Origin of the sequence: Oscillatoria sp. HE19RPO, assembly GCF_024220515.1 — a bacterium.
Taxonomy (GTDB): Bacteria; Cyanobacteriota; Cyanobacteriia; order Cyanobacteriales; family Laspinemataceae; genus Laspinema.
The window spans coordinates 1-40670 of the sequence record NZ_JAMXOT010000102.1; the positions used below are offsets into that span (position 1 = coordinate 1).

Annotated in this window: 41 protein-coding genes; 23 read left to right on the forward strand and 18 right to left on the reverse strand. The window is 48.4% G+C overall.

Annotation, left to right across the window (positions count from 1 at the left end; genetic code table 11):
• Positions 1–68: 68 nt before the first annotated feature.
• On the reverse strand, positions 69–1547 hold the full coding sequence (locus tag NG833_RS09835) for a YdiU family protein (RefSeq protein WP_254565114.1): 1479 nt from the start codon (positions 1545–1547) through the stop codon (positions 69–71).
• Positions 1548–1891: 344 nt separating this feature from the next.
• On the opposite strand from NG833_RS09835, the gene NG833_RS09840 reads away from it, so the two are divergent.
• From NG833_RS09840 to NG833_RS09850, 3 genes are all read left to right on the forward strand, one after another.
• Positions 1892–2194 (forward strand): Calvin cycle protein CP12, encoded by a 303-nt coding sequence (locus NG833_RS09840; RefSeq protein WP_254565115.1) that lies wholly within the window; start codon positions 1892–1894, stop codon positions 2192–2194.
• 64 nt (positions 2195–2258) lie between these two features.
• Complete coding sequence (locus NG833_RS09845; protein WP_254565116.1) at positions 2259–2447, forward strand: hypothetical protein; 189 nt, start codon at positions 2259–2261, stop codon at positions 2445–2447.
• A gap of 31 nt (positions 2448–2478) precedes the next feature.
• On the forward strand, positions 2479–2679 hold the full coding sequence (locus tag NG833_RS09850) for a hypothetical protein (RefSeq protein ID WP_254565117.1): 201 nt from the start codon (positions 2479–2481) through the stop codon (positions 2677–2679).
• A 338-nt stretch (positions 2680–3017) separates the two neighbouring features.
• Here the strand turns inward: NG833_RS09850 and yidD are convergent, their stop codons facing one another.
• Entirely contained in the window at positions 3018–3269 is a 252-nt protein-coding gene (gene yidD, locus NG833_RS09855; RefSeq protein ID WP_254565118.1) for a membrane protein insertion efficiency factor YidD, read from the reverse strand.
• A gap of 163 nt (positions 3270–3432) precedes the next feature.
• Here yidD and NG833_RS09860 point away from each other — a divergent pair, with 163 nt between their 5' ends.
• Positions 3433–4131, forward strand: coding sequence for a diacylglycerol/polyprenol kinase family protein (locus tag NG833_RS09860; protein ID WP_254565119.1), 699 nt, complete (start codon positions 3433–3435; stop codon positions 4129–4131).
• A 160-nt stretch (positions 4132–4291) separates the two neighbouring features.
• Here NG833_RS09860 and NG833_RS09865 read toward each other — a convergent pair whose 3' ends face one another.
• Positions 4292–4438: an isochorismate synthase gene (locus tag NG833_RS09865; RefSeq protein WP_254565120.1), complete on the reverse strand. Its 147-nt coding sequence runs from the start codon at positions 4436–4438 to the stop codon at positions 4292–4294.
• A 478-nt stretch (positions 4439–4916) separates the two neighbouring features.
• On the opposite strand from NG833_RS09865, the gene NG833_RS09870 reads away from it, so the two are divergent.
• From NG833_RS09870 to NG833_RS09885, 4 genes are all read left to right on the forward strand, one after another.
• A complete protein-coding gene (locus NG833_RS09870) occupies positions 4917–6329 on the forward strand; it encodes a nicotinate phosphoribosyltransferase (RefSeq protein ID WP_254565121.1) in 1413 nt (470 codons plus the stop codon).
• 295 nt (positions 6330–6624) lie between these two features.
• Positions 6625–7203, forward strand: a complete 579-nt coding sequence (locus NG833_RS09875; protein WP_254565122.1) for a nicotinate-nucleotide adenylyltransferase — start codon at positions 6625–6627, stop codon at positions 7201–7203.
• A gap of 4 nt (positions 7204–7207) precedes the next feature.
• A complete protein-coding gene (locus NG833_RS09880) occupies positions 7208–7924 on the forward strand; it encodes an NUDIX domain-containing protein (RefSeq protein WP_254565123.1) in 717 nt (238 codons plus the stop codon).
• A 189-nt stretch (positions 7925–8113) separates the two neighbouring features.
• Entirely contained in the window at positions 8114–9880 is a 1767-nt protein-coding gene (locus tag NG833_RS09885) for an NAD+ synthase (protein ID WP_254565124.1), read from the forward strand.
• Between the two features lie 601 nt (positions 9881–10481).
• On the opposite strand, the gene NG833_RS09890 is transcribed toward NG833_RS09885, so the two are convergent.
• Positions 10482–11252, reverse strand: coding sequence for a pentapeptide repeat-containing protein (locus NG833_RS09890; protein ID WP_254565125.1), 771 nt, complete (start codon positions 11250–11252; stop codon positions 10482–10484).
• A 321-nt stretch (positions 11253–11573) separates the two neighbouring features.
• On the opposite strand from NG833_RS09890, the gene NG833_RS09895 reads away from it, so the two are divergent.
• From NG833_RS09895 to NG833_RS09910, 4 genes are all read left to right on the forward strand, one after another.
• A complete protein-coding gene (locus NG833_RS09895; protein WP_254565126.1) occupies positions 11574–11834 on the forward strand; it encodes a hypothetical protein in 261 nt (86 codons plus the stop codon).
• A 625-nt stretch (positions 11835–12459) separates the two neighbouring features.
• A complete protein-coding gene (locus NG833_RS09900) occupies positions 12460–12654 on the forward strand; it encodes a hypothetical protein (RefSeq protein WP_254565127.1) in 195 nt (64 codons plus the stop codon).
• Positions 12655–12663: 9 nt separating this feature from the next.
• Positions 12664–12816: a hypothetical protein gene (locus NG833_RS09905; RefSeq protein WP_254565128.1), complete on the forward strand. Its 153-nt coding sequence runs from the start codon at positions 12664–12666 to the stop codon at positions 12814–12816.
• Between the two features lie 239 nt (positions 12817–13055).
• Positions 13056–13745 carry a hypothetical protein gene (locus NG833_RS09910; protein ID WP_254565129.1) on the forward strand — a complete coding sequence of 230 codons (690 nt, stop codon included), beginning with the start codon at positions 13056–13058 and terminating at the stop codon, positions 13743–13745.
• A gap of 226 nt (positions 13746–13971) precedes the next feature.
• Here the strand turns inward: NG833_RS09910 and NG833_RS09915 are convergent, their stop codons facing one another.
• Positions 13972–14598, reverse strand: coding sequence for a hypothetical protein (locus NG833_RS09915; protein WP_254565130.1), 627 nt, complete (start codon positions 14596–14598; stop codon positions 13972–13974).
• Between the two features lie 788 nt (positions 14599–15386).
• Entirely contained in the window at positions 15387–15764 is a 378-nt protein-coding gene (locus NG833_RS09920; protein WP_254565131.1) for a hypothetical protein, read from the reverse strand.
• 113 nt (positions 15765–15877) lie between these two features.
• On the opposite strand from NG833_RS09920, the gene hemC reads away from it, so the two are divergent.
• The 3 genes from hemC to glgA all read left to right on the forward strand — a co-directional run bounded on the left by hemC (position 15878) and on the right by glgA (position 19274).
• Positions 15878–16846, forward strand: coding sequence for a hydroxymethylbilane synthase (gene hemC / locus NG833_RS09925; RefSeq protein WP_254565132.1), 969 nt, complete (start codon positions 15878–15880; stop codon positions 16844–16846).
• Between the two features lie 128 nt (positions 16847–16974).
• The gene (locus tag NG833_RS09930) at positions 16975–17700 is read left to right on the forward strand and encodes a glycoside hydrolase family 108 protein (RefSeq protein WP_254565133.1); all 726 of its coding nucleotides are present in this window, start codon (positions 16975–16977) and stop codon (positions 17698–17700) included.
• A 203-nt stretch (positions 17701–17903) separates the two neighbouring features.
• On the forward strand, positions 17904–19274 hold the full coding sequence (glgA, locus tag NG833_RS09935) for a glycogen synthase GlgA (RefSeq protein WP_254565152.1): 1371 nt from the start codon (positions 17904–17906) through the stop codon (positions 19272–19274).
• Positions 19275–19414: 140 nt separating this feature from the next.
• On the opposite strand, the gene NG833_RS09940 is transcribed toward glgA, so the two are convergent.
• Together NG833_RS09940 and NG833_RS09945 are read right to left on the reverse strand one after the other, a co-directional pair.
• Positions 19415–20329 carry a M23 family metallopeptidase gene (locus NG833_RS09940; protein ID WP_254565134.1) on the reverse strand — a complete coding sequence of 305 codons (915 nt, stop codon included), beginning with the start codon at positions 20327–20329 and terminating at the stop codon, positions 19415–19417.
• Between the two features lie 1005 nt (positions 20330–21334).
• Positions 21335–22219 carry a 4-hydroxybenzoate solanesyltransferase gene (locus tag NG833_RS09945; RefSeq protein ID WP_254565135.1) on the reverse strand — a complete coding sequence of 295 codons (885 nt, stop codon included), beginning with the start codon at positions 22217–22219 and terminating at the stop codon, positions 21335–21337.
• Positions 22220–22316: 97 nt separating this feature from the next.
• Between NG833_RS09945 and NG833_RS09950 the strand changes: the two genes are divergently transcribed.
• The 4 genes from NG833_RS09950 (at position 22317) to NG833_RS09965 (ending at position 26204) form a co-directional block, all read left to right on the forward strand.
• The gene (locus NG833_RS09950; protein WP_254565136.1) at positions 22317–22520 is read left to right on the forward strand and encodes a hypothetical protein; all 204 of its coding nucleotides are present in this window, start codon (positions 22317–22319) and stop codon (positions 22518–22520) included.
• The gene (locus NG833_RS09955; RefSeq protein ID WP_254565137.1) at positions 22517–24166 is read left to right on the forward strand and encodes a Ppx/GppA phosphatase family protein; all 1650 of its coding nucleotides are present in this window, start codon (positions 22517–22519) and stop codon (positions 24164–24166) included. The genes NG833_RS09950 and NG833_RS09955 overlap by 4 nt, the downstream gene beginning before the upstream one ends.
• A 50-nt stretch (positions 24167–24216) precedes the next feature.
• On the forward strand, positions 24217–25431 hold the full coding sequence (locus tag NG833_RS09960; protein WP_254565138.1) for a hypothetical protein: 1215 nt from the start codon (positions 24217–24219) through the stop codon (positions 25429–25431).
• Positions 25432–25931: 500 nt separating this feature from the next.
• Positions 25932–26204, forward strand: a complete 273-nt coding sequence (locus NG833_RS09965) for a hypothetical protein (protein WP_254565139.1) — start codon at positions 25932–25934, stop codon at positions 26202–26204.
• Positions 26205–26458: 254 nt separating this feature from the next.
• Here NG833_RS09965 and NG833_RS09970 read toward each other — a convergent pair whose 3' ends face one another.
• A complete protein-coding gene (locus tag NG833_RS09970) occupies positions 26459–26857 on the reverse strand; it encodes a hypothetical protein (RefSeq protein ID WP_309143844.1) in 399 nt (132 codons plus the stop codon).
• Between the two features lie 81 nt (positions 26858–26938).
• Between NG833_RS09970 and NG833_RS09975 the strand changes: the two genes are divergently transcribed.
• The 4 genes from NG833_RS09975 to plsY all read left to right on the forward strand — a co-directional run bounded on the left by NG833_RS09975 (position 26939) and on the right by plsY (position 30672).
• Positions 26939–27727, forward strand: a complete 789-nt coding sequence (locus tag NG833_RS09975) for an MlaE family lipid ABC transporter permease subunit (protein WP_254565140.1) — start codon at positions 26939–26941, stop codon at positions 27725–27727.
• Between the two features lie 187 nt (positions 27728–27914).
• On the forward strand, positions 27915–28310 hold the full coding sequence (locus NG833_RS09980) for a DUF3119 family protein (RefSeq protein ID WP_254565141.1): 396 nt from the start codon (positions 27915–27917) through the stop codon (positions 28308–28310).
• A 576-nt stretch (positions 28311–28886) separates the two neighbouring features.
• Positions 28887–29909, forward strand: a complete 1023-nt coding sequence (locus NG833_RS09985; RefSeq protein ID WP_375293897.1) for a DUF3086 domain-containing protein — start codon at positions 28887–28889, stop codon at positions 29907–29909.
• A 79-nt stretch (positions 29910–29988) separates the two neighbouring features.
• Positions 29989–30672, forward strand: coding sequence for a glycerol-3-phosphate 1-O-acyltransferase PlsY (gene plsY / locus NG833_RS09990; RefSeq protein ID WP_254565143.1), 684 nt, complete (start codon positions 29989–29991; stop codon positions 30670–30672).
• Between the two features lie 544 nt (positions 30673–31216).
• Here plsY and proC read toward each other — a convergent pair.
• From proC to NG833_RS10035, 9 genes are all read right to left on the reverse strand, one after another.
• On the reverse strand, positions 31217–32026 hold the full coding sequence (gene proC / locus NG833_RS09995; protein ID WP_256555895.1) for a pyrroline-5-carboxylate reductase: 810 nt from the start codon (positions 32024–32026) through the stop codon (positions 31217–31219).
• An 81-nt stretch (positions 32027–32107) separates the two neighbouring features.
• Positions 32108–32713, reverse strand: coding sequence for a cell division protein SepF (locus NG833_RS10000; RefSeq protein ID WP_254565145.1), 606 nt, complete (start codon positions 32711–32713; stop codon positions 32108–32110).
• 644 nt (positions 32714–33357) lie between these two features.
• Positions 33358–34023 carry a YggS family pyridoxal phosphate-dependent enzyme gene (locus NG833_RS10005; RefSeq protein ID WP_254565146.1) on the reverse strand — a complete coding sequence of 222 codons (666 nt, stop codon included), beginning with the start codon at positions 34021–34023 and terminating at the stop codon, positions 33358–33360.
• Positions 34020–34289, reverse strand: coding sequence for a transcriptional coactivator PipX (pipX, locus tag NG833_RS10010; RefSeq protein WP_254565147.1), 270 nt, complete (start codon positions 34287–34289; stop codon positions 34020–34022). The genes NG833_RS10005 and pipX overlap by 4 nt, the downstream gene beginning before the upstream one ends.
• A gap of 420 nt (positions 34290–34709) precedes the next feature.
• Positions 34710–36230 (reverse strand): anthranilate synthase component I, encoded by a 1521-nt coding sequence (locus NG833_RS10015; protein ID WP_254565154.1) that lies wholly within the window; start codon positions 36228–36230, stop codon positions 34710–34712.
• Positions 36218–37207: an energy-coupling factor transporter transmembrane protein EcfT gene (locus NG833_RS10020; RefSeq protein ID WP_254565148.1), complete on the reverse strand. Its 990-nt coding sequence runs from the start codon at positions 37205–37207 to the stop codon at positions 36218–36220. Before NG833_RS10020 ends, NG833_RS10015 begins: the two co-directional genes overlap by 13 nt.
• A gap of 128 nt (positions 37208–37335) precedes the next feature.
• Positions 37336–38700, reverse strand: a complete 1365-nt coding sequence (gene der / locus NG833_RS10025; RefSeq protein WP_254565149.1) for a ribosome biogenesis GTPase Der — start codon at positions 38698–38700, stop codon at positions 37336–37338.
• 160 nt (positions 38701–38860) lie between these two features.
• The gene (locus tag NG833_RS10030) at positions 38861–39235 is read right to left on the reverse strand and encodes a hypothetical protein (protein WP_254565150.1); all 375 of its coding nucleotides are present in this window, start codon (positions 39233–39235) and stop codon (positions 38861–38863) included.
• Positions 39236–39491: 256 nt separating this feature from the next.
• Entirely contained in the window at positions 39492–40361 is an 870-nt protein-coding gene (locus tag NG833_RS10035) for a Uma2 family endonuclease (protein WP_254565151.1), read from the reverse strand.
• Positions 40362–40670 lie beyond the last annotated feature (309 nt).

A 40670-nucleotide genomic window follows, 5' to 3' on the forward strand; every position in this document is an offset into this window, starting at 1 on the left:
GCACAGGCTTCGCCAACGCACTCCTATAAATATCTGTACCCCACAAGTCTGGGAACCGCTATAGAGTTCTAATCCCTTTTAATTTGGTCCAACAACTCATAAAACGGCTGCCAATTATCTTCCTGGGCGATCGGTTCCCACACCGCCTCAATTTTGGGGCGGAGTATCACCGTTTGCGGATTATATTTTGCCATCCGTTCTCGCATTCCCTCTAAATCTGCTGTTCCCACAAACTGCAATAAATGAAAATAGGCTCGTTGCCAAGAGGCGAACAGTTCGGAATCGGTTTCCATCGGGCCAAAAATGCAGTCACAGTTTTCCCGCCACTCCGGAGAAAACTGCTGTCTGAGTTGCCAAAAGAACTCCGGATACTCCACCTGAGACTCAGCCAAAAGTTGCAGAGTTAATTGCACCAACTCCGTTCCTGCCTCTTCCGGCATTTCTGCCCCAAATCCCAACTTACTCAGCATCAGTTGGCGATATTCTCGGTTATAATGGTCATAATATTCCTCTAATGCGGCTTCCATGTCAGCCTCATTAATCACCGCCTTTAACGGCACTTGCAACATTTGCAGATTCCAACGACAGATTGCCGGTTGATTCCCGTAACTGTAGCGACCATAATAATCAAAGTAGGCAGCGGTAAATTTTAAGTTGTAAGTGGGAATAAAGGCAAAAGGTCCATAATCGAAACTTTCCCCGGTGATGGACATATTATCCGTATTTAACACCGCATGACAAAATCCGGCTGCCATCCATTGTGCCGTCAAGGTAGCCACCCGTTGCACCAGTTCTTGATAAAATCGGGCGTATTTTTCTTTTGGGTTTCCCGTACCCTCGGAGGTCAAGGGCGGTAGAGTATCATTGAGATGAGGATAATAATGGGCGATTACCCAATCTAAGAGTTTTTCGATTAAATCTTTTCGTCCTAAATAGTGCAACCGTTCAAAAGTGCCAAATCGAATATGAGATTCACTAAAGCGGATCATCACCGATGATCGCGTCGGAGAAGGTTCGTCTCCTCGCCACAATTGTTCGCCGGTTTCAACTAAACTGAAACAGCGAGAGGTTCTAACTCCCATCCGATGCAACATTTCGGCAGCTAAAACTTCTCTGACTCCGCCTTTGAGGGTTAACCGTCCATCGGCATGACGGGAATAAGGGGTTCTGCCACTGCCTTTGGTGCCGAAGTCGTAGAGTTTGCCATCGGTCCCCCGGACTTGTGCGTAGACAAAGCCCCGGCCATCCCCTAAATTGGGATTATATTCGCCAAATTGATAACCATGATAGCGCAGGGCTAAAAATGGTCGAACGCCCTGAAAATAACCAAAAGCTTCGATAAAATCTTCATCGGTTACGGTGGAGGGTTCTAATCCTAATTTTTGTAATAATTCGTCATTCCGAAACCGGAGAATCTGCTGGGGAAATTCAGCAGCCGGAACGATATCGTAGTAGTCTTCCCCCAAGGATTCCAGGGCAGTTTCCAGGTTGAGGGACAAAAATGGATTGGCGCGTTTTGGAGTTTGAGCGGAGTCAGCCACAGTCATAAAAGCAACGGTTCTTTACATTGGATGATCTATTTTAATCTATTTTAATAAACCTCTTACAAAAATTCGGATTGATCCCCCCAACCCCCCTTCCCAAGGGGGGCTTAAGACAATTCTGCAAGAAGTCTAATGTTTTGGAATGATAAATCAAGTGCAGTCCCCGGAAAAGGCTTTCAGGGCGTGGTATTGATGGGAGTGAAACCTTTTGCAATAAAGTGTTACGGTTATTTACACCCCCAAGGTCGGGTGGTCAAGCTACAATACAAGTATGAGGTTTTCTCGAAGGAATCGACTAGAGTCGGGTGCTTGAGAAACCTATTAATTTTTGGATGAGGTAATCCATCATGGCTCAAGTTTTAACTAGAACCCAAAGGCTCGCAAATACCCGGAATTATGGGGCAAATTCCCAAGAAAATCAAGGCCACTCCATTCCCCTGAGCCTACGCATTGATATGGCACGGGATGAAGCCAGGGCGATCGCAGCAGAAAAAGGCATTGAATCTCCCGAAAGCGCAGTAGCATGGGATATTGTCGAGGAACTCCTCAGCATCGCAGCCCACAGAAGAACCCAAGAACCAAAATCGGCTTTTGAACGCTACTGTTTAGAGCATCCAGGTGCTTCTGAAGCTCGGATTTACGATGTATAAGTTTTCAGTAAAATAGTTGATTTGATAGCCCAATCTTACTCTCCAGATTGGGCTTTTTTTCTGGATGTTTTACATTAATAATTATTACAATTTTGTAAATTTAGTCAAAAATGCGGTATGGCGGGATAGCTTTGAGGCGCAACTGCCGGAAACTTTTTTGTCAGTGATGATAATCAGAGTCAAGGATGATCTCGATCGCAGGGTAGTCATGAATGCGATCGCACCCAAATCCCCCCCTTGCCGCCAGAATTGAAAGACTTATTTACGAAATCTCTTTAACCCTTATGAAAATTTTCGATAGCAAGCACCCCAAACCCCTGGAAGAATTATTTGGTGATATCTTGTTCTCGGGCCAAATGACAAAGAGCGATCGCTATCGTCTACGGATGGCAATCTTACGCAACTCCCTGACTGAGGAGCATCAGGATATTATCAATCGCCTAATCTACAGCACTAAACGCGGCAGACTCCGCATGATGGATTAATCAAATTCTCTTCCGATGTTCAACGTCCCGACTTCAGTCGTTATCCCCAGTCGTTCGCAACAATTCACCAACCCAAAATCACTTCCCCCGTTCAACGTCCCGACTTCAGTCGTTATCTTCAGTCCTTCGCCACAATTCACCCACCCCAAACCACTTCCCCCGTTCAACGTCCCGACTTCAGTCGTTATCTTCAGTCCTTCGCCACAATTCACCAACCCAAAACCCATCTCCCCGTTCAACGTCCCGACTTCAGTCGTTGTGACGGATCAGACGGAGTAGCCCCTACAGATACCTTCCTTTCAGTTGAACGGTGGGATGATTTATATTTTGCAATCGCCTTATTTTTCCACTCCCATCGATTCAGTGTTTTTTTCAGGCACCTCCGGTACAGGGTCATATCCTCCCGGATGTAACGGATGACAGCGCAACACCCGACGGAATGCCATCCATCCCCCGCGCCTAGGTCCAAAACGGTCGATCGCCTCGATTGCATATTGGGAACAAGTCGGATGAAATCGACAAGTGGGCGGAAATAAGGGAGAAATTAACAGTCGATATCCTCGAATTAACCGAATCATCAGCCATTTCATAACTTAATCCAATAGAGAATTGCCAGGGTTTATTTATTTTGACTCGTTCTGGGACTTCCCGAGATTAGGGAAGTCCTAAATTTTTTAGAGATTGCCGATCGCCCGATGGCCTCAATCCCCTACACTCATAGAAACCTTTAAGCTGTTTTACTCCTTAAATTCTGTGTTGACTTCCCTATTCCCATTAGAATCCATTTTACCCCTGGGGTTACAAGTAGCAGCCGTTGGGTTGTGGTTGGGGTTGCTCCTGATTTTTGCTGAAGGGTTGCATCGTTTTACCCAAACTGATTCCGAAGTGGTTCGCAAGGTCGTTCATATTGGCACCGGCAATGTGATTTTGTTGGCATGGTGGCTACAGATTCCCGGTTGGGTGGCGATCGCAGCTTCTATTATAGCCGGGACGATTGCCCTAATTTCTTACCAATTTCCCATTCTCCCGGGAATTAATAGTGTCGGACGCCAAAGTTTAGGAACATTTTTCTATGCCATTAGTATCGGCATTTTGGTGGCCTGGTTTTGGCCGTTAGAACTTCCCCAATATGCCGCCATCGGAATTTTAATCATGACTTATGGAGATGGTTTAGCCGCTTTAATCGGTCAGCGGTTTGGTCAGCATCCCTATCAACTTTGGGGAGAAAAGAAGAGTTGGGAAGGGTCGGCGACAATGGCTCTGGTGAGTTTCCTGGTCACCGCTTCTATCTTAGCCCTTGTCGAGGGAAATCTCTGGAATATTGGGTTGATTGCTCTTGGGGTGGCTGGGGTGGCAACCGTCTTAGAAGCGTTTTCTAAACTGGGAATTGATAATCTCACGGTTCCCATTGGGAGTGCGGCGTTCTGCTTTTTCTTGCATCAAATTTTGTAAAGGTTGTCCCTGGAAATTTCACCTGAACTGGGGAGGTGTTGTGTCAAATTCTCCATAAAAAGAACCCCATCGGAAGGATAGGGTAGGGATGGGGTTCTTTTTAGGTATTTCAACTAATTTCAACACTCAGGTTTTGTTACACTCCTGTCCTAACTACAATCTAGGACCATTCTTCTCCTCGGTTGGGGTCGCCGTCAAAGGGTTGAACCCCGGTTTCCGGATATTTATCATCGTTGGGTCCAAAGATTCGAGCGGCTGCTTCTGAAACGTATTGGAAAAAGTCACCAATGGTTTTTGAAAGGTTCATGATAAAACTCCTCATTAGGTTCATTTAGGTTAACCGAGTCAGCGATCGCAATCCCTAGACCTCGTTACTTTTTACTTTACCTGAGTTCCCCAGGGAGCGGTCAATTTTGCAATAATTTTTAGGATAACTTATTAGTTCGCAATACTTGAATCCAGGGATTAACCGGAATGGGGCGCTAGGATGGGTTTACAATTTGTTACGATTTTAACTCAGCATAAATCCCTAGAAAATTATAGCATATTTGTTGTTAATTTGGTCTGTTTCTTTCAAGGTCGCCCAGAGAAATGCCCTCGGGAAAACGATGAGACCCGAGATTTTTAATGAATTCCACTATAACCCTGGTTGGAAAAATTGCCGAAAATCCCAGGAGATGGGGGCGATGGTCCCCATCTCCTGGGATTTTTATCCGGATCCGGTGACAGATTTTGGTAAATGCCACTATAATTAAACCAACCCCTCTCAGCAAGGAAGCTGGCACATGGCAACTGCCACTGAACCCAACGATCTCAATCCGCAACCCCCTTCCCAAGCGGGTAAAGACGGATCAGAACTGACTGTTGTCCCAGAAGACTATAGTCTGTTAACCGATCTCTATCAATTGACAATGGCCGCCTGTTACACCGGGGAAGGTCTCGACGGCAGAACCGCCAGCTTTGAGCTGTTTGTTCGTAAACTTCCCGAAGGCTTCGGTTATTTAATTGCAATGGGGTTAGCTCAAGTCTTTGAGTACCTAGAGCAATTCCGGTTCACCGAGGTCCAGATAGCCAGTTTGCAAGCCACCGGAATTTTTTCCAGGGCTTCTGATAAGTTTTGGTCCCTCCTGGCCGATGCCCGGTTTGAGGGTAATGTGTGGGCGGTTCCCGAAGGAACGGCAGTCTTTGCCAATGAACCGTTGCTGCGGGTGGAGGCCCCCCTGTGGCAAGCTCAAATCGTCGAAACCTATTTACTGAATACGATTAATTATCAGACCCTTGTCGCGACGCGATCGGCGCGCATTCGCGATGTCGCCGGTCCCGAAGCCTCCATTTTGGAGTTTGGTACCCGACGAGCCTTTAGTCCTCAAGCCTCCCTGTGGGCCGCCCGTGCTGCTTTAGCAGCCGGAATGGATGCCACCTCGAATGTGTTGGCCGCACTTAAATTAGGTCGGAAACCTTCGGGAACGATGGCTCACGCTCTGGTGATGGCCCTCTCGGCGACAGAAGGGAGTGAGATGCAGGCGTTTCGAGCGTTTCAGCATTATTTTCCCGGTTCTCCCTTACTCATTGATACTTATGATCCGATTGAAGCGGCCCGGAAAATCGCCGATCGCCTCCAAGCCGGAGAAATGGAAGTCGGAGGAGTGCGCCTGGATTCCGGGGATTTAATCCAATTGTCCAAACAGGTGCAAGAACTGCTTCCCGATGTCCCCATTTTTGTGAGTGGGGATTTGGATGAGTGGAAAATTGCCGACTTGAAAGCCTCGGGTTGTCCCATTGATGGCTTTGGCATCGGGACTAAGTTAGTTACAGGTGTTCCGGTAAATGGGGTTTATAAAATTGTAGAGATTGATGGGGTGCCGGTGATGAAAAATTCTAGCGGCAAAGTCAGCTATCCCGGACGGAAGCAGATTTTCCGACGCTATGAGGATGGACAGATTGTGGGCGATCGCCTGGGATTGGTCAGTGAGGCCATTCAACCTGGTGAAGTGCCAATGATGCAGCTATTTTTCAAAGAGGGACAGCGGGTTCATCCTCCGGAAATGTTAGAGGCGATCGCCGAAAGAACTAGACATTCCGTGGCGTCTCTTCCCCCAGAACTTCGCCGGATCAATCGACCCAGTGGTGCATCGGTAGAGATTTCGACTGCCTTACAAACCCTGACCGCAGAAACCTTACAGAATTATAAAATGTGAGCCTTTTTTTCAAACTCTGACTATTTTCACCAGTCCGGGTGCACCATCGGCGAGTTTTGTCTTGATCCTCAATTTCTGTTTTCCTCCGGGAGTGGTGAGTGATAGGGAATTCGGTTGGGATAAAAAACCCACACCCTCAAGGGTGGAGGCTCACAAGACGAAGCCTGCCTCCGCAGGCTAAAGAGAAATATAGACTTGAGACAACCGGATTGGGTATGATTCATCCCCCGGATGACTTGGAAACTCAGCACTCTAGCATTGATAGATTTTGTCGTTCTCACCCCCTCATTGAAAGATGATTACCCTTGCACTCTTTGGTACCAGTGCCGACCCCCCGACCAAAGCCCATGAAGAGATAGTCAGTTGGCTGTCTCAAGAGTTTGATGCCGTGGCAATTTGGGCGTCGGATAATCCCTTTAAGTCTCATCAAACCCCCCTGTCCCATCGATCGCAGATGTTGCAGTTGCTGATGGAAGACCCGGAGAATCCTCGGGATAATCTCTACTTTGATGCGGAACTCAGCCAACCCCGGACCTTAGAAACGGTGCGAATTGCCCGCCAAAAATGGCCCGAGGCTGAACTGTATCTGGTAATTGGGTCAGACTTAATTCCCCAGTTGCCTCGGTGGTATCAGGTGGAGGAATTGCTCTGTCTAGTCAATCTGCTGGTTGTCCCGCGACCCGGAAACCCCATTCACGAACCGGAACTAGACCGACTCCGGGAACTGGGTGCATCGGTGGCGATCGCCGACTTGCATCTTCCCGATGTTTCCTCTACCGCCTATCGTCAAACCCAAACCTCACAAGTCCTCACCCCCCCAGTGGCCCGTTATATCCAACGGGAAAACTTATACGCCTATCAGGATGTGAGCTAAACCAATGGCAGCGTCTTTGGGCCTTCCACTCAACTTTAAAGTGGGAGTCGATAATGCAATCTTCTCTGTCGATCCCGCACAAAATCGCTTGCTGGTTCTCCTCGTCATGCGCGAAAGTGACCCCTTTCTCGGACAATGGAGTTTACCCGGTACTTTAGTTCGTCACGGTGAATCCCTGGAGGATGCGGCCTATCGCATTTTATCCGAAAAAATCCAAGTCCAAAATCTCTACCTAGAGCAACTATACACCTTTGCCGGACCCGGACGCGACCCCCGGGAACTTTCCGACTCTCAACCCTTGCGCTATCTGTCCGTGAGCTATTTTGCCTTAGTCCGGTTTGAAGAAGCTCAACTGATGGGCACTGGAGTCCGGGGGATTGCCTGGTATCCCCTGGATGAAGTGCCGCATCTGGCTTTCGATCACAATTGCATGGTTGAATATGGTCATCGCCGCCTGCGAAACAAACTGGAATACAGCCCGATCGCCTTTGATGTGCTGCCGGAATTATTTACCTTAAGTGAACTGTATCAACTCTATGCAACCGTTTTAGGAGAAAATTTCTCCGATTATTCTAATTTTCGGGCCAAAATTCTCAAACTGGGCTTTTTATCGGATACAAAAATGAAAGTGTCTCGCGGCGCAGGGCGGCCAGCAGCCCTCTACCGCTTTGATGCCGAGGCATTTGCGCCGTTGAAAGATAAACCCTTAGTGTTTATTTAAGGAGAGTTTTAATATCATGTTTGTTTGCTGGATCGCCCACATTGACCTAACCCCCCAACCCCCTTCCCTCAGAGGGAAGGGGGAGAAGATGGGAGGAGAAGAGGAAGAAGTCGTTTTTTAGGCTCATTTTTCTCACTTGAAATAATTTTAAATTTTACCCGTTTATTCCCCAATTGGTTACTCAATCTTATGAAAATTGCGATCGCCCAACTCAATCCCACCATTGGAGATCTCCAAGGCAATTCCCAACAGATTCTGGAAGCTGCCACCCAAGCTGCCACCCAGGGAATTGACCTGATGCTGACTCCAGAACTCTCTTTGTGCGGTTATCCCCCTCGGGATTTGCTCTTGCGTCCGAGTTTTATCCAGGCGATGTCCGCGCAATTACAACAACTGGCCCAAGAATTACCTCCGGCAGTCGCTGTCTTGGTGGGAACCGTGGAAACCCATACCCTCGCCCATACCACCGGAGGCAAATCCTTATATAATAGTATCGCCTTACTTTTCAAGGGCAAAATTCAACACTATTTCCACAAACGCCTATTGCCGACCTACGATGTATTTGATGAAAATCGCTATTTTGAACCCTCCTATGTCAGTAATTATTTTAATTTAGGAGAATTCGGCATTCCCGCCAATCCCGAGGTTTCTCCCCCCATCCGCATCGGGGTAACGATTTGCGAAGACTTATGGAATGATGAAGAATTTTGGGGAAAACGGCAATACCCCACTAATCCCATTGCCAATTTAGTCGAAGAAGGAGCGGATATCATTATTAATTTATCCGCCTCTCCCTACAGTATGGGGAAACAAAAACTCCGAGAAGCCATGCTCAATCATATCGCCGTCCGATATCACAAACCAATTATCTATGCTAATCAAGTCGGGGGCAATGATGACTTGATTTTTGATGGATATAGCATTGCCTTCAATGGAGTGGGAGAACGGGTGGCCCTCGCTGCGGGATTTCAAGCGGATTTAGTGGCGGTGGAGTTAGATGAAAACAGCCGAGATTTACGTCCGCTTTCCTTCAACAGTGGGGCGATCGCCTCTGAACCTGTCACCCCATCCCCCGCAAAACCCCTGAGTCAAGCCGAAGAAATCTGGTCCGCCTTGGTGTTGGGAGTGCGAGACTATACCCGCAAATGTGGATTTTCTAAAGTGGTGATTGGGTTAAGTGGGGGGATTGACTCGTCCCTAGTGGCGGCGATCGCTAGTGAGGCGATCGGACCCTCCAATGTTCTCGGCGTCCTCATGTCTTCCCCCCATACCTCCCAACAATCCGTTATTGATGCACAGGAACTCGCCGAAAACCTCGGCATAAAAACCTACTCCCTTCCCATCGAGAATTTAATGGCAGGGTATGACAAGACCCTGGAAGATTTGTTTGCCGACTCTCCCCGGGATGTCACTGAAGAAAATCTGCAAGCGCGGATTCGCGGGAATTTATTAATGGCAATCTCCAATAAATTTGGATATCTGCTCATTTCTACTGGGAATAAATCAGAAATGGCTGTGGGATATTGTACCTTGTATGGGGATATGAATGGGGGATTAGCCGCTATTTCTGATGTGCCGAAAACTCAAGTTTATGCCATTTGCCAATGGCTCAATTCCCGAGAACCGGGGAAAATTATTATTCCTGAAAGTGTCCTGAGTAAACCCCCGAGTGCCGAACTCAAACCGGGACAAATTGACCAAGATTCCCTGCCGCCTTATGACATTCTGGATGATATTCTCGATCGCCTGATTCACAATCATGAATCGATTCCCCAAATTGTCGCGGCAGGATATGAACCGGCCTTAGTGCAACGGGTGGTGAAGTTGTTAAATGGGGCGGAATTTAAGCGCCGACAAGCCCCCCCGGGATTGAAAGTCACCGATCGCGCCTTTGGAACAGGGTGGCGAATGCCGATCGCCGCCAAGGTGCCGCAGGTTCCCCTCTCTGCTGAATAAGGAAACATCGAAAACCGGCGAGGGGTTTAACCTTCGTCGGTTTTGTTGATCCGCCCCGTCTACCTCCACCCCCATGCTGTAGCGGGAATCGGGGTGGGAGAGGGGTGATGATTGATGCGATCGGTCTATCGGGTTTCTAGGATAAAAAATTGTAAAAGTAGATGCACGGAATTAGAGACAATCGACTCGATGGCGGAGTTATTTAATCAGCATGACCAGGGGGGATAGGGAACCCCGATCCGATTGATGAGAGTGTCGTTGCGGGGCAAATTGGTCAGAACCACTCGCAAAAACACTGAGTATTAAGGTAATTATCGCTGATAAAAATAGTTTTTCCCATATCATTGGCGCACCTTCCTTTTCAATGGCCGATTCAACTCCTCTATTAGTAGAATCGCTGATTAACCAGAGCCAGTGAGTGATTCAGATCGCAAAGGATTGGTGAGATTTGAGCAAATGGGAATGCGATCGAGATCGCACTCCCTGCGTAAATTCACCCAGAATTGGTACTCCCAAGCCTGGGATCGCCTATTCTTCAGTAAATTGAATCCCTTTAGCCTGAAGCCGGTCAAATCCAAAAGCTCACCATTCTACAAAAGGTTTACAACATTAATCGCAGCAACAGTACCCCCATCGACCCGACAAACCGCATAAATCCGCCCCCGCCTGCCCCGGCTTCTTCTGGATTTTGAGCCGCTTCAATTTGAGCAATCAGGGCTTCTGTCGCTTCAAAAGCCTGAGTATTGTTTTGAATCGCAAACAATTGTTTCGCATATTCGGCATCGCCCTGAGCACCGGAGAAATCGCCTGTATCCGCCCGCACGATACTGCGTGCGAGATAGGCGGGGGCAAATTCCGGATCCAGGACTAATGCCTGATTGAAATAGGCGATCGCCTTCTTGTGATTGTTGCGCTGGGCTTCGGCAACCCCCCAGTTATAAACATCCTCTACCGCTAAGGCGGTCCTCGGAGCTCCGATCGCCCCTTGGAGGTTTGCCCCATCCAACTGTGCGCCGGTTAAGTCCACATCCACGAGATATGCCTCGCGTAAATCGGCACCCCGCAGATCCGCACCCTGGAAATTCACCCCCATCAGGTTCGCGCCAAAGAACGATGCCCCTTGGAGGTTCGCACCACTGAGGTCCGCCCCGGTTAGTTGAGCACGACTCAGATTCGCCCGGACTAAATTGGCCCCACTCAGTTGAGCATTCGCCAGATCTGCCATCACCAAACCAGCACCACTGAGGTCGCACTGGGGACATTGCTTGGTGGAAAGCAGTTGTTGAGTATGTTGAACATTTTCGGCAGTGGCAACACTCGTCAAGCACAGGGAACTGAACAAGACGGCAGGAAGGAGAAATTTTCGGTTCATAGTCGATCCTTAATGGCTACAGAAACACAGGAATCTCGCCCTGGGAAAAACCCGTGGAATCAATGCTGGAATCAACACCTTGACCCCAGAGGTCACTTGATTATTTTAAAGGGTTTGGGGAGTTGCCAACGGGTGAATCCCGGGGATCGCCAGGGTGGTGGTGAGTTTCCCCCCGGGTGGCGATGCGATCGGCCTCACTGAGTTCTGTAGAGTTCAGTCACAAGGTCAACCCAGGCGGACTCACCGGACCCCTCGCCCGCGATCGCTGCATTAGGAAAACTTTTAGGGAATATTAGTTATATTAATGATTGGGAAATCGCTATGTCAACTTCGCCTTACTCGGGCCAATCCCCAGAACCCAAGCCCCTGTGCGATTTGAAAGCACGTCTGATTCAGACGGTGAGCAACGAGTTTCTGGGTCCCTTAGAGATCGTTCACCAGTCTACCTATTTATTAGCCTGTTTTGGCAATACCTGGGAAATCACCACCTGCATTCAACATTTGCATCGCATTCAAGAGGCGGTTGAACAAATGAATGCTGTCTTAGAAAAGTGTCTGGAGACCGAGAGAAAAGGGGACTGAATTAAAGCTATTGCCCTAGCCTGTTTTCAGGTTTTCTGATAGTATCTAGTCAAGTTAGACCTTAGCCGTTGCTTTCTAATTCGTTATCTTTCTAATCTTTTTATTCCCCGGAACCAGCATTCAAATCCATATTTTCTGAGCCAGACCTCGGGGTTGGTTGGCTGGCTCTCTCTTCTGGAGTGATGAATCCTGAACACCAGACCGATTCAGATAGAGGATCGGGTAATTCAACTCGTTCAAAAGCGTTTAATGGGCTGAATCATCCAGGCTTGTAAATCAGGATAATAATTGTCAAATATTTCAATAGGGATTCTCTTCAAGATTTCAGTATTTTATTGCCTAAATCCTAGGAAAGCATGAGAGATTGGGCTTAAATGTACTCAACCCCATGACTAGGAGTGCGAGCAAGATGCTCGCTTTCTCAATGACCAACTGATTATAGATTGGCTATATGATCAAGTCGTCCCGATCGCCTTGAGGACAAACCTCAGACGGGAATGGCCACCCGAGTCTCTGACACAGAGGCTCAATGGGGCAGATCTGCCACAAGATAGCCCGGGAAATTTTCATGGGGAATCCGTGACCTAAATTTTAGCGACCCAGTGGTACGCTTAGAAAGGCAAGGGTGAACATTGCTTTAGACAATGCAGTGATACAGCAGACCTGGAGCGGTTCCTGTGGTGCTATTTGCCACGATCCAAGAGGCGATCGCATCTGGTTGATTGATCGCCAGGGAGAAGAGACATTGATCCCCAGTCCATTCCGCAGTTGCAAGGCGATCGCTACCGGGTTAGGTGTGGGACCCCATGAACAACCCTAAGCCATAATCTTGCGCCCAGACAATCCCAGAGTTCCTCAACTGGGAGATCCCCGGGCGATCGGACTGGTTGAGATCCCAGTCAGCACTTTTGAAAGAGTCCCTTATCAGGGAAATCAACTGAGAAAGTCCGGCGATCGCCTGCATGATGCGATCGCGCACTGAAGTCAACTCAATCTCCCTTCGCAGATCTCCCCGTCGAGGCTAAATTCCGGGACACCGCGATCGGGCAAACAATCCCGATCTAGATTGCCTCAATCGGTACTCTTTTAACAAACCCTAGGGCGAAATCTTTTTTCTCGTTCTCGTTATTTACCTGCATTATTATAGACGGGCATTTCATGAAACTTAAGTGGCTGTTTTTTTTAGCAATATTCACCCTCTTTTTCTTGGGGGCTCGCGAGGTGACCCAGGTCCAAAAAGACCCGATTCCCCCTGTCACTGTTACCCCAGAAACAGAGCGCGTAGATTTTCCCCTCATTCCTGGAAGCTACTGGGTTTATGAAGGAATGACTCAGTGGATATCCCCCAATTCAGGTCAAATCAACCAAACCCCGATCGCCTGGAAAATGGAAGTGGTCGATACCTTTGAACGCGGACCTTTGAAAATTGCGATTTTAAAAGGATATCCCGCTGATGTCGCCTGGTATAGTCAGGGAAAAGAACGGGGAGACCATTTAATGATTGAAGTATCCCCGGGAAAGTTTTATTTAGTCAGTGATGAAAGAGCCAGACTGGTCTTGCAACGGTTAACCGATGAGGCGGATGTGTTAGTTAACCTACTAGAAGACTTAGAACTCTTGCTAGATCTGCCTTTAATTCCGGGGAAAGTATTTGGTTCCTCAGAACAAATTACGCGGCTTGATGGGGGATATCGATGGAATGTTGAGGCAGTTGAGCAAGTGAAGTTAGACGCCGAGGGGATTTCATCAAGGGAGAGTCATATTCAGTATCATTTAACCTTCCGAACTGCACCGGATCTGATTAATATTTATTTTGTACCCGGCATCGGGATTACTCGATATCAATATCAACATCAGGGGGCGAACGCAGAAACCGACCTCAAATTAATTGAATATTATCCGGGAAATTAAGGCTCTTGAGAGGGGCAGAATCAACCTGAATTGAGGCGGTGCGATCGCCTTCTTCATTAAAGCCCTGTTCATCCAGATATCGGGGCAAAAGCCGTTCAGCTCCATCTGACTGACCTATTTTAGAATTCCAAAACCCTGAGTTGGTCAGGGTTTAGAAGTTCATAAATTGAAGCTGATTTTTCAATCGGGTTGAGTTGGTTGAGTCTGTATTTCTCATTAAGCTACACTAGCTCACTGCGGGAGCAGCAACCAACTGGGTTACCCCTCTATTCATTTGGTAAGAGTTGGATTGAGTCGGAGAAACCGAGAGTTCATTGACTCGCTGAATCACATCCAAAAAGTCTTTAACCTCTGAGGGACTGCGAAGAATAAAAACTCGTTTATCTCCACAACATTGGTCAATTTTTTCCCGGACTAGGGAACGCTCTTGTTTCATATAGTTCCAAGTTTGGATCAACCCTTGTAAAAACCCATACTCCTGAATATTCCTAGGGTAATTACTTAAGAAAAATCCCCCAAATCTACCCTGAGATTGAAATAATCTTTTTAACAGTCTCCACACACAAACATTGTGGGGTAAGTCTAACCATATAATTGTATCAGCCGCAGCAAAACGCCGCTCGTAAATAAAATCTGGATTTGTAGTATCTCCATTTCCTTCGATAATCCAAGCCGGTTGTTGGAGATAGCTTTCTAAGCAGTTTTTGCTTTGAAACTCGGTTTTCACACCCTCTCCCGATTGGTTCAGTACGGCATCGGCATGAATGACCTCTACATTCACAATTGAACAGAGGTGATGAGCCAGGGTGGTTTTTCCCGATCCTTTAGGGCCGATAATTGCTATTTTTTTCATATTTCTATTATTCTTCATGAATTGGGTCGCTCTTCAGTTGTTAAGTTTAATTTTAGTTTAAGGTTCACGAAATAATGATCTACCTAGCAGCATAGATTTTTTGAATCAGTCTGGACGAATCGGTGAAATTGGATATCTCTAAACCCATCAATGTCTAATTAATTGATGACTTCCAGCACTCCAGTTGAATTAATAGACCTTCTGAATGACCGAGTTATATCGCTTCTCTATCTAAATGAATTAGACAATTCCTCAACGGACTGGGAGCAGCTGGCTCCCTTCAAGTCGTCGGGAGTCAGATGCTCCTAATCCTGAATCTTCTAGTAATAATGATTTAGACCGGCCTAGGGTTGACTAACTTCATAAATTCTCACCTATAGAATTAGGGAAAATTAAAGTTTTGTCCTCAAGTTTAAACGGGGGGAAATCGGTAAATTTAGATACAAAACTTAGAATATTTGGAGACCCGTGTGAAGAACGGGTTCCCCCTGCCTCCTGAACCCCAGTTGTTAGGTATGGTAAAGCCTATTTTAGTATTTTGAAATCTATCCAAATATATATCTCAGTATATTCCCCAGGTTGTAGCTACAAGCCGGAACACCCCTGCAATTCAAAAGTCTTTTAGAATTGAGGGGACGGGTTTCTCTCCTTCTCCTCTAGGTTTCAGGTTGTTTGACCCTAATGCCATGAGCAGCTCGGTTTTGAGATCTATCTCTAGAGTTAGTTTAACTGACGAGGCCGGTCTGATGAATCTATCTAATTGTAGATTTGTTAAGTTATCTGTATTTTCACGGAGTCCAAAGCCAGGGGGAAGAGGGGGAAAAGCGGAAAGATTGGAGGGAGGTTCTGACCCGTTCAGATTTTTGACCCAAATGCGGATAGAGACAGCCTCCGGTCCCCTCTTCTCGGTCTTGGGGAGGGCGATCGCCCCCCAAACTGTAGCGGCATCCTAGACGAGTAAGATGGGGAAGACTGGAGAGAGAGTCTCGGGGTGGGAGTTCATAAAATTTAACAATCAGCCGATGGGGATTGGGGAGAATTTTGGAAAGGTCGCGCGTATCGATGGCGATCGCCCCGCTTAATCGAGAAACACCTGCATAGGAACCGAGATCCCAGGCGATCGCCTGAAGCATTCCCACCCCAATTCCCCCAGACAACCCCATCATCTAACCCCCCGAGTCCCGCCATTGCCCCGATCCCCACCGCCAATTCCAGGCAAGTAGTGCGGTAGTCTATATTGAAGTACCGTATTCGGCATCAGCCACGCAACCTCAAGATTATGACCTCTACTGTTTCCGGTCCTCCCCTCACGGTTCATATTGGATCGAGAAAAAGCCAATTGGCTTTAGTGCAAACCCATTGGGTGCAAGAACAACTCCAAAAACATTTTCCCGATCGCCGGTTTGAAGTTCATACCATGAGCACTCAAGGGGACATCATCCTCGATGTCGCCCTTGCCAAAATTGGGGATAAAGGACTGTTCACCAAAGAATTAGAAGTCGGAATGCTGCAACGAGAAACCGATCTCGCCGTCCATTCCCTCAAGGACCTCCCTACCAATCTCCCGGAAGGACTCATCCTCGGATGCATCACCGAACGGGAAAATCCCGCAGATGCTCTCGTAGTCCATGAGAAACACCGAGATAAACAACTGGAAACCCTCCCGGCAGGGGCCGTGATTGGCACCTCTTCCCTGAGACGCCTAGCCCAGTTGCGCCATCACTATCCCCATTTGGAGTTTAAAGACATTCGGGGAAACCTCAACACCCGATTAGCCAAACTGGATGAAGGACAGTATGACGCGATTATCCTCGCCTTCGCAGGATTACACCGCCTGGGAATGGCCGATCGCATTCATCAAGTCATTCCCCCGGAAATCTCCCTCCATGCCGTCGGACAAGGCGCACTCGGCATCGAATGCCGCGCCAACGACCCGGAAATCCTGGACCTACTCAAAGTCCTGGAACATCCGGAAACCGCTCAACGCTGTCATGCAGAACGGGCCTTTTTACGCAGACTGGAAGGGGGTTGTCAAGTCCCGATCGGGGTCAATACCCAGATTCAGGACAACACCCTCACCTTAACCGGCATGGTTGCCAGTCTCGATGGCAAGCGACTCCTCAAAGAGAAAGTCACAGGTCCCGCCACTGACGCAGAAAAACTCGGCATCCAACTCGCCGAAACCTTGCGTCAAATGGGTGCTCAGGAAATCCTCGATGAAATCTTTGCTCAAATTCAGCGCAGTTAATCCAGGCAAGGGAGAAATTTTACCGGGAGAGTACGGGTCAGTACCTTGACCGAGTGAATTTTAGTAGAGACGCTGCTATGGAATGCGTCTCTACTTCACCCTTGCGATCGGAGTACCCAAGATTTCAAATGACTCATTCCATCAACCCCTTTGCCACTGCGCTACAGTTTACCCTCAAATGGGAAGGCGGGGCCGGACACCCGCAGGACCTCGCTGGTGCCGTCAATCGCGGGATTAGCCAAGGCACCTATGATACCTATCGTCGCAATAAAGGCTTATCGGTTCAATCGGTCCAGTTGCTGAGTGACTCAGAACTGGAAGAGATTTATTTTCACAGTTACTGGAAACTGTCCAAAGCGGATTTGATGTGTTTGCCGTTGAGTATCGTGCACTTCGATACTGCCGTGAATTTTCATGTCCCCGGCAGCATTGAGTTTTTACAAGAAGCGATCGGGGGGTTAAGCATTGATGGCAAATTTGGACCGAATACCCAACGCGCTTTGGAGAAATACAACAATCTCGAAACTGCGAAACGGTATTGTCATAGCCGAATTGCTTATCGTCATCAGCGCGTTAAAGCCGATCCCAGTCAGGAGATATTTTTAGAGGGATGGTTACGGCGCGATCGCGATTTACTCGCCTATATTGAGCAATTGGCTCAATCCGCCACCGAGACGCCACCGGAGAAATCTCCCATCTTCTCCTCCGTCCCCCCATTGCCGGAGCAAACGCGAGTCCAGGAACCCGCGAACCCGACAACATCCGAGGAAAAATCAGAAGAAGTCTTCAAAAAACTCCAGCAGGCGATCGCCTTGCTGCAAGATATCGTCGATACCCTCAAAACCACCCGATAGTCGTCATCTCTCAGCAGCCACCCCTGAAGCATTGCCTTCCTCGTCATCCAGTTTTTCATCCCAACATCTATTCCCTGTCTCAGATTTACGATACCCGTCGGCAGGTATGATGGCGGTACGGATAATTTAAGGGAACTACGCGAGTGAAGTTAAAAATATTATTTGTTGCCGCAGAAGCGGCTCCCATTGCTAAAGTGGGTGGCATGGCAGATGTCGTCGGAGCCTTGCCTAAAATTCTCAGACAGATGGGACATGATGTCCGCATCTTTCTTCCCTACTACGGCTTTCTCCCGGATAAAATGGACATTCCCGAGGACCCCGTATGGTCCGGCTATGCCATGTTCCAGGATTTCTCCGTCTATGAAAGCGTCCTTCCCGGAACCGATGTCCCCTTGTATTTATTTGGACATCCCTCCTTTATCCCTCGGCGGATTTATGCCGGAGACGATGAAGATTGGCGCTTTACCCTGTTTTCCAATGGTGCAGCAGAATTTGCTTGGAACTACTGGAAACCCGATTTAATCCATTGCCACGATTGGCATACCGGCATGATTCCAGTTTGGATGAATCAATCCCCGGATATTGCCACCGCCTTCACGATTCATAACTTAGCCTATCAAGGACCTTGGCGCTGGAAGTTAGAGCAGATGACCTGGTGTCCCTGGTATATGCAGGGTCATAATACAATGGCCGCAGCGGTGCAGTATGCCAATCTGGTCAATACGGTTTCTCCCACTTATGCGGAGCAAATTAAGACCCCAGCTTATGGCGAAACCCTAGAAGGGTTAATGTCTTTTATCAGCAGTAAATTAGTGGGAATTGTCAACGGGATTGATATCGATTCTTACAATCCCGCCACTGATAAATATTTGGAGCAAAATTTCACCGCTGAAACCATCGAAAAGCGGATGGCGAACAAGATTGCTCTGCAAGAAGAAGTGGGACTGGAGGTTAATAAAAAAGCCTTCTTAATTGGGATGGTGACCCGATTGGTGGAGCAAAAAGGTTTGGATTTGACCATTCAGATCCTGGACCGATTTATGGCTTATACCGATTCCCAGTTTATTTTACTCGGGACTGGCGATCGCAACTATGAAACCCAAATGTGGCAACTCGCCACCCGCTATCCCGGACGCATGGCCACCTATTTACTCTACAATGATTCCCTATCGCGCCGCATCTATGCGGGAAGTGATGCCTTCCTGATGCCGAGTCGCTTTGAACCCTGTGGAATCAGTCAATTATTAGCCATGCGCTATGGTTCTGTTCCCATCGTTCGTCGCACCGGGGGTTTAGTCGATACCGTCAGTCACCATGATCCCGTCAATAAACAAGGAACGGGTTACTGTTTCGATCGCTATGAAACCTTAGACCTATTTACCTGTATGATTCGCGCCTGGGAAGGCTATCGTTATCAGGATTATTGGCAACAACTCCAAATCCGAGGTATGCAACAGGACTTTAGCTGGAATAAATCCGCCAAAGAATATGTCAAGATGTATCATTCCATCTATGGCATTACCGAAGAACCCGACGACGCCGTAGAAGCAGCAGCAGAAACCGCTAAATCCTAGGGGATGATTACATAATTAAATAGCCATGAACCCAAGCCGGGTTTCTGCTCCTAATTTATGGCTTTTAGTGCCAAAATTGGGGTCAGAAACCCGGTTTTTAACCGTTAGATTACTGATGCTATCTTGGAGGATTTGAGAGATTACCGCCCTAAAATTTGAGCGCGGATGAAATCTTCGGGATTTTCTGCTACCCATCCCTCCTCAGAAGTAGCGCGAACTTCAAAATGGAGATGGGGTTCAGTGCTGTCAGGATTGCCCGAATAACCGACCCTGCCAATTTGTTGAGACTGCCGTACCTGTTCACCGAGAGTAACAGAGATATCACTCAAATGGGCGTAGCGAGTTTGTTTACCCCCGGCATGATTAATCACAATCAGATTGCCATAGGCACCCCGCTCTCCAGCAAAAACCACCACCCCTTGATCCGCCGCCAATACTGCGGTCCCGATCGCCGCCTTGTAATCAATCCCACTATGAAACTGCGGTTCTCCACTGCCTGAATTTAACCGAGTATTGCCAAATCTTAAAATCGGTTCCGCTTCTACCGGCAGAGGATAACCAGGAATCGGATTCAAGGTAGGATCTACAACCGATGACACCGTTCCGGACCCTTCTGGATTGGTACTGGACCAGATTACTCCCGGAACAAAAACAACCAGAGGAGGGGAGACTAAACAGCCATTATTATCAAAAATTGCCGCTGCCGGTATCTTATAAATTGCTTCTAAGTCGTTCCAACTTTGTCCCGGTTGGACTCGGACCTCTATCCCATCAACGGGAGGAATCCGAATCGACGTTCCCACCGGCGCTAAACCGCTTTGTAGCTGCGGATTCATCCCCATAATTGTTTCCGGTTTCAGGTTATATTGGGCGGCGATACTTTCCAGGGTTTCACCATTGGCAATCTGATGACGTTGAATGCGATCGAGTATCGGAAGTCCCAACATTGCCGGACAATTATTCGTCGGCGATTCGGTATTGGCGGTGGCACTCCAGGGAGTCAGAGTCAGGGAGAGAAGGGCAGGCAAGAAAATCAGCCAACGAGATAACATCATAGCAATTCCAGGGTAAGTATCGAGAGTGAACCCTATATCAAAGTTCAGGCTAATTTCGGAAAATCAAGGTTTTTGGTTGGATTTTACCATAATTTTTCAACCCCTGCACTCCTGCTATGGTTTCCCCTCTTAGTTCGTAGTAACGACTTCAGTCGTTTCTTATCTTAGTTTGTAGTAACGACTTCAGTCGTTCTTCTTCGTTCGTAGTAACGACTTCAGTCGTTTCTTATCTTAGTTTTTAGTAACGACTTCAGTCGTTTCCCTCTTAGTTCGTAGTAACGACTTCAGTCGTTATCTTTCTTCGTTCGTAGTAACGACTTCAGTCGTTTCCCCTCTTAGTTTACAATCTCCATAAATTAAAAATATTATTTTGTTACAAAAACTATTATTATTGTTATTTTTTGCCATAACCATTCCAATAAATTCAAATAATTTGATTGGGCAATATTAATTAACCCAAGATTCACGTATCACCTATAAAAATGTAGGGGCGATTCGCGAATCGCCTTTAAGAAACGACTGAAGTCGTTACTACGAACGAAGAAGAACGACTGAAGTCGTTACTACGAACTAAGAAGAACGACTGAAGTCGTTACTACGAACTAAGATAAGAAACGACTGAAGTCGTTACTACGAACTAAGAGGGGAAACGACTGAAGTCGTTACTACGAACACCGGATAACGACTGAAGTCGTTACTACGAACACCGGATAACGACTGAAGTCGTTACTACGAACTTAAGAAACGACTGAAGTCGTTACTACGAACTGGGGGAAATGCTTGAAATTGGGCGGTTGCAAGGGATCCAAATACCAACAATCCCGTCCGAATGATTCGGGCGGGATTGTCTGTTATAAAGATTTTTAAAAAGGCCAAGGGCCTGTCTTATGAACACCTGCAAGGGGTGCGGTTTGTTATGGTTCTACTCTATCTGAACCTAGGGCGGAAGATGATCCCCCTTTGGATAGAACTGAATGAACCAGCAGACAGAGACTAGGACGGGATTTAGGCTAAAATTCCGGCAATCATGCCAGCGAGTAAGACAAATCCGATCGCCACATTTTGACCAAAAATCTGGCCGTAAGTGGTTCTGGGAATGTCTTCCTGGCGCAGTTGGAGATATTCCCAACTCCACAGCAGAACAGCGATCGCCACGGCAATCCAAAAGGGGAAAGTTAAATCTAGCCGGATCCCCTCCCAAATCAACAATCCCGCAGTCGCCACAAAGAACAAAGCAACAGCTTCTGCCGCCCGACTGCCAAAAAATAAGGCGCTGGAGTTCACCCCCAACCGGCGATCGTCCTCGCGATCGCTCATGGCATACACCGTATCAAATCCCAAGGTCCATAACACCGTGGCCCCCCATAAAATCCAGGTTGCGGTCTCTAAGTGAGATGCTGCGGCACTCCAGCTAATTAGCACCGCAAATCCCCAGGCGATGGACAACACCAACTGAGGCACCGGAAACACTCGTTTCGCCAGAGGATAGCCAATAATCACCGGGACTGCCGCCACCGATAAGCCAAAACTCAGGGGATTGAGATACAGTGCCAGAATCCCTGCACAGGCAAAGGCGACGACTGCGACTACAATGCCAATTTTGATAGACAATTCGCGGGATGCCAACGGGCGATCGCGCGTGCGTTCCACTTGCGGATCAATATCCCGATCCCACAAATCATTCACCACGCAACCGGCGGCACTGGTTGCCAGGGACCCTAAAATAATCACCCCAACCAGAAGTACCGGGGGGGTTCCTTCCGCCGCTAAAAATACGGCCCACAGCGCCGGAATCATTAAAATCAGACGTCCGGCAGGTTTATTCCACCGTAACAGCCGGATGACTGCTTGCCAAGTCGGTTCGCTCGGGTTGGGTTGTGACGTTACCATTACATTTACTTAAATTAATTCGCGACAGGTTTCATTAATACGATATCGTTAATCTTGGGTTCAACAGTGGAATCGATCCCTGACCCCGGGATATCGGTTGGATGCAGTCTCGTCATCCAGAGCGAAAATTTGTCAATGCTTTAATCAGCAACCTCCGGGTGAGTTAAGTCAATCCAACATCAAGGATGCAACGTTTGCCTCTTTAACCGGAGATTTTCCTCAATTCCGGTTCGATTCCGGCTTGCACCCCAGTCTTAGTCAGGCGATCGCCGCCTTAATCTCCTGGAGGGAAAAACAATGACCTTGAGCAAATCCGTTCCCATCGTGAGGATTACGGACCCCGATGTGGGGAAACAACATATTCTCGCTGCAGTCGATATGGGGACGAACTCCCTGCACATGGTCGTGGTCAAAATCGACCCAACCCTACCGGCCTTTACAATTATCACCCGGGAAAAAGAAACCGTCCGTCTGGGCGATCGCGACATCAAAACCGGCAACCTCAAACCGGAAGTTATGGCACGCACCCTCAAAGCGCTGCGCCGCTTCCAGCAACGCGCCGAGAGTCTCAATGCGGAACAAGTGGTTGCGGTTGCCACCTCTGCCATGCGCGAAGCCCCCAATGGAAGGGACTTTCTCAAAGAAATCGAAACCGAACTGGGACTGCGGGTCAGTTTAATTTCTGGACAGGAAGAGGCGCGACGGATCTACCTTGGCGTTCTCTCGGGAATGGACTTTAACGAAGAACCGCATATCATTATTGATATTGGGGGCGGTTCTACGGAACTGATTTTAGGGGATGGTCAGGAACCCCGTTCCCTGAGTAGCACGAAAATTGGGGCCGTGCGTCTGACCAGCGAATTTATTACCACGGACCCCATTAGTAACAGCGAGTTTGACTTTTTGCAAGCCTACATTCGCGGGATGTTAGAGCGTCCAGTGGAGGAGTTGCAGGCGCGGTTGTACTTGGAGGAACAGCCTCGGTTGGTGGGGACTTCGGGAACCATTGAAACCCTAGCTGTGGCGATCGCCCGGGAAAAACAGGGAGTCGAACCCTCTCCCTTAACCGGCTATCAATTCAAATTAAAAGACTTATCCGATTTTGTCCAACGCTTGCGGAAACTCTCCTACAATCAACGGTTAGACATTCCGGGGATGTCGGACAAGCGCGCCGAAATTATCCTCCCGGGGGCTTTGATTTTGCTCGAAGCGATGACCCTGTTGAAGATGGACTCCCTCACCGTCTGCGAGCGATCGCTGCGGGAAGGGGTGATCGTTGATTGGATGCTCACCCACGGATTCATTGAGGACCGTCTGCGCTATCAGAGTTCCATCCGTCAACGTAGTACCCTGAAAATTGCCCAAAAACATCACGTTAATCTCGACTCTGCCGAACGAATTGCGGGATTTGTGCTGACTCTATTCGATCGCACCCAAGGGTTACTTCATGACTGGGGTTTAAATGAACGAGAATTACTCTGGTCAGCGGCAATTTTGCATAACTGCGGGATTCATATTAGTCATTCGGCTCATCACAAACACTCCTATTATCTAATTCGCAATGGGGAGTTGCTGGGATATACGGATACTGAGGTGGAAATCATCGCCAATCTGGCTCGCTATCATCGCCAGAGTGCACCGAAGAAGAAGCATGATAATTATCGGAATTTGCCGAGTAAGCAACATCGCAAAATGGTCAGTCAATTGAGTGCGTTGTTACGGTTGGCTGTTGCCTTGGACCGCCGCCAAGTTGGGGCGATCGCTCAACTCGGTTGCCGCTATTTCCCCGACACCCAACAACTGCATTTAATCCTCCATCCCAATGCACCCGATGACCCTTGCGTGTTAGAACTCTGGAGTCTCGACCAGAAAAAAGTCGTATTTGAAGAAGAATATGACGTTCAATTAATCCCCAAACTAGAAGCGGTTCCGGCTGCCCTGCGCTAACGGTTTTAGTTGCTCATTTTGCTAACCCTTTAATCCGGTGTCTGCAAGCCATGAATCTTTCTTTTGTTTCCCGATATGTTCACAGCTTAAATCGTTACAAATGGCTAGTTTTGGCGCTGATTACTGCCGGATTGGGCATCGGAGGCGTCATGGCTTTGCAGATAGAACCCGTTCCCAAATATATTGCCACGGGTTCTTTACGCGGGAATCAAACCACAGATTCTTTATCGGAAACTACCCGGCAAATTATTAATCAAGGGCAGCAATTTTCTCAGCCGGAAGAGTTGGTGCGGTTGCTGTTGGCGGATAATGTGATTCAGGCGGTGGCGGATAATGTGAATCTGTCTGCGGTGGAAGTCCGCGATCGCCTATTATTGAAACTCCCCAGTCCCGAAACCTCCGGGTCTCTGCGGGTGATGTATCGAGATAATAACTCCGAACGCGCCCTCCAAACTGCATCGGGACTGATGCAGGCAATGGTTCAACAGAGTCAACTGATTAATAAAGCTCGTCTCAATGGCGTGGTGGAACAGCTCAATCTCCGCCTCTCCCAAGCGCGGCAAGAACTCCAGTCCGCCCAACAAAATTTGGATGAGTATTATGGCTATGATGAGGCCGAGCGATCGCAACTGCAACAAGAGGTGACCCTCAAACAAGAAAGACTGACTCAACTCCAAACTGCTGTGACTGAAGCAACAACGGCGCAAGGGGAAATGATCAGTAGTTTGAAGATTGCCGAATCCCCCCAAGTTGCCGAAACCCACGCCAATCAACCCTTTATTACAACCTTAGCCCTCGGGGCGATCGCCGGATTAGCCCTCAGTGCCCTGGTGATTTTAGTCTTAGCTTTAGTCACGAACCCACTCCATTACAAAGCATTTCGCCGTCAGTTACTGGCCGCTTATCAAGGACGATGCCCCATTACCGGCTGTGATGTAGAAGCGGCCCTGGAAGTGGTTCGTCTCGACCCCAGTCAGGTAACCCGTTCTAGTGATATCTGGAATGGCTTAATTTTACGGGCGGATATTCAACGGTTATTCGCCGCCAAGCAAATCGCGATCGAACCGGGAACGTTACAGGTGATGCTGTCTCCCGAATTAAGTAAAACTAACTATGGCAAATTAGCCCGTCGGCGGCTGACTGTCCCAGAGGAGGAAGCGGATCAACCGAACCTAGATGCCCTAGACGCACATTATCGCCAATGTTCGTGGATTACAGACTTTACTCCAAAACCGAGAGAAACCGAAGATTTAAAATCAATTTAAATTTTCGGTAGTATTTTCCGTAATTCTACGGATAAAATCCCAATTTGCGGATTTTAAATCCTTGAGTTTTGTGCAGTTTAGGTCAACCGTTTTTATAAAGATAAAGCCATAAACCGGAAAAACTTCATCAAAATTTCATACAAATGGGGAACTATTTAGAAATAAAATGAGCAATGACTCCCTGGGCAGATAAAAAGTTCAACCCTTTTTAAATTCGGGGGTATAGAGGGGGATTGAAGAGCAAACTAAACGGATGAAAAATGCTAAAAACCTTTTGTATTCATCTCTTCGGGAGTTGCAGGCTGGGCGATTTTCAACCCCCTACAAAAACAATTTATTTTTTCTATCTTTCTTGTCCAGATAGAGCATAAGGAATGCGTATTAGGGAATATCAGTTATCCTAAGCACTTCCTTATATGCGCTTCTCTACTATTCTTGTTCTCTCTACCCTCTTAGTTTCCAATCTTGCTCCGAGTGCCAAATCTTACTCAGTAGACCTTTTGGCTACCTACAATGAGGGCTTCTTTTCTCATGCCTCGTTAGCACGCTTCACCTTACCCTCAGAAACCAGCCAGATTAATCCCTGCGAGACCGAAGATAGCAAACCAGGTTGCAGCCGCCGGGACTTCCGCGCTTCTGGGGGAGAACAGTCTCAGACTGATAGCATCCTGCTGGCGCAAAAGCTCATCAATTCTCAGCAAGCTGAACCTAACTGTCCGATGATGAAAACTCATCACCAAGTTGGACGCGGTAGTGGGCGATGCGAACCCTAGGTCACGAACAGACTTTTCCTCACCGCAAACATTCCTATCCAATACCCTTTTCCTCTTGGGTATAGCAATGTTTGATTCCTCTAATCAAAAGCCGGTTGTCACGTTGAGTGCGACCGGCTTTTGATTGGGGGGATGGGTCATTTGTCATTTGTCCTGGGTCATTTGTCATTTGTCCTGGGTCATTTGTCATTTGTCCTGGGTCATTTGTCATTTGTCCTGGGTCATTTGTCATTTGTCCTGGGTGGAGGGGGGGTTTATTCGGGTCCTCGGAGGTTTTGATAGCGGTATAAGGCGTATGCATCAAATAAGACTCCAACTAAGCTACAGGTGAGTCCAATGACGATGGCCCCTTGGAGGGGATGACCACTGCCAAAGGTGGATAAGAATTGTAACAACTGCTTCACAGTGGATTGACCGAGGTTTGTCAGTCCGGGAAGGTGGGCGATCGCCTCGGCCATGACGAATCCACCGGCCAAGGTGAGCGTCGGGACGGCAAAACTCAGTAAACTGGTTAATAATAGCGATCGCAGAAAATGAGGAAAACTATTCATAAAATCAAAAAGGGATACCGATAAACTATCTTTTTCGCCTGAATCTGAAACGCTTTGATTTATAAGATAGGCGCGATCGCAGCCCTCAAACAGTTCTGTCACAAATATTAAATTTTGATTAAAAAAGTTGTTTAAAATTTGTAAACAACTCCCCCCTCTCCTGTCGTCACCCCCCTCAAACTCGTGACTAAGACTAAGTCAACCTCCAACTTAAGCCAGTGGTTTCAACGGTTGCTCTCGGCAGTCATCCTCGCCGGACAGGTGATCTTTCACCTGTTCTCCGGAAAAATCCACCGACGCAACACCATCGAACAAATGGCCCTCGTCGGACCCGATTCCCTATTTATCGCCCTCCTCACCGCCAGCTTTGTCGGCATGGTGTTCACCATCCAGGTGGCGCGGGAGTTTCTCAACTTTGGGGCCGGAAGCGCCGTCGGTGGGGTGCTGGCCATCGCCCTAGCGCGGGAACTCGCCCCAGTTTTGACCGCGATCGTTCTCGCCGGACGAGTCGGTTCCGCCTTTGCCGCAGAAATCGGCACCATGCAAGTCACCGAACAAATCGACGCCCTCTATATTCTCAAAACCGACCCCATCGATTACCTCGTCATTCCCCGAGTCCTCGCCTGCTGTATCATGCTACCCGTGTTGACCCTCCTCTCCTTTGCCACGGGAATGATCGGGGGAATGCTGATCGCCACCAATTTCTATCCCATTTCCCAAACCGTCTTTCTCGATTCCGTGCGCAGCTTAGTTCAAACCTGGGATTTAATCACCGCCTCGGTTAAAGCCTTGTGCTTTGGCGGGTTAATTGGCATCATTGGCTGTAGCTGGGGCTTGACCACCACCGGAGGGGCCAAAGGCGTGGGACAATCCACCACCACTGCCGTCGTCACCTCCCTACTCGCCATCTTTACCTCCAACTTCTTTCTCTCTTGGCTAATGTTTCGCGGCATGGGGAGTGGCGTCTTCTAACCGGATTGAGTGACTGAGCCTCTAAAATAGGGAGCATCTCATTTTAGAACAGTTCACCCCCCTCCCCTTGGCAAGGGGAGGGGGGCAGGGGGGGTGGGGTCAGGTCTTCGGGCAAAAATGAGATGCTCCCCTAAAATAGAAACATTAAATTCTCCATTCAGCCTCGATCGCAATACAGGGTACTGTTGTGACCACACCTACTTCCACCTCAACCTCAACCTCAACCTCAACTCAAGAACTGGCTCCCAGCTACGTCCTACCTTGGGCTTTTATCATCGGCAGTATTCCGCTGTTGGCGGTGCAACCTTTGGCGAGTTTACCTGTGGCCGCTTTCGGGTTATTTTTAATGGTCCAAGCGGCAACCATTCGCCTGCAATTTACCCCAAAAGCCTTAGATGTTTATCGCTCGGGAAACTTGATTCGCTCCTTTCCTTACGCCGAATGGAGCAATTGGCGAATTTTCTGGCCCCCAGTTCCAATTTTGTTTTACTTTAAAGAAGTGAAAAGCATCCATTTCCTGCCAGTTTTGTTCGATCCCAAACAACTTCAAGCCTGTTTGGAAGAACGCTGTCCCCGGATTTAAGGGCGATCGCCATCGTTGGGCCACCGCTTCTTTTACCCCTTTGAAAACCCACCCTATCCCCAAGCTGGGGCTAGAGGCGCGATCGGGCCCTTGAATGGTTCATTTCCAGCACAAATCCCCGCCTTCCTAACTCCCCGATCGGCTCTGGGTCCCCTCTAAAGTTTAAAAAATTTTGCCATGAATTCAGACGAAACCAACAATCCAGAACCCTTAGAAACTCAGGACCAATCCGACTCCCCAGAACCGTTTGAGGCGGACTCCTCCGAATCGCTTTCGGCAGATTCCACTCAGGGGATAAATCTCTCCGAAGACCTCTGGAAAGAGCCTGAACCTTCTGTCCCCGATGAAGCGGCACTACCCCTACCAGAGTTGACCTTACCAGAGGCAGAGTCCCAGAACTGGGAACCGGAAGCAGAACTCCCAGTGGAACCCTCAGAACCACCGGCTGAAGAACCACCGGCTGAAGAAATCACGGCTGAAGAAATCACGGCTGAAGAACAACCGCCTGAAGAACAACCGCCTGAAGAACAACCGCCTGAAGAACAACCTACTGAAGAACAACCTACTAAGGAACCCGTGTCTCCCCCCTTGGCGATTGAGGATGAAGCGGCATCCTTGGCGCGACGGGTGGCGCAATTACAGGAACAAGAACAGGAACTCAAAGCCTCTATTCTGCAATTGCAAGCGAATCGTGCCGAACTCTTGCAAGAACAGACAGAAACCCAAGCGGCGATCGGTCGCTTGGTCCAAGATGCCTTAACCGAACTGGAACAGCGCAAGCATAATTTACAAATCTCCGTCGAACAACTCGAACGCCGCCAAGAACGCATCCGCACGGAAATGCGAACCACCTTTGCTGGGGTCTCCCAAGACCTGGCAATTCGGGTTCAGGGCTTTAAAGACTATCTTTCCGGCAGTTTGCAGGATTTGGTCAATTCTGTGGAACAACTGGAGTTAACCCCTCCAGAACCGGAACCGGCGAAGATGCCTCCTAAAACCGCAAAAGGTGGCGATTCTCGTTCCGAGACGCTTCGCGATCGCACGGGCGGACCCACTCCAACCTTTGCCGAACAGCCGTTTCAAGACCGCGCCAAACAGATTCGCCGCTTGTTGGATAAATATCGCACCATGCCGGACTATTATGGTCCTCCGTGGCAAGTCCGACGCACCTTTGAACCCGTACACGCCGAACGTCTCTCCAACTGGTTTTTTACCCAAGGTGCCAGAGGCGCAGTCCGGAGTTTGGGGAGTCGCTTGCAAAATATTCTGGTGGCGTCCGCAGCCATTTCAGTCCTGAAGAGTCTCTATGGCGATCGCCTCCGCACCCTCGTCCTCGCCAATTCTCCCGAACGTCTCGGCGAATGGCGCAGGGGTTTGCAGGACTGTCTCGGCATTTCCCGGATTGATTTTGGTCCCGAAGGCGGCGTGGTTCTGTTTGAGGCTCCCGAAGCCCTCTCTCAAAAAGCAGACCGCTTGCTCAAACAGAAGCAAGTTCCGCTAATTTTGATTGATGAAACGGAAAACCAAATCAACCTTTCCTTACTACAATTCCCCCTCTGGTTAGCATTTGCCGCTGATCCAGAACTCCCAACCTTTTAACCCTTTGGGTCTTTGGTCCTTACCTAAGGACCAACCCCCAACTTGACTCTAAATTGCTTAAAACTGAGGATCAAATTTTATGAGTTTGTGGCTACTTTTAAATGGGTTGTTGTTACTCGCGGCCTACCTATTTGGTTCATTCCCTACAGGGTATATTGTGGCTCGACAGTTGAAGGGAATTGATATTCGGCAAGAAGGTTCGGGTTCCACCGGGGCGACCAATGTCCTGAGAACTGTGGGGAAAGGACCGGCCTTGGGGGTGTTTCTGGTGGATATTTTAAAAGGGATGGCGGCGATCGCCTTGATGCGTTTTGCTTATGCTTTACCAGGGGTCCAGGAACTCGCTGCAAATATTGGACTCGCTGCCAGTGGGTTGTCTTGGATGGTCATCCTCGCTGGATTAGGGGCGTTGTTGGGTCATACCAAATCAGTCTGGATTAATTTCAAAGGTGGAAAAGCGGTTGCTACCAGTCTAGGGGTGTTATTTGCCCTCAATTGGGCGATCGCCCTCGCCGGGTTTGGCGTCTTTGGAATTGTCCTAGCCTTTACCCGCATTGTCTCCCTCAGTTCCATGTTAGCCGCCCTCGCCCTACCGGGGATCATGTTTGCCATGCATCAACCCCTGTCCTATCAAATTTTTATGTTAGCGGCTTCCCTCTATGTCATTTGGCTACACCGCAGCAATATCAATCGCCTACTTTCGGGCACAGAACCCCGCATCGGCCAAAAGTTACCGCAACCCTCGGAAAGTGTTCCCTCTTAGGATGTCAGTACAGTCTTAGGATGTCGGTACAGTAGCCAGAAAACCACGGGATTTGGGTTACAAAAATGCGGGTAATAGCGTTTCCCACAGTTATTCGCGTACAATTTGGGAGTGCGAGCATCTTGCTCGCTAGAGTAATAGCGAGCAAGATGCTCGCACTCCTCAAAATCCGGTTTCTTGTCTATCTAATCCTCTTATTAAAATGTCCTAGGAATAGATACGGTTTTAGTTAGTTAAAAAGGGCAAGAAACCGGGTTTCTGACAAAGATTGGTGACGGATTGCCAGAGATTGTCTCAAGAAACCCGGTTTCTAACCCCTTAATTATTAAGGAGTGCGAGCATCTTGCTCGCTTGTCTGTGGAGCGAGCAAGATGCTCGCACTCCTTAAGACTGTACCTCCTAACAGTGGGAAGCGTTATAGCTCCAAAGGACAAGAAACCGGGTTTCTAGCCAAGATTGGTGACAAATTGCCACAGATGGTCTCAAGAAACCCGGTTTCTAACCCCTAGGGTACTCCTGGACTAGACGCAGATCCCTAGTTCTTTTATGTTCCCAGTTGGCGCGATCGCTCAGTTGCCGCTTGGACGGCTTCGATGCAGGCGGACCGAAATCCGGCTTTTTCTAATTGAGCAACTCCGGCTATAGTCGTGCCTCCGGGACTGGTTACCCGGTCTTTCAGTTCTGCTGGGTGCAGTTGAGTTTCTTGCATCAGAGTCGCTGTCCCCAATACAGTTTGTAAGGCGAGTTGGGCGGCAATGGCTCGGGGCAGACCAGCACGAACGCCGCCATCTGTCAAGGCTTCGATAAAAATTGCTACATAAGCCGGTCCGGAACCAGATAGGCCGGTGACGGCATCCATCAGGGACTCGGGAACCTGGACCACTTCCCCCACGGCTTGTAACACGGTTTTGGCCCGGTCGAGGTGTTCGGGTTGGACCTGAGTTCCCGGGGCGATCGCCGTAATCCCAGCGCCGACAGTAGCAGGGGTGTTCGGCATGGAGCGGACAATCGGTGCGCCGGGAAAAGCCCCTTCTAATTTACTCAGGGGGACTCCAGCTAAAATAGACAGGATGACTGGCACTTGTCCATTCTGGCCGAGAGACGGTAAGGCAGTGGAGACGGACTCGAAAACTTGGGGTTTGATGGCGAGGAGCAAGACTTCTGTCGCTGCCGCTACCTCAGAATTGTCAGCGGTGACGCCGACGCCATATTGTTTCGCTAAAAACTCGCGGCGCTGCTGCATGGGGTCACTAATCAGAATTTCCCCTGGCTGGAAAGTGCCACGAGCAATTAGGCGGGATAGGAGCGCTTCTCCCATGACCCCGCCTCCAATAATTCCTAGTTTTACCAACAACGGTCGTTAATTTCCTGTAAAGGGTGTAAGGTCCTTGGTCAACTTGGCTATAAGGGCGATCGCTGACCAAGAACGGTTCATTTACTGTGCCATCCGGACTTGTTCCGGGGTCCAGCTTGTTTGGGGTGCTGGAGGACGAGCAGTCCGCAGGTGGGGTTGCAGGACATCGTGAACCACACCGCTTTGAGTGCTGACTTGAACACAACTGGGGGTAAACAGGAAAATGCTTTCCCCAATTCTTTCTTGATGCCCATCTAAGGCATAAGTCCCACCGGCAATAAAATCAACGGCTCTTTGAGCTTGGTCCGGATCCATCATCGTCAGATTGAGGACGACGGATTTGCGTTCCCGCAGAGCTTGAATCGCTTGAGGCATTTCCTCAAAGGATTTCGGCTCCATCACTACCACTTCAGAGATGCCATTGGCGGCTCCCGGTAGACCGATCACGTTATTGATAGCATTCATACTTGATCCCATTGCGCCTTCTGATCCAACCATTCCCATTCCGGTTGGGGTCGTCCGCAAAGGAGTGCGATTCCGGCGAGCTTCTGCTTCGGGAGAGGCGGAGGGTTGGTCTTGGTAAAGGTTTTGGTATCCTTCTCCTTCTATTTCGTCGTACTCATACTCATAATCCACGGATTCGTTGAGTCCGACCATATCTCGTAGCTTAGAAAAAATCGTATTCACGGTGTTTGCTCCATCAAAACTAGGGTAACATCAGGGCATTCTCTATAAAATCCCCATTCCAGGCCAAATCAATTTTGGATGTTAGTTCGGTATATAGCAATCCTAAATGATTTGTAACATTTCTTGCTCCCCTCTCCCGTTCTGGGAGAGGGGTTGGGGGTGAGGGCATTCCACAACTGATTTAGGACTGCTATAGACTCAGGTTCCGACTCAATCAACCCATAATCAGGGTTGGAGTTCCAACGACTGAGTGCGGCTTAACCCTTGGCTCCCGCTTCGGTTAATAGATGCCCTTGAGCGTGACTGAGCGCCGGGGCAAACCCCGTGGAGGAAGGAACTCTCTCCTAATAGGAAATGCGCTCCATTCGCCATGCCCAACCCTACCCAAGTTATCAGTTTATTGTATATTGCCATAAGTTGCCGATTATGCCCAAAATTTTCCAGACTTTTTGGTGGGAATTTGGTGCAATCGGGGGCGGTGGTTGATCGCTATAATTGAAAACTGGATTTGAACGGGATTTGAACGGGTTTTTTGGGTGTTGGAACCCGCAGAAAAGCCGATTGCGATTGGGACTGAACTAAAGGGGGTGAGGGGGAATGATTCGCCCACCTTTTCCTCAATTCTAACGGTCCTGGGTTTGATTTTACAGCGATCGCTCTCCAAATAGGATTGTCCCCAGTCTCACCATTGTGGACCCGGCTTGGACAGCTAAATGATAATCTCCTGACATTCCCATCGATAACTCCTGCATGGAAATCCTATCCCAATTTTGGGCTTGGATTTCTTGAGCGAGTTGATGAGCGCGCTCGAACAGGGCCAGGGTTTTTTCTTGATCCAATCCCAAGGGGGGAATGGTCATTAATCCTTTGATTTCTAAGTTTTCACACTGATTTAGGGTCGCTAAATCCTCGATGAGTTCCGGAATCTGCCAACCCGATTTGTTGGGGTCCGGTTCGATTTTTACTTGGAGGCAGACTTTGGGTTTAACTTCGAGTCCTTCCGCCAAGCGATCGACTCGTTGCGCTAATTTCAAACTATCAATAGAATGGATCCACTGAAAGCGGTCTAAAGCCGGTTTAACTTTATTACTTTGCAGATGTCCAATCAGGTGCCAGGTTAGACCGGGCAGGTCCCCGAGTTGCTCCGATTTCCCTTGGGCTTCCTGAATTCGACTTTCCCCAAAATCTCGAATTCCCGCCTGATAAGCTTGCATCATGGCATCCACCGACACCTGTTTGGTGACGGCAATCAATCGGACTGATTCGGGTAAGTGGGCGCGGATCTGTGCAATCCGTTGGGCGATCGTCATTGAAACGTGCGTTTGTGAATGAGTTGAAGTTCAGCAAATTCCTGAGTTTGCCCCATTCGTCTGAGCAATCGCAAGCGGTTTTCGACGAGGAGGCGAGCATCGGCACGGGTGACCGGCTCAAATCTTAACCCGTCTAAGCCAGAAAGCGCTAAAAAAAATAGGCGTTGGGCATAGAGGGTCGTGAACAACTCCTGATTTTGTTCGATCAGACACACCCGATAGAGCAGACCAAAAGTAGGATGATTTAAGTAAGTTTCAGTGTTCATTCAGGTTCAGATGAGTACCGTTAATCATAACGGTTATAGATTCACTAAGGTCCCCCTGGCGGAGTCAGCTAGCATGGAGTTTCGGGATATGACCCGTTTCCCACCCTGAGTTTTTGCCGCAAGCTTGGACGGGGATAATTTTATCAGAAATCGTGAAAATCCCCATGCTCTTAGGCTAGGGATAGATCATAAATTGAATATTTCTTAGACGCAGTGGCAGCGTCTGGTTCTCTACTACTCATCACCGAGGGAGACGCTCCCTCTCCTCAATTCTATTGTCTAACTGCTACAAGATGGTCTATCTTGCTGTTTTAACCTGGAGCTAGATTCTCCTGTGCGGCACCGCCATCAAATTAGAGCGATTGCTGCATTAATCATCGCCATTTTCATAACACCGGGCGCAGGCGATCGCCTCTTTCCTCACCCTTCACCGGAGGCGATCGCCATCTGCAATGCTGCCAATTGGGCACGGGCTTTATCTAGGGACTCATACCATTCTTTTTCCGGTTCACTATCAGCCACAATTCCGGCCCCCACTTGTCCCCAAACTTGATAGGTTTTTCCCTCATTTTTGGCCGTTCCCGATGTCTCTGGCGCAAATAATAAGGTCCGAATCAAAATATTCAAATCCATCTGTCCTCGCCAGTCTAAATAGCCACAGGAACCATAAAACAGACTGCGCCGCACGGGTTCTAATTCTTCAATAATTTCCATGCATCGAACTTTGGGACAGCCGGTAATGGTGCCACCGGGAAAGGTAGCGCGAATTAAATCAATACTATCGCGATCGCCCCTGAGAGTACCCACCGCATTACTCACCAAGTGCATCACATGACTATACCGTTCAATGGTCAACAATTCATTAACTTGGACCGTTCCCCATTCGCAAACTCTCCCTAAATCATTCCGTTCCAAATCCACTAACATAATATGTTCGGCCCGTTCTTTCCGGTTAGCGAGTAATTCGGTAGCCAGTTGTTCATCCTCCTCTGGTGTTTTCCCCCGGGCACGAGTTCCAGCAATCGGACGAGTCTGTGCAGTTTTTCCTTGTAATTGCACCAATCTCTCCGGAGAACAACTCACCACATCTCCCCAGGGAGTCCGCCAATAACTGGCAAACGGAGAGGGATTAATGGTCTGCAAGCTGCGATAAACATCCCAACTCTCCTGCTGAGTTGTCGTTTCAAATCGCAGAGACAAATTGGCTTGAAATATATCCCCAGCAGTGATATATTTTTGAGCTTTCCTGACCCGTTCTTCATAGTCAAATTGCGACAAATGAAATTGGGGGTAAGGGGGAATCAAACCCTCGGTTTCAGGTGAGGGGTGAGGAGAGTTTTCCTTGGCAAAAGAGCTTTCTAGCTTCTGTTCGAGGAGGTCCAGTTCAGCGCGATCGCTACTGGCAATCCACAACTGTTGTTGATGATGGTCCAGGACCGCAAAGTTGGCCGGTTCATACCAGTAACTCACCGGAAAGGGCAGGGGATCATCGTTCAAATGGGGAAGATTTTCAATTTCCCAGGCTAAATCATACCCCAACCATCCTAACCATCCTCCAGTGAAAGGAAGCGCATCGCGATTCAGAATTTCAGGGTTATCAAGTGCTTGAATGAGTTTGGGTTGTTCGGGCTGTTTGCGATGCAATAGTTGCCGCAAACTGGGCAGAATTTCTCCAACTTTTGGCGTCCACAATTGAGGACGGTTGTCAATCCATCTCGGGGCACCGGCACAGATAGAATATCTCGCTTCGGGGATGGGGGTGGGAGTGGGATAAGGACTTTCTAGGAGGGTGGCGATCGCCGCTTCCGGTTGCTTGTTCTGAGATGGGGGAATGAGAAACAATGCCTCAAATACTTGAGTTCCCGTCCGTTGTTTTAAGGGCAGCGATCGCCAATACCAAGGGGGGAGGGGTTTTGTGTTTAATGGATTCACGCTTGCCATCCCCAGATGAAACGTATCCCCCAAAATCCGAACAAGATGGCGATCGCCACCCAGTCTCCATTTCTGAGTTTTAACGGATGCCATTGCACCCGATGGGTATTCGGCGTCGTAAATCCTCGCACCTGCATCCCTCCCGCAATTTGTTTAGCACGCAATAGCAGATTTTCTAGCAATCTTTCTACTACACTAAACCATACTTTGGTTGTTCCCCGCAAGCCCAATTTTTTCCAATTAATTGCCCGAGTTCGCACGGAACGAATTAAGTTCTGAACTTCTTCTAACACCAGGGGGATAAACCGCAGGGATAGAGTTAAAGTTAGGGCTATTTCTGTGGTGGGAATATTAAACCGTTTCAGAGGACTCATTAAATCTTCAATTCCCGCCGTAATCTCTTCCGGGGCTGTCGTCAAAAGGTACAGATTGGTGCTATAAATTAAGGTGAAAAATAAAGTACCAATCCGGATTCCTAAATCCAGAGAACGACGGGTAACCGTAAACCGCCCTTGTTCAAAGAGGACGTAACGGTAATCCGTGGGTTGGGGGAGTTCACTGTCAATCGTCTCCTCGGGTTCGGGGGTTTCTTGACCCCAGCCAAAGGGATTGTACCACGGATTTCTGACCGGGGTTGGAGGGAGGGTGAGGGGTTGGCGATCGAAGGTTAGTTCTTGAGAAGGAAGGCGGGGTTGGTGTTCTACCGGGAGTCCATCGGGGGCGATCGCTGTAATCAGGCAAATTAACAAAGACAGGGTTAACAACCACCCCATTTGTTTGCGCCAGACTCGCAGGGGAATCAAGGCACTAATCGTAATCAAAATTAGCAGTAAAACCAACCCAATCCGCCAAATCGGATTCGCTAAGACGGGCGCAATTAAAAAGCTCATCAACCACAGCAGTTTGACTCGCGCATCTAAGTGATGTAACCAGGTAATGGGTTGTTCTAAATACAAGCCGATAGGCAGCGATCGCAATAAATCCATCGGATTCGAGAAAGTAAATGTTCAAAGCGTCTAAAACCGCTGTCCCAGGGGTTCGGGTTCACCCTGTCTTTTTTGTAGGGGCATTTCATAAATTGCCCCCACGCCGAATAGCCAGTTATTGGAACAACCTAAACCTTAACGGCTCGATTGGTGGTATTATTATCCTCAAAGTCCCGAGCTTTTTTACCCCGCCATAACAACCGCAATGGACTGCCGGTAAATCCCAGTTGCTCACGGAATTGACGCTCGATATAACGGCGATAATTATCGTTAAATCGTTTCGGGTCATTCACAAACAGGGCAATGGTCGGAGGTTGACTGGTAACCTGAGTTCCATAATAGATTTTACCCTGTTTTCCTTGGCGGCTAGTCGGAGGACTATGCCAATGCAAGGCATCTTTTAGCACTTCATTAATCACCGAAGTGGAAACCCGACGACGATGTTCATCGGCGGATTTATCGACTAAATCCAGGATGTTTTCCACCCGTTTCCCCGTGGCGGCACTCACAAAAATTGCTTCCGCCCATTCTAGGAAATAGAGGCGACTCTTAATATCCCGTTCATAGTCATAAATGGTATAGGAATCTTTCTCGATCGCATCCCATTTGTTGATGACAATGACGCAGGCCCTTCCATCTTCTTCGATTCGTCCCGCCAGTTTTTGGTCCTGTTCCGTTACCCCATCGACTGCATCAATGACCAACAGCACCACATCTGCCCGACGAATCGCTTTAAACGCCCGGTTGATGCCAAAAAATTCCGGTCCATATTCGACATTTTTCTTTTTACGAATCCCGGCAGTATCGATAATTCGGTAGTTCGTGCCGTTCCGTTCCACAAAGGTATCGATACTGTCGCGAGTCGTTCCAGAAATTGGACTAACAATCGCCCGTTTTTCTCCCACAAAGGCATTGAGTAAGCTGGATTTTCCCACATTGGGACGGCCAACGATCGCCACTTTAATTTCCGGCGTTTCTTCGATTTCAGAAGTCGGCGGCAAGTGGGGAATCACCACATCCAATAAATCCCCTGTTCCGCTGCCGTGAATGGCAGAAATGGGATAAGGTTCACCCATGCCTAATTCCCAAAATTCTGCCGCTTGGGTCAATCCTTCCATTAAGGATTCACATTTATTCACGGCAAGGACAACGGGGACTTTTTGATGCCGCAACCAGTTGGCAATTTCGCGATCGGCTTCCGTGACCCCGAGTTGTCCATCTACCACAAATAGGGCAACGCTCGATTCCGAAAGGGCTGCCAGCACTTGTTCTCGAATTAAGGGTAAAAATTCGGTCTCATCATCAAAGACTAATCCGCCGGTATCGACAATCTGAAAGTCTCGGTCTTGCCAGAAGGCATCTCGATAGGTGCGATCGCGGGTGACTCCCGGTTCATCATGGACGATCGCCTGTTTACCCCCAGCAATCCGATTGACAAGGGTTGATTTGCCCACGTTTGGGCGTCCGATAATAGCAACTATAGGTAAAGCCATAGAGGTGAAGGTTCCTGGGATTGAGCGCAGCAATCATATCTGTTTATTTTTTTATTATAGCGAACCGAGGCGATCGGCACGCTTATTAATTACCCCACATCTTTACCCTGGGGCTTCCCCTCTCCAGGTGACTCGGACTCTTTAATTGCTTTTCGTCTTATTACCGACAGGTTAAACTTTCATTCACCGCAGCAAAATCTTCGGGGGTTTCTTTGTCAATCAGTCGCTTATAGTGCTCTGGGTTTTGAATCAAGATGACTCGGGCAGTATCTAAGTCCGTATTTCTATAGGTTAACTCTCGCCTTCCTGAAAGTTCAATCGTCTGATCTAGCATTTCGCTGGGGTCCGGTTGATAGGTGAAAATTGTATCTCCCGCTTCTTCTCGAACCCTGAAACTCGCTTGTTCGCCTAATGGGTTGGGTTGGCCCGCAGCCGGAGTATATTCGCAAATTCTGCCCGTTGTCTGTTCAGTACAGCCAATCAGTCCGATTAAGCCGACTAGGCTCAAACTTAGGGATAGTTGATTAATTTTCATGAGTTTTCTGAGGGGTCATGTTCTATCATTTTCACTGCTTATCATATCATATAAGAGCTTCTAATTAATTATTAATCTTACCAAATTTACCCAATTTAATAGTCTATCTATAGAACAAATTATGGGAAGGTAGGATTCCTTTAAAAGGAGGGATTTATCACAGGATTCCGGTTTGATCAGAGCTTTGAATAAAAAAGCGCCCCCTATCGGGATCGCTTTTGGTTTGTGGATTCGTACAGATGCAGGGGCGATCGGCTTAGATATCCGCCTCCGCATCCGGATCAATTCCTAGCGATCGCAAACGTTCCGCTAATCGTGCCGCTTTGCGTTCTGCCGCTTCCGCGCGCTGTTTTTCCTGTTCGGCGCGCTGTTTTTCCTGTTCGGCACGCTGTTTTTCCTGTTCGGCACGCTGTTTTTCCTGTTCCGTTCGCTGTTTTTCCAATTCAGCGCGTTCCGAACCAATCAACAACAGATTCCCTTCCAAATCCCACCAACGTAACCAGAATTGGTTTTGATTTTGATAAGTCCCCTGCCATAAACCCAACTCCACTCCCATCGGCACAATCGGATAATGACCTCGTTCATTCGGTTCTATCATTTGATAAGAAAAATCCGTCAAATGATAAACCTCTAACTGACCCGACTTGATTTCATAAATTCCATAGTAGGGAATGCGGATAATCTGTTCATACACCCAAAACTTACCCGGTTTAACCGTTTTTCCCTCCATAGACACCCCCAGGGGAGTTCTATCCCGTTCTTCCGCGCCATTGCCACTGGCAAATTCTAAGGCAATCAAAGGGGCCCTCAATTCTCGCCACAGCACATAAGAACGACGCACCTCCCCATCCAGGTTCTGTGGGACATTCGGCACATAAAACCAATCCGGGGCCTCCGCTCCCTTTTCCGGGGGATCCGTTTCTCGCCAGTAAATGCCGCTATCTTGTCCAATACAATACTGTCCATCCGGATGCCTTGCCTCTAAGACTGGCCCCAGGGAATCCGTCAACAGAATACTTTGTGGATGCTCCTGAAAATTTTTCACAAAGGTGCCATCTTCTTCTGGTAGTTGCGTATGGTCAGGGAATGGCGCTGGCAGATTGATATCGGTTACTGTTTCGCTCATAAAAAAATGTTTCCCTTAGCTTTTATTTATTATCCCAAATTGGCGTGCAAATAGGCTAAATCCTCGGGACAAATCCTAAGTCTCTAATGAAGTTGAGAAGTTGAAAAGCCTCAGAAATGCCTTGAAAACTCGCCATCAGCAATTCGTAAAGTCTGACTCTGGCTGCATACTAAGGGAACTCCAAAAAATAAAATACCCAAAACCCACACCCTCAAGGGTGGGGCTATACGGACAAAGCCTGCCTACGCAGGCTGAAGAGTCAAGTTTTTCACCGCAGAACTTGGATAATTTATTTTTTTGGACTCCCTA

Excerpts from the sequence above, each read along its gene's own strand:
- NG833_RS09865 (WP_254565120.1), bottom strand. The coding sequence starts at position 4,438 with ATGAACCTTTCAAAAACCATTGGTGACTTTTTCCAATACGTTTCAGAA.
- NG833_RS09890 (WP_254565125.1), bottom strand. The coding sequence starts at position 11,252 with ATGAACCGAAAATTTCTCCTTCCTGCCGTCTTGTTCAGTTCCCTGTGC.
- NG833_RS09885 (WP_254565124.1), top strand. The coding sequence starts at position 8,114 with ATGAAAATTGCGATCGCCCAACTCAATCCCACCATTGGAGATCTCCAA.
- plsY (WP_254565143.1), top strand. The coding sequence starts at position 29,989 with ATGAGTTTGTGGCTACTTTTAAATGGGTTGTTGTTACTCGCGGCCTAC.
- NG833_RS09920 (WP_254565131.1), bottom strand. The coding sequence starts at position 15,764 with ATGATGGGGTTGTCTGGGGGAATTGGGGTGGGAATGCTTCAGGCGATC.
- NG833_RS09880 (WP_254565123.1), top strand. The coding sequence starts at position 7,208 with ATGGCAGCGTCTTTGGGCCTTCCACTCAACTTTAAAGTGGGAGTCGAT.
- NG833_RS10020 (WP_254565148.1), bottom strand. The coding sequence starts at position 37,207 with ATGGATTTATTGCGATCGCTGCCTATCGGCTTGTATTTAGAACAACCC.
- NG833_RS10015 (WP_254565154.1), bottom strand. The coding sequence starts at position 36,230 with ATGGCAAGCGTGAATCCATTAAACACAAAACCCCTCCCCCCTTGGTAT.
- NG833_RS09870 (WP_254565121.1), top strand. The coding sequence starts at position 4,917 with ATGGCAACTGCCACTGAACCCAACGATCTCAATCCGCAACCCCCTTCC.
- NG833_RS09955 (WP_254565137.1), top strand. The coding sequence starts at position 22,517 with ATGACCTTGAGCAAATCCGTTCCCATCGTGAGGATTACGGACCCCGAT.
- NG833_RS09875 (WP_254565122.1), top strand. The coding sequence starts at position 6,625 with ATGATTACCCTTGCACTCTTTGGTACCAGTGCCGACCCCCCGACCAAA.
- hemC (WP_254565132.1), top strand. The coding sequence starts at position 15,878 with ATGACCTCTACTGTTTCCGGTCCTCCCCTCACGGTTCATATTGGATCG.
- NG833_RS10030 (WP_254565150.1), bottom strand. The coding sequence starts at position 39,235 with ATGAAAATTAATCAACTATCCCTAAGTTTGAGCCTAGTCGGCTTAATC.
- yidD (WP_254565118.1), bottom strand. The coding sequence starts at position 3,269 with ATGAAATGGCTGATGATTCGGTTAATTCGAGGATATCGACTGTTAATT.
- NG833_RS09930 (WP_254565133.1), top strand. The coding sequence starts at position 16,975 with ATGACTCATTCCATCAACCCCTTTGCCACTGCGCTACAGTTTACCCTC.
- NG833_RS10035 (WP_254565151.1), bottom strand. The coding sequence starts at position 40,361 with ATGAGCGAAACAGTAACCGATATCAATCTGCCAGCGCCATTCCCTGAC.
- NG833_RS09915 (WP_254565130.1), bottom strand. The coding sequence starts at position 14,598 with ATGAAAAAAATAGCAATTATCGGCCCTAAAGGATCGGGAAAAACCACC.
- NG833_RS09835 (WP_254565114.1), bottom strand. The coding sequence starts at position 1,547 with ATGACTGTGGCTGACTCCGCTCAAACTCCAAAACGCGCCAATCCATTT.
- NG833_RS09945 (WP_254565135.1), bottom strand. The coding sequence starts at position 22,219 with ATGGTAACGTCACAACCCAACCCGAGCGAACCGACTTGGCAAGCAGTC.
- pipX (WP_254565147.1), bottom strand. The coding sequence starts at position 34,289 with ATGAACACTGAAACTTACTTAAATCATCCTACTTTTGGTCTGCTCTAT.
- NG833_RS09895 (WP_254565126.1), top strand. The coding sequence starts at position 11,574 with ATGTCAACTTCGCCTTACTCGGGCCAATCCCCAGAACCCAAGCCCCTG.
- NG833_RS09840 (WP_254565115.1), top strand. The coding sequence starts at position 1,892 with ATGGCTCAAGTTTTAACTAGAACCCAAAGGCTCGCAAATACCCGGAAT.
- NG833_RS09850 (WP_254565117.1), top strand. The coding sequence starts at position 2,479 with ATGAAAATTTTCGATAGCAAGCACCCCAAACCCCTGGAAGAATTATTT.
- NG833_RS09960 (WP_254565138.1), top strand. The coding sequence starts at position 24,217 with ATGAATCTTTCTTTTGTTTCCCGATATGTTCACAGCTTAAATCGTTAC.
- NG833_RS09845 (WP_254565116.1), top strand. The coding sequence starts at position 2,259 with ATGTTTTACATTAATAATTATTACAATTTTGTAAATTTAGTCAAAAAT.
- NG833_RS09940 (WP_254565134.1), bottom strand. The coding sequence starts at position 20,329 with ATGATGTTATCTCGTTGGCTGATTTTCTTGCCTGCCCTTCTCTCCCTG.
- NG833_RS10005 (WP_254565146.1), bottom strand. The coding sequence starts at position 34,023 with ATGACGATCGCCCAACGGATTGCACAGATCCGCGCCCACTTACCCGAA.
- glgA (WP_254565152.1), top strand. The coding sequence starts at position 17,904 with ATGGCAGATGTCGTCGGAGCCTTGCCTAAAATTCTCAGACAGATGGGA.
- der (WP_254565149.1), bottom strand. The coding sequence starts at position 38,700 with ATGGCTTTACCTATAGTTGCTATTATCGGACGCCCAAACGTGGGCAAA.